Origin of the sequence: Chroococcidiopsis sp. TS-821 (assembly GCF_002939305.1) — a bacterium.
GTDB lineage: Bacteria > Cyanobacteriota > Cyanobacteriia > Cyanobacteriales > Chroococcidiopsidaceae > Chroogloeocystis.
The window spans coordinates 1-57,671 of record NZ_MVDI01000004.1; the positions used below are offsets into that span (position 1 = coordinate 1).

Genomic DNA, 57,671 nt, shown 5'->3' on the forward strand with positions numbered 1-57,671 from the left:
TGGATGAGTTGCGTTTGTTGGTACGAGAGCGATTGCAACAAATGACCCAAGCAGTGATTCGTTCAATTGTCGGTAGAGCCTCCATCCTTGAGGCATTATCTGTAGCCGGTCTTTAAGGAATTGGTATAATACCATTGAGCAGAATTTGGCAAAATGGCACAAACTCAAAGAAAACCTGTATATGTACAACCAGAACACCATGAAATTTTAAGGCGCATTGCCTATGAGGAACGCTGCAATCTGTCGGATGTATTAGACGTAGTGCTAGAACAAGCCGATTGAAAAAAAGTTGCTAGGGAAGCTAGCCAGAAACCCACTCAGCGTGCAATGGAAAGAACAAGTCAATAAAAGAGTGCAAAACTAGCACCGCTGATAGCGCATTCCTGGTAGTTGAGTCACTAATCCTGCGAGTTCTAGCTGCAGTAGCGCACTCGAAACGTTACTTGCGGAGTAACCTGTTTGCTGCACAATCGAGTCAAAGGGCATTGCTTCAGTTGCGATCGCCTGCAAAACTTTTTCCAACTCTGGTGCTAATTCAGGTGCGGCGACAGTTGGCGTTGCATCGATTTGCGGTATTGTGCCTAACATTTCTAGTAACTGCTCTTCGCTTAAAATCACTTCAGCACCTTTACGCAATAGTTCCAAACAACCAAGCGATCGCGGATTATCTAAAGATCCTGGTAACACATAAACATCACGACAAAATTCATTCGCAAAATGTGCGGTAATTAATGCACCCGAACGTATTGGCGCTTCTAGCACAAGTACCGCCCGCGTCAAACCTGCAATAATGCGATTGCGACGTGGAAAATGCGCGCGCTCTGGTGGTGTCTTCGCGGGATACTCGCTGACAACTAATCCTTGATTGAGAATTTGCTGGTAAAGATCCTGATTGCGTGCTGGATAGACAACATCGACACCAGTACCGAGTACCGCGATTGTTCTTCCACCGGCGGCTAAACAGCCGTGATGCGCTTCGGTATCAATTCCATCCGCTAAACCTGAAACGACGGTAAACCCATTTTTTGCTAAAGTCGCGCTAATTTTGCGCGTCCAACGCTTGCCATAGTCTGAAGGATTGCGCGTACCAACAATACTCACGAGTGGTTTGTATCCAAGATTTTCTTGGAGATCGACGGCACCACGATAGTAGAGTACTGGTGGTGGGCTAGGAATTTCTAACAGCAAGCGAGGATAATCGGTGTCTACAGGTGTCCAGAAATGCTGATTCTGTTTTTGGTGTTCGCATAGAACCTGTTCGGGTTGTAACTGCGATCGCGCTACTCTGACTGCGGCGATCGTCTGAACGCCAAATCCTTCAACTTGCTGCAACTCATTTTCTGGCGCTTGCCATGCTGCGGCTAAAGTTCCAAAATGTTGTTGCAATCGCTGCAATAAAACTGGACCAATGCCGGTAATTTGCGACCAAGTAAGCCAGTAAGCACGTTCCGCTAGCAATCTTTGTTCCTCAAGGATAGAGACTGGAAATAAATTGGGGTTTTTACGAAGAAAGGCAGAAATCTTGTATGTTCTAGAAAATAACTTCTCCCATTGCTTTTATGGTTTAAAGCCCTGAAATACATTTACGAACGCAAAATATAGCAATCAAAGGGAAAGTTAGGACATTCTAAAAGCTCAGAAATCTTGCCCTGGCTAACTTTTAGCCCTAACCTCTGCTATGATATGTAAGTCTTGCGCCATGTATCTCAAAACACTGAGTCAACAGCGATCGTCCCCTAAATAGATTTAGGAGATTGCTTCCTGCCTTCTACCTTCTTAATAAAATTCCCAACTACTATCTTTTCGTAGCCTCTAGCTTCTTGTCTTTAATCGCTTGTTTTCTTCATACTGCATTTAGAAATCAAGCATAAAAATCGGCGATCGCTTCACAAATCTAGCAAAGCTCAGAGAAATTACTATATTGACTAGAGCTATTTGAGAGTTGGGCGTAAGTAAAGCAATTACGTTCAAGAGCCTGTGCTGCTTTTTTAAAACTGACGGCGCGAGAAAATCAGAATTGCGATCGCTAATAATAACCCTGTATACAACACCCCATAACCTGCATTCGCGATGAGTGTCAGTGGATTTGGTAAAACATCAGCGCCGTAAACGGCTAAATTTTTCAAATCTAAACGCGATAGATCGGGTAAAAATAGATATAACCCTTGAGTTATGCGCTGAATATTGACACTTTCGCTGAGACGACCTAACGTCACTAAATCTTGAGTAAAGTTACCCATCAAATAAACGCCAAAGCTCAAGAGTGTTGCGAGAACTGAACTTGTAAATACGCCAAAGGCGATCGCCACTGCCGTAATTAGTGACAACTGCAAAAATAAAAACAGCGCCGCCAGAACGATACTACCCAACGGATACGGAATACTGCCTAAGTGCAAAAATGCAAGATAAATTGCAGTCATCGCCGCAATCAACACGCCCAAAACTGCAGACAAGCCCAAGTGCTTACCTGCAATAAATTCGCCACGACTAATCGGTTTAGCAATTAAAACTAATACAGTTCGTTTCTCAATTTCTTTATTGATTAAGCCTGTACCAATAAAGATGGCAACGATTAAGCCGAGTATACTCATCGCGCCTAAACCAAGATCCAAGAAAATCTTATCTTCTGTTGTCGCAGCGAGTTGCGGTAATAACCAAATTGCCACCGCCAACATTAAGGCATATAAACCAACGATATAAAGAATGCGATCGCGTACCACTTCGCGAAATACATTTGTTGCTATCACCAAGATGCGACCGAAACTCATACGACTAAGTGTTAAGTATGATGAATTTTTATCTAAAAAAACGTTCTCTAACTGTTATACCCTCTAGCGATTCGCTTCTCACCACTCGCGCTTCATCTCTAGCAATCAACCAAGACGTCCGTTAAAATCTAAATCTGCATCAACATCGAAAACAGCAATGACAAGAAACGGCATTGGTATTCGCACAGCGCAACTACGTCCTCACAGGGTTGTAGGGCAAATTCACGTTTACGACGGTGCCGGAAAAGGTAAATCCCAAGCGGCTTTAGGCGTCGTTTTACGCTCGATTGGATTAGGTATTAATAGCCGTAGCGCTGCTCGTGTTTTACTGCTACGCTTTCTCAAAGGACCAGGACGCGCCTATGATGAAGATGGAGCTATCGAAGCTTTGCAACAGGGTTTTCCGCATTTAATTGACCAAGTACGTACAGGAAGAGCCGAGTTTTTTGGTCCTGATGAAATTATGCGGTTTGACCGTCAAGAAGCGCGACGCGGTTGGGATGTTGCCAAAGGCGCGATCGCTTCAGGTTTGTACTCTGTGGTTGTGTTAGATGAACTCAACCCAGTTCTTGACTTAGGATTACTCCCAGTCGATGAAGTTGTGCAAACACTCAAATCAAAACCTGAGGAAGTGGAAATCATTGCTACAGGTAGAGGCGCACCGCAACAACTTCTTGATATCGCCGATTTGCACTCGGAAATGAAACCGCATCACCACGCAACAGCCGCCGCTCAAGGAATTTCCGGAATTGAAATTTATACAGGCGCTGGGAAAGGAAAATCAACAAGTGCATTAGGTAAAGCATTGCAAGCAATCGGTAAAGGAATTAGTCAAGATAAATCCCACCGCGTTTTGATTATGCAATGGCTCAAAGGTGGAAGTGGCTATACCGAAGATGCCGCGATCGCCGCTTTACAACAATCCTACCCTGCATTAGTCGATCATCAACGTTGCGGGCGCGATGCCATTGTGTGGCGCGGTCAACAGCAAGAATTAGACTATGTAGAAGCTGAGCGCGGTTGGGAAATTGCCCGTACAGCGATCGCTTCGGGTTTGTATAAAACGATCATCCTCGACGAACTAAATCCTACAGTCGATCTAGAACTGTTACCTGTCGAGCCGATTGTTCAAGCGCTAGTGCGTAAACCCCGCGATACCGAAGTTATCATCACAGGTCGCTGTCACAATCCACCAGCTTATTTCGACTTAGCGAGTATCCACTCAGAAGTTTTTTGTCACAAGCACTACGCAAACCAAGGAGTCGAACTCAAACAAGGTGTCGATTTTTAGTAATATAAAATTCATCAAGGTGCAATCATGGAAAATACTCAAGTCCTCGATTTGGTAGCAGGTGGGTTAGCAGTCGTCATTCTTGTCGGCGGCTATTTAATGATGTTTACAGATATCTTGACAAAAAAGAAGTAATATGTTATGGCACAGGTAGCTTGCCTATCAGCGCGATGAACGATCGAAGTCAACGATCGCTTGTGCGATCGCTTCAAGAGTACCTGCGGGGAATTGCCGGAGGGCTACTATTCAGCTTACCTTTGCTTTACACGATGGAAGTTTGGTGGGCGGGATTTATAGCGCATCCTTTACGCCTACTGATTTACGTCCTAGCAACATTTAGTTTGTTACTTGGATACAATCGCTACGGCGGTTTGCGGCGTTCGGCAGGTCCTTTAGAAGTCGCGATTGATTCGGTCGAAGAGATGGGACTAGGATTAATCATTGCGGCGATATTTCTCTGGCTCTTAGGACGAATCACTGCGGATATGAGCCTCGATGAAATTGCTGGCAAAATTATTATTGAAGCGATGACAGTAGCGATCGGCGTTTCTGTTGGTACAGCACAGCTAGGCGGTGGCGAAGGCGAACAACAAACTGATAGTGGCATGAAGAGTAACTCGCCGCAAGACGACCCCGACCCGACACCGTTTCTGACAGAGAATAGCGGTGATTTTGGCGGACAATTAACGATCGCGTTGTGCGGTGCCGTGTTATTTGCTGCAAATGTCGCCCCTACTGAAGAAATTATTCAAATTGCAGTAGAAAGTAATTCCTGGAGACTCGTAGGCTTTGCACTTGCCTCTATGCTCCTAGGGGCAATGATTCTGTTTTACAGTAACTTTACTGGTACGCAGCAGTTCTCTAAAAAACGCAGCTTTGTCAATGTCATCTATGGCACAATTGTGACTTATGCGATCGCCTTAGTTGCTGCCGCAGCAATTTTGTGGTTTTTCGGGCGCTTTGATGGTATGTCACTCATTACGTGCCTAGCACAAACCGTTGTTTTAGGACTTGCCGCAACGCTTGGTGCTTCGGCAGGAAGACTATTACTGCAATGAAACAACTAGAAAAAAATTGGCTAGAGTGGATTGTTTTTGCGATTAGCCTTGTACTAGTCGTCGGAACATTAGGATATTTGATCTACGACGGGGCAAATACAGGTTCTTCGCCTCCTAGCTTTGCATTTCAACTGGGGCAACCGCAGCCCCAACAAAATTACTTCGTCGTACCAGTATCGGTAACGAATCAAGGTGACGAAACGGCTGAAGGCGTACTTGTCGAAGTAATCTTAGAAAACAATGGCACTGAACAAGAAACCGCAGAATTTGAGATTGCTTTTTTACCGCGACAATCTACCCGTGAAGGCTGGGTAACATTTAAAACCGATCCGCGTACTGTAGAACAAATATCAGCACGCGTTATGGGTTTTGAAAAACCTTAGTAGGGATGCAATAGAAGTAGCGATCTGCTATGTTGTTGTAGCGTTCAACTCGGAACCTTATTTTTTACTTTCCAGTCAGGAGAAATAACAGTGTTGATACTAATTCGCTACTAGAGTGCATCAAATCATACATAGAAATGATAGCAACTCTGACGGACGCGAAATGGTGATTTCGTTCTTAAAGGAGAACGTTTGATATGAATCGTGTTTATTCTTGGCAGTCTAGCACAGCTGGCTTTATGGCGCTTGCCGTTGCCGCAAGTACGATCGCCCCGCTGATGGCATCGACTCCTGCAGCGGCGCAACTCTTTCCTCGGCAACCTTATCCTTCTAGAACCTACCCCTCAACAAATTATCCATCTTCTACACAAGTTACAATTCCCGCAGGTACTTCGATTCCAGCGCGATACGACGAAGCGGAACGTATCATTGTTAGCCCTAATGAAACGATGGCTTTAACGCTCGTGGTGGCAACGAATATTATCAATCGTAGTGGTACTGTATTGATACCAGCAGGAAGTCAAATTGTCGGTCAAATTCAACCAGTTTATGGTGGTTTGCAGTTTGTATCGCGAGAACTTGTGATGCCAAATAATCGACGACAAAGTATCAATGCTAGTTCAAGAGTATTCAACCAAACGCAGGAAATTACGCGCGGCTCGAACACAGGTTCAATTTTGAGAGGTGCAGCTATTGGTGCTGCTGCTGCCGCCGCTATTGCAGCAATTACAGGCGATCGCGCGATTGCTACCGAAGAAGTTCTCGGTGGTGCAGGCTTAGGCGCATTAGGCGGAGTTTTACTCGGTCGTAGACGTGCAGAGGTTGTTGTCATCGATCCTGTACGAGATCTTAATCTGACACTTAACTCCAATTTACCGCTATCTACTTACTAAACACCGCAGTCAACCTCTTGATTCCGCATACACTATAAAGCGAGTAGCTATGAGAGAATACTGCGGCAGAGGTACTGATGTCACAAGTAGACGAAATACTCGCGTTTTGGTTTGGGCAACCAAATACAGCAGATTATGGGAAGCAGCGTGCGTTTTGGTTTACGAAAAGTCCTGAGTTTGACCGCAAAGTGCGCGATCGCTTCTTGAGCGACTACAAACAAGCTGCGGCGCATCAATTAGACTCTTGGAAAGAAGCACCCCATAGCTGCTTAGCACTGATTTTGCTATTAGATCAAATGCCACGCAATATCTTTCGCGGCACTCCTCAAGCCTTTGCGACAGACGCCGCGGCGCTTGCTGCTGCACAGCACGCAGTTGCACGAGGTTTTGACCGCGAACTTTTAAACGTACAGCGTTGGTTTATCTATTTGCCGTTCGAACACAGCGAAAATATAGAGCATCAGCGTCGGTGTGTTGAATTGTTCGCATCGTTGCAAGACGATCCTGAAAGTGCTTCTGCAATCGATTATGCTCAGCGCCATCTAGCAGTTATCGAACGCTTTGGACGCTTTCCGCATCGCAACGAAATTCTTGGTCGCGAATCTACTCCCGAAGAGCTAGAATTTCTCAAACAACCAGGTTCTTCATTTTAATGAGCTGATGATTTTAATGAAGGCGTTCCCAGACCCCAGACCTCTTCTACTGCGGAATAACTTGAATTTGCGCTGGTTGTGAGGGTAGCTCTTGTAAAGCAGCTTGAATTCGCGGTGAAGCGAGTAACTTGCGGGTATCTGCAATTAAGCGATCGCCCCACAATTGTTCGCGTAAAAATTCTACATTACCGTAGCGTTGGTCGATGCGTAATGCAGCTTCGCCCATGGCGATCGCGCGTTGCTGTTCGCCCTTAGTATAAAGCGCAACTGCCATTGCGAGTTGTGGTTCTGCCGCTTGTTTGTCGATATTTATTGCTGCTTGCCAATACTTGAGCGCTGAATCGATATCGCCCTGTTCGTATTTTATCAAACCAATATTGTTGATTGCAGGCCAGAATTTTTTATCCGCTGCGGTTGCTTTATTATACTGCTCAATCGCTTGTGGAAATTGTCCGAGCTTATAGTAGGCGTTACCAAGATCGAATAATCCTTCAGGATCGTTGGGTTTTAACTTTAAACCAGCTTGCAGAGTATCAACCGCAGCTTGATAGTTTCCTTGCTGAAAGTGTGCCGATCCCATAGCAAACATAATTGATGCATTTTTCGGGTCGAGTCCTCTTGCTTGGTCTAAGGCGGCGATCGCTTCATTGTATCGATTTGTTTGCAGATACAAACCACCCAGCAAGAACCACGATTGATAGCTTCTTGGCGCTAATTGCGTTGCTAGTCGCGCTCTTGGCAAAGCTTGTTCGTATTGTTGAAATTGTGCGAGTTGGGCTGCTTCTTGTGCCAATCTTAATCCTTGTTGTTCCAAAGCAGCTGAATTGAGTTGAGGTGCGCGGGGTATGAGTGCCTGTCCCAAGGCGGGTTGAGCTACACCCACTAAGCTACAGACAATCAAGAATTTTATCCAAAGTTTATGATTCGGCACAGTCTAGCCTCACACAATCAATATACAGAATCTTCAGCTAGCTTAAACTATTCGCAGGTAAATATGTAGGGGGTCAGGGCACTCATCACTCACCCCTTACTCTTATTTAACTTCATCTTTTGTCATGAAAATCTCTATTTGTCTTTTACAGCTTAGATTAACATAACGTGTAAAGTGCGGTATTAAGAGGACAATTACAGTGGTTAAGGGAGTAGAAACGCACATTAGGCAAAAGATTCAGCCTGTCGCCGCCCAAGCAAAAAGGCAAGCAATCGGTGCTAAACAGCATCTTTTACTTGTGTTGTGGGCAATGCGTCGACGAAATCCCCTATTATTTTGGGGTGGTATTGTTTCTATGTCTATGGTATTTGGGGCGAGTGTAGCACTATTTACCCCAATGTGGTCAAATAGCAATACATTCCAAAATAACCAATTTACTGGACAAGGTTTTATCAAGCGGCGATCGCCTGTAGATTTTTGGGCTGACGCTTCGCAATATCAAATATCGCGTCCGGTCAATATTTTGATCTTGGGAATCGATCCTCCCCTCAATACAAAGAATAATGCGTCGGGAGTTTTTGCCGGTTCGAGCGATACAATGCTGCTGGTGCGGTTAGACCCGACAAATCACTCGCTGAAAGTGCTGTCTATCCCTAAAGATAGTCAAGTTGTTATTCCAGAAATCGGTCTAGAAAAAATATCGCTGGCTAATATGAAAGGTGGTCCAGCTTTAACCGCAAGAGTCGTTAGCCGCACTTTAAATAATGTACCGATTGACCGCTACGTTCGGATCACTACCAATGCTTTACAAGAATTAATTGATTCTTTGGGTGGGGTAGAAGTTTTTGTTCCGCAACAAATGTCTTATACGGATACGACTCAAAAACTAGAGATTAACTTAGCCGCAGGATGGCAAACTTTGGATGGCGATCAAGCACAAAAATTTGCCCGATTTCGGAATTCAAAAGTTGGCGATTTAGATCGGGTGCAGCGACAGCAGATGTTGCTCAAAGCGATTCGCGATCGCCTTACTAGCCCTACAGTTTTACCGATATTACCTCAACTCGCCCGTAAGATCCAAAGTTACGTCGATACTAACTTAAGCCTAATCGAGACGCTAGCGCTGATTAACTTTGGCATTAGAGTTGAGCCACAAAATCTTCAGATGGTGCTCGTTCCTGGTAGTCTTAGCCGGTTAAGTTTAGATCCGAGTAGCTACTGGCTGGATGGCATTGGTATTAACCGCGTGATGAGCGAGTATTTTGATGTCCAGCCGCTTGGTGGAATGCAAGTATCCCGTAGGCGATCGCTGACTTCGCTAAAAATTGCAGTTCAAAATGCAACTGGCGATCCGAGTGCGAGCGATCGCGTGACTCAATACTTGCGATCGCGTGGTTTTGCCAGAGTTTACACTGTTTCTGATTGGCTCGATTCGCAGCGTCAAACTGAAATTATTGCGCAGCAGGGTAACTTAACAGCAGCAACCGATCTCCAACAAATTTTAGGGGTAGGAGTTGTGGAACCAACAGCTACAGGCGATCTTGATTCGCACTTAACAATTCGTATCGGTCAGGACTGGTTGCAACAACTATGAACGACTGAGTGTTGTTATCATTAAGTTTTTAAGGTGATACTTCTCAATTAATTCAGGATTGAGTAGTTATACCATTTCTCTAAATAAGAACTACAATTAACTTCTCCTCTACCCCTCTGCGTCCTCTGCTCCTCTGCGGTCTATTTGTAGCAACTTTAAAGCGAAACGGTATTACTCTGACGTGACTTTAGTTAGATAATCGCTGTTTGAATTACTAAGGTTTCTTTGGATTAAATCCAAGCAACTGCTTCTTCCCAACCTAAACCTTTGCGGGCGATCGCTGGTTCACTTTCTGTAAAATCTAAGATCGTAGAAACTTGGTATCCCAGTTCCGAACCATCATCGACAATAACATCGACTAATTTATCTAGACGGTCAAATAACTCAACTTTAGAAATATTTGCTTCGTCTTGTGAAGATGAGCGTCCGTTTTCATCTTGAGGTAAGTGCGCAGAAGTAGAAATAATCGGATTTCCCAGAGCATCCAATAACGCTTGCGATACTGCATGATCTGGCACGCGGATTCCAGTCGTTTTCCGTTTGGGATGCTGTACCAATCGCGGAACTAACTTGGTTGCTGGTAGTAGAAAAGTATAAGGTCCAGGAATTAAGTGTCGCATAATGCGATAAGCTGTGTCGCTGACTCTGGCATAAGTTGCGACGTTAGACAGCGACGGACATAAAAATGTGAGTGGTTTGTCATTTGATAGTTGTTTAATTTGTCGCACGCGTTGGACTGCTGACTTTGAATTTAAATCGCAGCCGATCGCATAAACTGTATCTGTAGGGTAAAGCATTACAGCGCCATCACGCAGAGCGCTAATAATTTGCTCTATTGTACGCAGTTGCGGAGTATCAGGATGAATTGTGTAAGTTTTAGCCATGACGCTCCTGAAATATGGATATTAGCTAGCCGTTGATTTCTTCTGAGCAGGTATCACCTATTACTTATTACCTATGACAAAACTAGCGTATTTAGAGTGTCCTACTGGTATTGCGGGAGATATGTGTTTAGGAGCACTCGTTGATGTTGGCGTTCCCTTAGAGTACTTAATAGAACAACTCCAGAAATTAGGTATCGCCCAAGAGTATGAATTACGCACTGAAGCAGTGCATCGCAATGGGCAACTAGCAACTAAAGTTCATGTGGATTTGCGTGAAGAACATCATCACAACCAACACGCCCACCATCACGGACGACATCTTCCAGAGATTGAGCAGCTAATTACTCAAGCCCAACTACCATTACAGGCACAAAAGTGGAGTTTGGCAGTATTTCGCCAACTAGCAATCGCCGAAGGCGCAGTACATGGAATTGCACCAGAAAAAGTACATTTTCATGAAGTTGGTGCGGTCGATGCGATTGTTGATATCGTTGGTACTTGCCTAGGGCTAGATTGGTTGGGAATTGATAAATTGTACTGTTCGGCACTGCCTACAGGAGGTGGGACAGTTAAAGCCGCCCATGGACGATTACCGGTACCTGTACCCGCAGTGTTGAAGTTATGGCAAATGCGCAATTGTCCGGTTTATAGTAACGGCATCGATCGCGAACTAGTTACGCCAACCGGAGCAGCGATCGCCACAACGCTTGCAACTGATTTTGGTGCGCCACCGACAATGACGCTACAAAAGATTGGTTTAGGAGCAGGATCGATTGATTTGCCAATGCCAAATATTCTAAGGCTGTGGTTGGGTGAGGAAAGAGGTCAGGAAGTTAGCAGTAGACATACAAATCTTTGTACAGAGACGATTGCGGTGTTAGAAACGCAAATTGATGACCTTAATCCGCAAGCGATCGGCTATGTTTTTGAGGCTTTATTTGCTGCTGGCGCGGTAGATGTATTCACGCAGCCCATCGGCATGAAAAAATCGCGTCCTGGAATTTTGCTGAGTGTTATCTGTCCTTGCGAACGTATCAGTGATTGCGAAGCTGTTCTATTTCAAGAGACAACCACTTTAGGAATTCGTCACGCGCTGCAACAACGTACAATTTTGCCCCGCGAAATCCAACAGGTAAAGACAAAATACGGCGCAGTGCAAGTTAAGATTGCCCGAATCGGGGAAAAGGTCGTTAATGTTCAACCAGAATACGAAGACTGCGCGCGACTTGCCAAAGAACATCAAATTGCATGGCGTGAAATTCACCGACAAGCACTACACAATTGGTATAGCAATCGAGGGGAAAGTTAGAACATGCTAGAAAATTAGAAGCGCGATCGCGTACAGCTTGCATTTATTAAGCAAACCTTGGTACGTGTCGCAACTATCCGTGAAGACACCTTTACACAGAGGTTTTTGCGCTGATGTCGCTTGTAAATCTGACCTTTGCCAAATCTTGGTGGTCAGCCTTCCGATTGCCAATAACAAAAAAGTCAGGCGCTTGGTGTAAATCGAAGCCAAACTTCCTGACTAAGCAAAGCGATATAAGGGTTGAAGAGCTCAGCTGAACTGCGCCGATCCTCTCATTTATGACCTTTCCTACTCTACGGCTTCGCCAACTTTATCGCCTGCTTTGTAAAGCGATCGCTGAGTTGCTTTTCCAGCTTGATAAGCTTTATCCTGAACGTAGTCGGAAGTATCATCAGCAGCCCGTTGTGCTTTGTTAGCTACGTCTTGACCTGCGGCTTTTACATTTGCAGCTGCGCGGTTAGCGCTCCGATTTACGTCTTTGGCGGCTTCTTTTGCACTTTCCGTAGCGTTATCAGCAGCCCGTCTTGCATCACGAGTTATGTCATCGGTTGCATCAAGCGTATTCTCCTTAATATTTTCTGTACCCCGCTTGGTTGCTTTACCCAGTTCTGCAGCTGTGCCTTGCGCTTTTTCTTGAGCAGCTTCGGTGCTACGCTGTACATTCTTACCAAAGTCTTCTAAGTTCTCGCCTTTTTTATCGAGAATACGTTTGGTATTTTCGCCAAGGTCACCTGTCTGGTCAATGACATTCCGTTCGGCGTTCTCTTTCAACGCAGCTGCGCGGTCTGCTGCGGCTTTTTCTAAATTTCTGGCTCTAGGATCGACATCACTAAACTCATTCATCGACCCACCCCGAAAAGAGTTTGTCACGGCTTCATCTGGGACTTCTGGTCGAGGATTATTGCTATTTCTTAGCTGAGTTGTAGGCTCAGACTGCATCCCTGACGGAACATCCTGTCTATCTCCCGACAAACCTGGTGTTGTGCGTGCCTGTACTGCGTTACAAGCTGTGCTAACAAATAGCACAATTCCTGCTAGCAGTGCCATTAATACTTTACTCAGTCGAATGTTTTTAATTGCAGTCATGATTTTGTTCATACAGATACTCCATGCAGTTTTATTTGAGTCAGCAGCTAACTCAATGGCTTGATTGTTTTTCGTTCGTCAGTTAGTCGTCGATTACTTACTTCTGAGCGCAGGATTACTTGTTGCTTCTGGTCTTTTGCTTGCTTCGTCTGCTTTCTCGCCAACAAACTCCGAAGCCTCGCCAAACGCTTCTTGTACCTTTTCTAACCGCTTCTCTACTCGCTGTCCTAAGTCGGCGTCGCGCTGAATGAGTCCACCAGCAGTAGGTTTCTTGAAGTCTTCAGCTGTTTTTACTGGAAGTTGTGCTTCTTTTTCGATTCTACCTTCTGGGGTTTCTGCACCAGGATAAAGAATTTCAGAGTCGTTAGCCGCGATGAGTTGCGAATCTAAAGGTAAGCTAGCTTGATTTCGTCCTGTTTTAACAGGTGTGTTGTTGACTTTAGGATCTGCAGACATATTATAGTTTGTGTAGGCGTCTCCACCTCCCTTGTAGGGATTATTAGCACCGCCCGCTTGAACCGCCGGATTATCTGGGTTTGCGCCTCTAACATCACCAGGGTTGCACGCTGTACTAAAAATAAGCAAGATTCCTGCTAGGAAAACTGTAAGAATTTGGCGTATTCTTAGTTGTTTCATAGTACCTACTAACTTATTCACAAAGTCCTCCTTTCATCTTGAAGCAACCCATAGCTTAGGGTTAACATTTTTTTAATGGTCGCGTCGGGTTTTCATAACCATTTTTGAATACCCATTACGCTGTAATCAACACACTAGATATACAGCAAAATGGTTCAGCTTTATGAGATTCGATAGTTAATTTTAACCACTGATTGATGATGGTAAAAAACAACCAACGCCTGCTGCCTCTAGCAAAGGTCACATTATTAATGAAGTAAAATGCCGCTGTTATCTAACTGTAGAGAGATTTGTCTTACTCTACATTTCTCTGTGTTAAGAGTTGTTGAGCAAAAGCAACATTACTTGTATGATTTGAAGCAGCACTAGCTGTAGGCAAACAATTATTCGATTAGGATTGCAAAAACAGATAGAAATTGACTGCTATAAAAAGAATTTCAGTTGTAGTAGGAGGTAACAAATTTTTAGGTCATTCAAGCAGTGTTGGAGCTACTTAAAACCATACAGCCGATGGTTCATCGTTGGATTAACACTATTCTTTTTACTGCAAGCTTTAATCCGTCATTGGCAAGAAGTTACTGCAATCCAAATCGACTCTAGAGGATGGATAACCTTAGCAGGTGCTTTGTGCGTCACTTTTCTGGCACATCTTTGGTCAGGATGGGTATGGACTTGGATCTTAGAAGACCTCAATCAGCAAGTCAACCAATATCAATTTGTTCGAGTTTATTTAAAAACTAATATTGCTAAGTATTTACCTGGTAACGTTTGGCATTATTATGGTCGGATTACAGCTGCAAAAGATGCAGGTGTTACTACTAGCATAGCAACTTTAAGTGTATTACTAGAGCCACTTTTGATGGCAGCGGCTGCTTTAATAATCGCTTTACTGGGTATTTCTTTTGGAGTCAAAAATCACGGTTTTTTATTAATATTGTTATCGCTTTTGAGTTTAACAGTTATTCTCTTCGGAATCCATCCCTGGTTTTTAAGTAAAGCAATTCGCCTGGTAGGAAAATTAAAATTAAAGAAGAGTTCCACACCTCAAATAAATTCTAATAGCTATATAGCGATACATTATCCTCTAAATCCGCTACTCGGAGAAATGGGCTTTGTTTTGCTACGTGGTAGTGGATTTTTGCTAACTCTACTAGCACTCAATTCGTTGCAGTTGGCACAAATACCTTTGTTTTTAGGCGCTTTTAGCTTAGCATGGCTACTCGGTTTGATTGTTCCGGGAGCACCTGGAGGATTGGGAGTATTTGAAGCTACAGCGATCGCACTTTTACAACATCGCTTGTCTCCTGGTATTGTGATTGGAGCGATCGCTTTTTATCGATTAGTGAGTCTTCTAGCTGAAACTGCTGCTGCTGCGCTGGCTTGGTTGGACGAGCGTCGCCGAGATTTTAATTAAGTTTCACCGGCACATTGTCTATATAGATTGCACACATCACGTTAAAGATATCAAGAAAAGTAGTCATTTTACTTCGTTCGGATTCAGAAGAATTTTCATAATACCTAATTAATTCGGCAATACAAGTTTCGAGATGAATGCGGCAACCTTTACAGATTAATAAAATTTTAATTAAGATCATCACCAACGTTAATGGCGTTCCTTGCGAAATTAAAGTAATAAATATGGGAGATGGCTCGCGACGATCTTCGGTTGTTAGATAGTCAACAACTTTATTACAAGTTCTTAAAATTAACGCATCAGTGAGTTCTTTGTTATCAGAATCAGTATTGCATGCTGCTAGTTTTTTTGAAAGATTGATATTTGGTGTATTGCCTACTTCACTACTATGACTTGAATGAAGTAAAAATTTCTCTAATCTTTCTTTAAATTGACGGTAGTTAATATTTTTTGTTTGCTTGATGAAAACATTGGCTGTGCTGGCATAGCTAGCCGGATCGCGCTTAGCAACGATTAACTTAATTAAGCGTAAGACTTCATCAGGTAAATTTGTAGGATTTTTGTGTTTTTCAGGTTTAGGGGATTGTGCAGAAGCCATATACATCGCTAAATCAAACTTGAATTGGTATTTCAGTTTGTTCGCTTCATATCTGGCAGCTTCGCGTTGTTCGATTGATTTTCTTGTATCATTCGATTGAGCTACTAATACATGAGACTTATAACTATTATTCCAACTAGTTTTTCCTTGTTGACATTTTTCGGCAAATGCTTTAACTTCTGCGTAACTCGCACTACTTACAAAATTTTTTACCCAAACTCTGATAGTATTTTGCGCAGGCACTGTAGAATGATGGCTATCAGGAATATTCTCAAGGATAGCGATTAATTGTTGAATATATTGGATTCTTTTTGTAATTTTCCAATTATTAAGTAAAATGTAACAGCAGCGTTTGATTGTATTATGAAATTCATTTTCATTGTTGCTAGCAATTACTTCTTGTATTGCTTGAAGATGAGCTGCGTTAGTTGTTTGTGGAAGACAAATAAATAAATCGATGAACTGCTGTAAAACTACCTCTGCTGGCAGATTTTTAACATTCTCTAGCAAAAAGCTATAAATAGTCTCTTGGGATTGCGCAAGACTGCGGGGCGGTTGCTCTGACTGGTTAACCGTATGAGTAGATTTATAGCCTGCTGGGTGTGAAGAATTCAACATACAGTTTTTAGAGGTAAGAAACCTCCTGAAGTAAAGGAGGTCGTATATTTACGAGTATTAGAAATAGCACGACAAGGAAGAGAAACTTTGATGCATATTCTCTATAAAACTTCATTGAAAATATGGCACACATACATGAATAGTTCATCAGTAAATTTAACGATCTAAAGCTTGAACTAATTTCTTCATAGTTAGTTGCAGTATCTCCAAAATATCCATGCTTTCATAACATGAATATTCTCTGGTGCCATATTAATTAAGCAGCGATTTTCATGTGGTGACAACATCGAATTAGAGACAAAATTGCGGAGCGTTTATATCGTGTTAGCGTTCCGGTTATTTAAACATTGTCTCTAGTTCGGCGAAGAATATCGCGATTTTTAATGGGGGCGGAGGGACTTGAACCCTCACGACCTTTTACGGTCAACGGATTTTCATTCTCTTGCAGCTTTCGCTACTGCCTTACTAGGCTTTGAGAATTGGACTCTCTCTTTACCCTCGGCTAGACGTTAGGGTAGCTCCCGTCGAGTCTCTGCACCTTCCGAAAAATAGTGACTAGTAGTTAGTTGGTAGTGACTAGAAATGGTAAGAATTCTAGATTCACCTTTACATTACCTATTTTTCGGCTTGGCTCAGGATTGCCGTGTCTGGATGTCAGATTTAGGTTTCCCTGAGTTTGAGAGCGGTCACTTGACAAGTTTCTTTGCCAAGGCTCAATTACTTAAGTCCGTAGCGTCTACCATTCCGCCACGCCCCCTCTTAAGGTTTAGGTCGTTGTGTCAACAACTGCCCTGTTTGTCTATTGCACCATTAAATTGCAATCTATGCAACAACTTTAGCAAAAAAAATTGGCGATCGCCTGTAAGGAGAGGTCGGAGGTCAGAGCTCAGGAAATAATATTAATCTCTGATTCCTGATGCTGGATTCCTGTTTTACTCGCAGCAGCTAGGTAGAATAGCGGTAGAATAGCTAAAAACAAACGATTTACGCGGGGTCAATGGATAGCTTACTAGTGTTTCTCAACCAAAACCAACCGATCGCGATCGCGCTGCTGTATCTAGGATTGGCGGGAGCGTATCTGCTTGTTGTTCCTTTAGCGATCATGCTGTACCTAAAACTGCGTTGGTATAACGCTACATCGTTTGAGCGAGGCTTTATGTACTTCCTCGTGTTCTTTTTCTTTCCAGGGTTATTACTCCTCGCACCATTTATGAATTTTCGCCCCCAGCGTCGGCAAATTCCTAGTTAAACCATGAGTAGATTTACGGTTATTGGAATTGGGCTAGGCGTGTTTGCTGCAGGTGGTATTGTCTATGTCATCCTGCAGGTGGTGGGTTTAGATAGCCTCTCAGCAGGCGTGTGGAGCCAAGCATTGTTGGTTGGTGGCTTAGTAGGATGGTTGGTAACCTATCTTACAAGAGTTATGCGAAAAGACATGACGTATCATCAACAACGGCAAAATTATGAAGAAGCATTTTTGCAAAAAAGGTTAGAAGAACTCACGCCCGAAGAATTAGCAAAATTACAAGCAGAAATCGAACAAGAAAATCAATCCCGCGATTCCTCCTCGAAGGTGTAAAGTGTTGGATGTTGTCTTTGGTCGCCGACACTACCGTTGAAAAATGAACTCAATTTCTGATTGCTTCAAACGCTTGCGATCGCGCGGGGCTTGTGCGTTAATTCCCTTTATAACTGCTGGCGATCCAGACTTGGATACAACCGCTGAAGCTTTGCGGGTTTTAGATGCTGCGGGTGCAGATATGATTGAACTCGGAGTCCCGTACTCCGACCCGCTAGCAGATGGACCTGTGATTCAAGCCGCAGCAAGTCGGGCGCTGCAAAAAGGAACGCGCCTCGAACAGGTTTTGGAAATCGTGCGCGAGGTAAGTCCTACACTGCGATCGCCCATAATTCTATTTACGTATTACAACCCGATATTAAATCGAGGGATCGAGACATTTTTACAACAAATCGCAGACGCTGGTGTTGCTGGTTTAGTTGTCCCTGATTTGCCGCTAGAAGAAGCCGAAGGGCTGCTAAAACCTGCTCAAGAGGTGGGGATTGAGGTGATATTATTAGTGGCTCCCACGAGTTCCCCAGAACGCATCGCGGCGATCGCCCGTGCTTCGCAAGGATTTATTTATTTGGTTAGTGTCACTGGTGTCACCGGAATGCGATCGCAAATGGAAGCGCGAGTTCCTGAATTACTGCAACAAATCCGCAGCTACACCGATAAACCGATTGGAGTTGGATTTGGAATTTCTGCACCCGAACAAGCGCGACAAGTACGCAACGCAGGCGCAGATGCTGTAATAGTCGGAAGTGCGATTGTCAAACGCTTAGCCGATGGAAACCCGCAATTGGGCTTGCAAGCAATCAAAGAGTTTTGCCAAACTTTAAAAGCAGCAATTAACGATTAACATTACTCATATCCGCATAGCGATCGCCTGATCTCATCGGCGTTTTGTTCTAAGAATGGGGACGATATCATTTCCTTGGGCGAAACGTAAATTCATCCTACTGAGTTTTGCAGTAAAGCACAAGTTTGACGGACGTATCAGGTCTACTATTGACGCCGCGAAAACTACTATCTTTTTTGCACACAATTCCAAACTTGGTTACGAGGTAACTTCTGCATGGCTATCGCTTCGGCTTCATCACCCGTACTGTAGAATTCTGACATTCTTATACAACTGAGTTTCATTTCAGACACAGTAAGTCCTTGGGTTCCCAGATTTCGAGTTTTCAATTGTGTTGTATTTCCTATAAAATTACCGTCGAATAATACGATGCATATCGAGTGATGGTGGGGCAATTTCTGTTTGGCTAATCATGTTGTGAACTTGCCCGCGATGATGCGTTTGGTGGTTAAAGAAGTGCGCTACGAGTAAATCTACAGGATCGTTGCAGACACGTCCAGAATTATTGGTATATTGAATTGTGCTGCTCAAAAAATCCTCCGTTAAACTTGCAGCAAAGTTTTCAATTTGCCGATCTTCGGTTTGACGGACTTGCCATAATTCTTCAAAGTCTTTGTAGAGAATTGCATCGAGATTCGTTGATGGGATGGATTTACCCTCAAACCGCCCTAGCCAAATGCGATCGCCTATCATGATATGATTGAGCGTTCCATGAATACTTTTAAAAAATGCTGGGCGAATCTGTTTGCGTTCTCTATCGCTTAATTGAGCGCAAGCTTCGTATAGTTTATGATTTGCTAATGTGTTGTATTTTGCTAATAGTTGGAAATGCTGGGCGAGCATAGATTCTCCTGACGAACCTTATCCACCTTCGCGGACTTAAGACTAATTAAAACTCTTATTAAGAGGGCGTACAGGTACTTGGTTTGATTCAGATCTTCACCATTTTCATCTGTTACCCGATTGCTCGCCCTCCACCTGTGTGCGGGCTAACAGCCAAAGTCTGATAAATCAGACTAAATCAGTTTTTCAGTCGACTTTAAGTGGGCTTGAGCTATCAACTTGGGAATTGGTTCCTTGGCGGGCTGTATGGCTAACCGAGAAGACTGCAAGATTTCAGTTCGAAATAAAAATTAAAGCTGAGTTGAGTCACCTACGATGGAAGAACTGCTAACTCTCAAAGAAATGCTGCTTAAGGATGACATTCCTGCGACGTTAGCGATTGTTGAAGAACTAGAAGACATGGATCGTAATGACATTATTAAAACACTTCAAAGTTACGCAGTCATTTTGTTTTTACACCTTATCAAACAGCAAGTAGAGGCGTTATGAACTGGAAGAATTAGAGCAACGAGCAAATAAAGTAAAAATTATCCATTACGCGCTAGATTTAATTGCAGCGTCGGATGGTTAGATATTTTGTTGATTTGTTATCTAGTCTTTGCTAAAAACTTCAACATTGCGCTAGCTACCGCATCTGGCGCATCAATTAAGAAATCATGACCCCCACGTTCAAGAATCACAAGTTCAGCATTGGGAATACCTTGCGCAAGTTGTTCGGAAAACTTGATTGGTGTAAGAATATCTTGCTGACTTACTAAAACTAGCGTAGGGCAACTAATTCGCGGTAAACGGTCTAAGGTGTCGCTATTTATAATCGCTCGACTTTGATAATACAACCCTTGTGGAGTTGGTGGGAAAGGATACTCCAGTTGGAACTTTAATGCTTCTTCGATAGCGCCAGGAGTTGAATAAAAATCTTCACTTACTGCCCAAGGTAACACTACATAAAAATAAGCTTCGGGATCTAAAATACGTGGCAGATCGCCAAGCGTTTCAATAATGCTACACAAGCGGCGATCGCATGACGCAAAAGTTGCGAGTAGCATCAGGCTATTTACCTTTTCTGGATGTGCTAAGACTAATTCTTGGGCTATTTGACCTCCCATTGAATGACCAGCTACATGGACTTTACTCACGCCGATGTGTTCCAGTAGTACTGCCGCGTCCTCTGCCATTTGTTTGATACTATAAGGACTATCTGGCGCAGAACTTTGTCCAATACCGCGATTATCTATGCGAATAACTTGATATTGCGCGACGAGGGATGGAATTAACAAGTCCCAGTGGGCAGAGTCGCAGGCGAAACCAGGAATTAATAATAGCGGTTCGCCTGTTCCTTGAATGTCATAGAATAATTCAATGCCGTTAGCCTGAAGTTTTGGCATAAGTTAAGTAGGTGAGAAGCAACCTAATTTAAAGGCTGGTGATTATTAGCCATTAAATTTTATTCGGCTATCTGCTTTGCAATGACCAATTACCCATTACCTGACATAAAAAGATGGATTTCTAATTATGCCTACCTCACTGACTTAGCTTTTTTGCTGAATTGTGTTTGCTGATTGATTAAATAACAAATTCCTTGACTTTTCAATGTCAAGTGCTTGGTCTTTAAATGCTTCAGCTTTCTCGTAAGCACGAATTGTCGCAGGACGTGCTTTAATCGCTTCAAACCAGCGCTGCAAGTGAGGAAAATTCTCTAGCTTTTGTCCTTGACGTTCATAGGGTACAATCCAGGGATACGCGGCAATATCAGCAATTGAGTAGTTATTACCTGCCAGAAAAGTGCGATCGCTTAATCTTTTATTCATTACCGCATACAACCGCCCTGTTTCATTAACGTAACGATCTATTGCATAAGGAATCTTTTCAGGGGCATACTGACTAAAGTGATGATTTTGTCCTGCCATAGGTCCTAAACCGCCCATTTGCCAGAATAACCATTGCAGCGTTTCGACGCGTTGGCGGATATCGCTGGAAATTAGTTTTCCCGTTTTTTCGGCTAAATACAGTAAAATCGCTCCTGATTCAAACACTGAGATAGGTTCGCCGCCATCTGCTGGGGCGCGGTCAACAATTGCCGGAATGCGATTATTTGGGGCAATTTTAAGAAAATCGGGCTTAAACTGATCTCCTGTACCAATGTTTATAGGAACGATCGTGTAAGGAAGTTCAACTTCCTCTAAAAACATAGTAATTTTGTGACCGTTGGGTGTTGTCCAGTAATAAAGGTCAATCATTACGATCTCCTAGTTATATTTGTGTGGATACTGATGCCATCTGTAATCGGTCAAACTAAAGTTATCAAAAGCGAATGCAGATTTTACCGAAGTGCGAACCACTTTCCATGTATTTGAGTGCTTCTGGGACTTCGTGGAAAGGATACACGCGATCGACTACAGGGCGTAATTTGTGCAATGCGATCGCCGAATTCATCGCCGCAAACATCTCGCGCGAACCGACATAAATTCCTTGTACGCGGACGTTTTTCATCAAAATTGCTGCGGTAGCAACTTCGCCTTTACCGCCACTTAAAACCCCAATTAAACTAATTTGTCCGCCGTGACGTACTGCACGTAGCGATTCGGATAATGTACCTGCACCGCCGACTTCCACGACGTAATCAACACCCTTACCATCGGTGAGTTCGCGCACTCGATTACCCCATTCAGGGATTTGTTGATAATTAATTGTCTCTGCTGCGCCCATTTTCCGAACCCGTTCTAGTTTCTCATCGCTACTTGATGTGGCGATTACTCTTGCACCTGCAATTTTGGAAAACTGCAACGCAAATATCGAAACTCCGCCAGTTCCTTGCACCAATACAGTATCGCCTGCTTTTAAATTACCCGCGTGAAATAGCGCATTCCATGCGGTGACAGCCGCACAAGGTAACGTTGCAGCTTCTTCATCAGTGAGATGTTCGGGTACGCGCACAACACCATCTTCATGCAGCACTGCATACTCTGCTAAAATGCCGTCAATTGCACCGCCTAAAGCCGATTGGGTAATTTCTGGTGTCAGTTCGCCACCTATCCACTTTTGAAAGAAAATTCCCGCAACGCGATCGCCGACTTTCACGCGCGTGACGCCTTCGCCTACAGCCACAACTGCGCCTACACCATCAGAAAAAGGAATTCTCGGTAAAGGTAATTTGGGATCGTATAAACCTTTAACTACCAGTAAATCGCGGTAATTTAAGGAAGCCGCACGCATTTTCACAAGTACCTGTCCGTAACTCAGTTGCGGGTCGGGGCGTTCGGTTAAGGTTAGCGCATCGATGCCAAATTGTTGAATTTCGTATACCTTCATCGTACTTTACCTACCTTTAACCTTGACGTTAACGTCAATATAGATTGAAAAAAATTACTGGCTATTGATTTGCTCAATACATTTTTGAATTTTAGTAATATTGAAAAGCAACTCTGAACGAAACTGCGCGAGTGCGCTTATTTTGTCGTCGGTTTCTTGGAGGTGTGCTTGGAGAATTGTCAATACCTTTTGCTTAGCTTTGAGTTCGGTTGGATCTTCAAAGTACAAGTCGATGACGCTAGCAATTTCTTCGAGAGTTAGTCCGAGTGCTTTGAGGCAATCAATTTTTTGTAGTCGCAGTAACTCAGCTTCCGTATAGTAGCGAAAGCCACTTCCCTCCCGTTCACTTGGGTGTAATAGTCCTAGGTTTTCGTAATAGCGAATCGTTCTTGGAGTCACGCCAGCTTTTTGTGCTAGCTCTCCAATTCGCATTTTTTCAATCACTTTGTTTACTGATGCACCAGATTGACGTTAACGTTAACTTGTAGATTAGTGCATTTTTCCTCTGGTGTCAAGTTTTGTTGTCATTGACTAAAAGCTTGCAAAAACCAAGCAGCAACAGCGGTATTATCAGTGTCGCGGCTGCGTTGTAAACCTTCTTCTAAACGCGCGATCGCGAGTCCTGGTAATACACTTGATTCGCTAATTCGTTGGCTACCGCCATTTGAAAGAATTTTAAAAGCTATAACTTGCGTCTTATTCACGTCTACTACCCAGTATTCACCAACTGCTAAATCTTCGTATAGTAAACGCTTTTGCCCGATATCATCGGTTAGCAATGTATCTGCTACTTCAATGACTAAATCTGGAGGTGGATTAAATTCAAGATTAACAACAGAAGAACCAGTAGGAGCGCTCGTTACTCGTTCTCCAACGTAGTAAGATGCATCTGGTTGGGCTTCTATAATACCTGGTTGGCGATAGCTGCAGTTAATTAGTAACTTCAACGGTATTCCTTTAGCAACGCCAAATAAGTTTACAAGTAGAACAATTAGTCCATTATCTAAAGAATGATTAGGTTCTACAGGCGACATTTCTAACCTTAATTGTCCGTTGTGGTAATAGCATTTGGCTTTTGCATATTCAGGTTGTGTTGTCGCTTGTATAAATTCTTCCCACGTACAATCTACCCAAGTATCTGTAGGTAGTTGTGTTTTGAGTTCGTTCATAGTGCTAAGTATCAAGCGTGAGTTTCCAGCATTCAGTAGCGATCGCCCAATCTTCTTGAGTATTGATAATTAAAACGCGCACTGTAGAATCATCTGTTGCAATATCAGTATCGCCTGGAGAATCAGCATTTTGAGCTAAATCGAGCTTTAAACCTAAAAAAGCAAACGATTCACAAGCCTTAGCACGTAATTGAGCTTGATTTTCACCAACACCACCTGTAAAGATTAATGCATCTAAACCGCCCAAAGTTGCTAGCATTGCACCAATGTGTTTGCGTAACGAATGCACGTACATATCGAAAGCAAGTTGAGCGCGCGAGTTTCCAGAAGCGATCGCACTTTGGATTTGACGCATATCTTGGGATACTCCAGAAATTCCCTTTAAGCCAGAACCATGATTGAGGATTTCATCGAGCTTATCTGCGTCGAGTTCGCGATCGCGCAACAGGTAAATCAAAATACCAGGATCGATTGAGCCGCAGCGACTTCCCATCATTAAGCCTTCTAGGGGAGTAAAGCCCATTGTCGTGTCAATGCTGACTCCATCACGAATGGCGGATAACGAACAGCCATTTCCTAAATGACAAATAATCAGCCGTAAAGACTGTAAATCGCGCTTTAGCAGTGTTGCAGCTCGATGCGCGCAATATTGATGACTAATTCCATGAAAACCGTAGCGACGAATTCCCTGCTCAAACCACTCATAAGGTCCTGGATACACTGCTGCACTTAATGGTATTTGACTGTGAAAGGCGGTATCAAACACGGCGACTTGTGGTAAAGATGGTAGCAGCTGTTCAATTGCTTCGATGCCTTCAAGATTCGCAGGATTGTGCAAAGGTGCAAAGTCAGATAAAAGAAGAATAGTATCTTTGACTTCAGGAGTAATCAGAGTTGCTTTGCGGTAATCTTGACCGCCATGAACAACACGATGACCTGCAATGTCAATTTCACTGAGATCGTCGATCGCCTGCGTTTTTCCACTCACCAAGGTATCGAATAAGTAGGAAATGACTTCAGGGCGCGAATCGGTTTCAAGTTCGGTTTCTAAAACTCTATCTTGAGCATTGATTTTAATAGCAGCTACTCCAGGATGTTTGCTCCAGTCTACTTTCGCTTCCCATAGCGGATGTGGAGGCGAGTCGGGTAAAGGATCGCTCAGTTCGTACAAACAACTTTTTTGGCTACTCGATCCTGCGTTAAGGACAAGGATTTTCATAGAAACAGCCTTTTTGCTTACATGACTACTGTAGCGATTGCAATGCTTGAAGATATGTTGTTAATTGCACAGAGGTGTTGTTTGATGTACCGCGCAATTGTAAATACTCATATCAGTGTTAGGCAAGTTTAACGCAAAAATACTTATTTTCAAGATAGGATCGGACTAAATTCAACCGAGATCGTCGACATTTTGTCTGAAAGCTAGACTAAATAACACGGCAGGTATTTATGCAACTGTCAACCGACAGGACAACAAAATACATAATTGATACAGTGTACGAGATAGCTTTATTTCGCCAAATGCGATAGAGGGGGCGATCGCACTGATGCTACGCTCCGTTCCAAAAAGATTAACTGTAGGATTTTTTGTTGTTTTAGCGTTTGCGTTGAGTAATGCGGCAATTTCGTATCGCAGTACGCAAAGACTGATTACCAACGAACAAGCGATCGCGCACAGCCATCAAGTTATCGCCGAACTCGAAACAACACTCTCAAAGCTTAAAGATGCAGAAACTGGGCAACGCGGCTACTTACTCACAAGAGATACGCAGTATTTAGCACCATATGTGTTAGCAAGGATACAAACACGAGAACAACTTGCCAAGCTTAAGCAACTTACTGCAGATTCCCCTACGCAACAGCAACAAATTGCGCTGCTAGAACAAAAAATGACAGCTAAACTTGCCGAACTAGAACGCACAATCGACTTAGAGCAGAAAAATCAGTTCGATGCTGCAAGAGCCATGGTATTGTCTGGTCGCGGTAAGCAATTGATGGAAGATATTCGCCAAATTATCGGCGAGATGGAAAAACGCGAACGATTTAGACTCCAACAACGCGCCCAACAGTCACAAAATGGCTTTCGCGATGAAATGGTGACATCCTCAGTCGCAACGCTACTTAATGTCGGATTATTGGTGCTGCTGTATTCCTTAATGCATCGCTACATCAAACAACGCCAACAAGCAGAGAAGTCACTCAGAAAAGCGAACCAAACACTAGAAACGCTGATTCAATCATCACCACTCGCAATTGTAGCACTAACACCAAACGGAAAAGTTAGTTTGTGGAATCCTGCGGCAGAAAGAATTATTGGTTGGAGTCAGCACGAAATCATTAACCAGTATTTGCCTATTTTCGACAGTCAACAACTCGATCGTCACCTGCAAGCGCGAATCTTACGAGGTGAAGCCATTAGCGATCTTGAACTGACGATTCATAGAAAAGATGGTCAAGCGATCGCAATTTCGCTTTCTACCGCACCTTTGCGCGATACTAACAATCAGATTAATGGGATTATGGCAGTGATTGCCGACATTAGCGATCGCTATGCTGCCGAACAAACAATTCGCGAACAAGCCGCATTACTTGATATTGCCACCGATGCAATTTTTGTTCAAGACTTAGAAAAACGAATTTCTTTTTGGAATAAAGGCGCAGAACGTTTGTATGGTTGGCAAGCGCGAGAAGCTTTAGGGAAAAACGCTGATGAACTGTTACATACAGAACCAGCACTCTTAACTTCTTCGCAAGACAAGCTCAATACACAAGGCGAATGGCAAGGCGAGTTGCGCCAAGTTGATAAATATGGCAAAAAAATTATTGTTGCTAGCCGTTGGACATTAGTCCGCGACGCGCAAGGAAAGCCTAAATCAATTTTAGTAGTCAATACTGGCATCACCGAAAAGAAGAAGCTTGAAGCACAATTATTGCGCGTACAAAGGATGGAGAGTATTGGTACGCTAGCTGGTGGAATTGCGCACGATCTTAATAATGTATTGACACCAATTTTAATGTCAGTACAACTATTACAATTGAAGTTTAGCGATTCTCAAAGTCAACATTTACTCAACTCGTTAGAAAGCAACGTTAAACGCGGTGCAGCATTAGTGAAACAAGTTTTGTCTTTTGCACGGGGTTTTGAAGGCGATCGCGTTACTTTACAAGTAAAACACTTAATCTCAGAAATTATTCATCTTATTAAAGAAACCTTTCCCAAATCAATTGAAGTTGTCACCGATATTTCTCCTCATTTATGGACAATTTTTGGCGATGCAACGCAACTGCATCAAGTATTAATGAACTTAGTAGTGAATGCGCGTGATGCGATGCCGAATGGTGGTCTTCTCAGTATTCGTGCAGAGAACACTATAATTGACGATCACTATGCTCAAATGAATGTAGAAGCCTCGGTAGGGTGCTATGTGATGATTAGTGTCATTGATACAGGTAGCGGCATTCCACCAGAGATTATCGAGCGAATTTTTGAACCATTTTTTACCACTAAAGAAGTTGGAAAAGGTACTGGTTTAGGATTAGCTACAGTCCTAGGAATTGTGAAGAATCATGGTGGATTTGTGAATGTTTATAGTGAAGTTGGCAAAGGAACAAAATTTAGCGTATACTTACCGGCAACCGAAGCAACTGAACCACAACCAACTAAAGATAGCGAACTTTTTTTAGGAAACGGTGAATTGATTTTAGTTGTTGATGATGAAACAAGTATTCGCGAAGCCACTAAACTCTCTTTGGAAGCATATAATTATCGCGTTATAACTGCCAGTGACGGGACTGAAGCCTTGACAATTTATGCTAAATATCAAGCTCAAATTGCCGTAGTTTTGCTTGATATGATGATGCCTTCTCTAGATGGAAAAATTACAATCATGATGCTCCAAAAAATGAATCCTCTGGTGAAAATTATTGCCATAAGTGGGCTAAGTTCTAATGAGGAAATCGCTACAAAAACGGGTTTAGGCGTAAAAGCTTTTCTACCGAAGCCTTATACAGCCAAAGATTTATTAGCAACCCTACACTATACGATCAAAAAGTAGAATTAATGAGAAATTCTGCCTTTTGCAAATAGGAAATTGGTAACCAGTGACTTTTACTTATGACTGCTTAATGGCTAGGATAAGTATGAAGAGACAATAGGCGTGAGCCATCCACTATGAAAATTTTAATAGTAGAGGATGACGAGTTTATTACAGAAGCGCTGCGCTTAGTTTTGACACAGCAGCACTATGTAGTAGAAACAGCGAATGATGGTGAAGCAGCTTGGGAGTTAGTACAAGTTTTTGCCTACGATCTGATTTTGCTCGATGTTAAGTTACCGAAATTAGATGGTATTAGTCTCTGTCGGAGGTTGCGATCGCGTGGCTACCAAATGCCGATATTATTAATTACCGGACAAGATAGCAGTCACGATCGCGTTGTTGGTTTAGATGCAGGCGCAGACGATTATTTAGTTAAACCTTTTGACCGCGAAGAATTAGTAGCGCGGGTTCGTGCATTGTTGCGGCGTGGCGATCTCGCCTCAACTCCAGTACTAGAGTGGGGAAAACTGCGCCTCGATCCGAGTAGCTGTGAAGTAACCTACGACCAACAGCCAGTCCATTTAACACCCAAAGAGTACGCGCTTTTGGAACTCTTTCTCCGCAACAATCGCCGCGTGTATAGCTGCAATGCCATTTTAGAACACTTATGGTCGTACGATAAAACTCCAGGCGAAGAAGCAGTAAGAACGCAAATCAAAGGATTGCGACAGAAATTAAAAGCTGTAGGAGCCACTGACCTCATCGAAACAGTTTACGGCATCGGCTATCGCTTAAAACCACTCGAAACCGCATCGCTACCACCCGTAGAAATTGGCAAACAAACGCAACAACAAACATTGTTTGCGATCGCCGGAGTGTGGCGTCAATTTAAAGAACGTGTTAGTCAGCAGGTAGCCTTACTCGAACGCGCAACCGTTGCACTGTTGCAAGAACAACTCAACGACGAATTACGCACAACAGCCGAATACGAAGCACACACTTTAGCTGGTTCTTTAGGTACATTTGGCTTGAATGAAGGTTCGCGCATCGCTAAAAAAATTGAGCGCATCTTTCAAGCAGAGTCAATTCCAACCGAAGCAGCAGCGCATCTGTGTCAATTAGTAACCGCTTTACGTCAAGAAATTCAGCGTCCCGAAGCCCAAGGTATGGCGACAGAACATCAAGAGGAGACATCACCTTTACTGTTAATTGTTGATAGCGATCGCCTGCAAGCCGAAGAGTTAGCCAGGATTGCTCAACAACAAGGAATCCGCACGCGAGTTAGCACAAACCTCGTTGCGGCGCGCGAAGCCATGTATCGCGAAAATCCACAAGTCGTGTTACTCGATATTGCGATTTCCCCAACTACCGAGGAAAGCTTGCAACTGATTGCTCAACTACACAAACAAACACTATCAGTTCCCGTTGTGGTTTATACCGCACGCGATAGTTTATGCGATCGCCTCGCTGTCGCTAAGATAGGAGGGCGCTATTTTTTACACAAGTCAACTCCACCAGCAGAAGTCATTGCTAAACTCGCTCAAATTTTACAAAGTAGCGATCGCATTGCCAAGGTGATGGTCGTTGATGACGATCCGCAAATTCTTGCTACTGTCCGCAGTCTTCTCGAACCCTGGGGGATGAAAGTGATAACGCTCGCCGATCCGCGTGATTTTTGGGAAACGCTAGCAACAACTCACCCCGATTTGCTAATTTTAGATGTCAAGATGCCTCACGTCAATGGCATTGATTTATGCCAAGTTGTGCGCAACGATCCGCAGTGGAATAGCTTACCGATTGTGTTTCTCACAGCTTACAACGATACGGATGCCGTGAATCAGGTGTTTGGTGCAGGGGCGGATGACTTTGTGAGTAAGCCAATTGTTGGTCCTGAATTAGTGACTCGGATTGTCAATCGTTGGGAACGCATTCAGCTTTTGCGGAATTTTGCAGAAATTGATCCACTTACAGGTGTGTTTAATCGTCAAAAAGCAATTCAAGAATTTGAAAAGTTACTCAACCAAGCCAAAGCAGACGGTCAACTGCTTTCCTTAGCAATTATTCGTTTAGACTGTTTGCAACAGATCAACATTCGTCATGGTTATACTACAGGCGATGCACTACTACGGCGTATCGGACAACTCTTGCAACAATTCTTTCACGAGCAAGCGATCGTTGGTCGCTGGGCAGGCGCAGAATTCATGATAGGAATGTATGGTACAAGTCGCGGTGATGGGAAAGCAAGATTAAGCGCAGTGCAAGAAACGCTACATCAAGAATTTGCTACTGATGGCACTGGCAAACTTAACTTTAGTATCGGCTTCGCCCACTATCCTGAAGATGGAACCGACTTGCAATCGCTTTACTTAAAGGGGATAGCAGCACTCGCACCGATGAATATTACCGCAACTTGTGCTTAACGCGTAGCTTTAGGCGTTACTATTCTACAGGCATTTACAGCTGTTTCAAGCCGTAAATTTCTAAGATCGCGAATGCGAAAACGGCGATCGCACTTGTTGCAATCAAGCCTTACAAACTCAGTTTGACCGCATCAATTTAATGCGCTTGATGTTCGATCCGCAGGGACTACGCCCTTTGGTCACCAACTGGCAAGAAGTTGCAGGACATTTAATTCGGAGAGTACATCGCGAAGCAGCTATTGAGGGACAAAGTGAAAAATCAATCGCACTCCTTAACGTAACTACTAGCGTATCCTGATGTACCGCAATCGTGGCGCGATTTACAATGTTAATTTTGTTAAAGGCGATCGCCAGTTTAATTTCTTCTCGACGATCGCCACTTTAGGAACGCCCTATGACATTACACTTCAAGAATTACGAGTTGAATGCTTATTTCCCGCAGATAATGTCACCGCAGAAAATATGAGAAAACTACAAGCAGGATATTTACTCATACGTCAACCAATCTCAGCTACGCACCGCTTCTAAAATACGTGAAAAGTAAAAGCGAGTGCGTGTCATTGCTTGTCGTTGAACCGTAAAGCCTTGGCTATTGAGAATCTTTACTACATCAGCTTCTTTGTGTAAATAAGCACGAGTTGCTTTACTAGGTCCAGGAAAGAAACTACCAATCTTTTTGAGTAAACTTAAAGCAGGAGTTTTGGGCGCAAAGCTAAGAATCAAGCGTGACTCAGACAACGAACACAAATGCGAAATCATCTCAGCTGCTTGCGCTTGTGGATAGTGAATCAGCACATCTAAACAAATGACACTGTGATATTTGCCGCTGAGGTGTTCTAAATCTTGTACCGCAAACGTGACATTATCTGTGTTAGCTAATTCTGCCGCAGCACGATCTTTAGCTTCTTGCACCATTTTCTCGGAAATATCACTCGCATAAACTTTAGCACCAGCTTGCGCTAAGGGAATACTCAGACTTCCCACACCACAACCTGCATCGCAAATTGACATTCCTGCTAAGCGATCGTCTTGTAACCAGTTGAGAACTGTTTCTACGGTTTGCTGATGCCCGTTACGGATATCGAGTTGTACTTTATTAACTTCACCGTTGCCATAAATCCGTCGCCAGCGATCGAACCCTGTAGAGTTGAAGTAATCTTTGACTATTGTTTTATCGTCTGCTGCGTTCATAAAACTAGTATTGATGTGAGTCCCCAACGCTTTAACTTATCACGGGTTGGGGGGAAACAGAGCAGAGGGAGCTTCAGGAGCAGAGGGAGAATAATTACGAATGTTCTTAATTGGTATCACTCATTTCTATTTGCTCACTTAATCTGCGCCAAGTCAGTTCTTTTGTTGTATCATCCCAGTGCCAGCGCAGCAGTTGACTTGCATTACTACCAATAAATTCTGGTAGGTGAATGGCTTTACGAGGTGCTGTTGTAGCAAGCGCGATCGCACTTTCGACATCACAGATATCCCAGCGTACCAACTTTTGGACTCCTACAAGTAAAGGCAGTGTCGTTCCGGCTAGCGTATCGTCAGCTAATCTTGCCGTACCACGACTAACTGTAATTTGGCGCGTATCCCAAGGATAAGTTCCATCAGGTAATCCTAGAGGTGCTAAAGCGTCACTCACGAGAAAGATTTTTTGGGCGTAACCGCTTGCTTTCAACAAAATTTTCAACATTGTGGGGCAAACGTGCTGCCCATCGGCAATAACACCACACCACACCCCAGGATACACGATCGCTTCTCCCAATAGTCCTGGTTCGCGATGATGCAGCCCTGGCATTGCATTAAACGCATGAGTGACCATTGTTGCACCTCGAGCGAACGCGCGTTGTGCTTCTTTTGCGGTGGCTTGTGAGTGACTGAGACTGACGGTAATGCCAAGCGAACGTAGATAAGCGATCGCATCTCCAGTCGCGTCTAATTCGGGTGCTAAGGTTATTACTTTCACAATCGACGCATAGTCACCAATCACGCGCTGAACGTTTTCAATTGTCAGCGGTAGTAAATATTCAGCTGGATGCGCGCCGCGTTTGTGGTAATTCAAAAATGGTCCTTCTAGATGCACGCCCAAAATTTTGGCTTGCTGCGGTTCATCCTTTTGCATAAATTCCGCAATAACAGCAAGCGATCGCTGGAAATTCTTGAGAGAAGTTGTCACCAAAGTTGGTAAAAAACCATCAACTCCTTGTTGCCATAAAAACTGACAAATCTTCTCTAATTTAGGAAAATCCTGCATTTCAATTTCCGGAAAAGCCAGCCCCAGCGCACCATTAATCTGTAAATCAACACCTCCCAAAGAAATCCAATCTCCAGCAACATCCAAACTTTGCGTGGGTGTTGCGTCACTCATCGGTAAGATTTGAGTTATCCTACCCTGCTCGACACAAATTTGCTGTAACCCTGCGTAACCAGGTAGCCGTGTATTAATAATATTCAAATTGGTGCTCGGTGTTGTTGATTCGGTCATCACTTATATCACGAAGATAAGTAAACCCAATAAAGCTGACACACTTACTTTATTCTTAATTCTTAAAATCTTTGTGTCCTTTGAGTATTTGTGGTTCGTTATTAATATAAACTTCATACGCAACAATAAAATGCCAGTTGACAACAGCCCTTGCAGGCAAAAATTATGACTCAACCGCTTGTTGGTATTATTATGGGCAGCGATTCTGATTTGCCCACGATGAAAGAGGCGATCGCGGTTTGTTCTGAATTTGATGTCGCATACGAAGTCGCGATTGTATCAGCACATCGCACGCCAGAACGCATGGTAGACTACGCCAAATCTGCCCATCAACGCGGGCTAAAAGTCATTATTGCGGGTGCGGGTGGTGCGGCGCATCTTCCAGGGATGGTTGCGGCTTTAACTCCTTTACCTGTGATCGGAGTTCCTGTTCCTAGCCGTCATTTACAAGGAGTTGACTCGCTGTACTCGATTGTACAAATGCCTGCGGGTATTCCTGTGGCGACTGTGGCGATCGGCAATGCAAAAAACGCTGGATTACTCGCCGTGCAAATTTTGGCAACGCACAATTCGACGCTATTGCAACAAGTGCAAGCATACCGCGCTAGCTTAACGACGATGGTGGTGGAGAAGCAAGCCAAGTTAGACGAACTTGGCTATCAAAAATACTTATCTAATTTGTAATAAAACGTATCAGTCAAAAATGATGCATTTTCTGCATAATTTTGACATAAAGAACACAAAAAATTGCTTTTTCCTAGTTTCTTTATGCTTTTTTGCTGTTGGCGGACGTTTGCTAGGCTTTGGTTTTTATTCCAAACTAGCAAAACTAATCGGCGAGTAACTGTGATTATTTATACAGATTACTAGCTTAAAAAAATACAAAATCAAAGTCTCAAAACTATCAATAATTCTTCTGAGAACTCATCTCGTCACCCTGTCATAAGGGCAGGAATTATTGAAGTCTGCTTGAGCAAGGAGGCTAATAGATCGAAGACATCTATTAGAACCGCTTGTGCAGCTTACCTTAAAGCATAAATAGCTATCAGATTAAAGCTTTGGATGTGTTTTCGCAGTTGAAGGATCGGTTCAAGGAATGAAGCTAAAAATAAAGCAACAGAAAAGATGGAGAGATAAAAGGCGACCTTATTCAGCAAGTCGGTACGCGCGCTCCTCAGTCAGAACAAATACATTTTTTGCACAGTTGCACAAAGCAATCAAGCGGCTATCTCCTACATGGCGAGCTTGCATTCCGCTATCAATTTTTATAGTTTTAGGATGGGGTTATGCTGCTGTTGCACAAGATGCGCCTGCTGGTGGTCTTGGCACACCACAAGACTTAATAGATCTTAGAGTTGGCTTAGATACTTTGTGGGTGTGTGTTGCTGCGTTTCTAGTATTCTTTATGAACGCTGGTTTCGGGATGCTAGAAACTGGCTTTTGTCGTCAAAAAAACGCGGTTAACATTCTGGCAAAAAACTTGATTGTGTTCGCGCTATCGACGGTTGCATTCTGGGCGATCGGCTTTGCGCTGATGTTTGGCGATGGTAATGCTTTCTTTGGTACAAACGGCTGGTTTTTGACAGGTGCAGACAACAGCCCAGCCACAGGAGATGCATATCAAGGTGTCTTTAGCGCTCTAAACTGGACAGGCGTTCCCCTTGGTGCAAAATTCTTATTCCAGTTGGTATTCGCGGGTACTGCGGCAACGATCGTATCTGGAGCCGTTGCGGAGCGCATCAAGTTTATTGACTTTTTGATTTTTAGCCTTTTACTCGTAGGTATCTCCTATCCAATTACAGGTCACTGGATTTGGGGTGGCGGTTGGCTTGCTGAAGCTGGCTTTTGGGATTTTGCGGGTTCAACCGTTGTTCACTCAGTCGGTGGTTGGGCAGCACTGATGGGAGCAGCTATCCTAGGTCCTCGTTTAGGTAAATACCAAGATGGCGTTTCGGTCGCCATGCCAGGACACAACATGAGTATTGCAATGTTGGGTTGTCTAATCCTGTGGCTAGGCTGGTTTGGGTTTAACCCTGGTTCGACGATGGCAGTCAGCCCCAGTATTGCGCATATTGCCTTAACAACAAATATTGCAGCGTCAACAGGTGGAATCGCGGCGACAATTGTTGCTTGGGTGTATCTTGGTAAGCCGGACTTGTCAATGATTATTAACGGTATCTTGGCAGGTTTGGTAGCAATTACCGCGCCTTGTGCATTTGTGAGTTTACCTTGGGCAGCCGTTATTGGTTTGATTGCGGGGATTATTGTCGTCTTCTCCGTAACTTGGTTTGACAAAATCCACATTGACGATCCTGTAGGTGCTACCTCGGTTCACCTAGTTTGTGGCATTTGGGGAACGCTAGCGGTTGGTCTTTTTGCCGAAGGTCCTGGCGGTGCGCTGAATCTTTATGAAGAAGGTGCTGGTCCTATCCGCGGGTTACTGTTGGGTGGTGGCTTTGGCTCCTTGTGGCCGCAAATTATTGGTGTCCTCTCAGTAGGTGGCTTTACCGTTTTACTTACAACTATCTTCTGGTACATCCTGAAAGTGACATTGGGAATTCGCGTCACGCCCCAAGAAGAAATCGAAGGTCTGGACATTGGCGAACATGGTATGGAAGCTTACAGTGGATTCCTCAAAGAAGCCGATGCAAGCGGCATAGCCGATCCAAGTGCTTATGGTGCAACGCGACGTCCTGGGGATGTGTCTAGTACTTACTAGTTTTGGTTAACGTCCTACTTGTCATTTCTCCATAATTTCTTGACCGTCGCAAGTCTGTGGCGGTTTTTTGTTGTTTTTAGGTTATAGCCATTAAAGAGATGCTTAAGAGTCGCTCGCAGCTCAAAACCATTACCTCTTCATAGCTTTTAATCCTGACTTTTAACCTTTGGGGTATGAGTATTTTAACGACAGCATCCAATTGGCGTCTGGGCATTTTATGATCGAGTGTGAGAAGCATCAAAGTACGAGGCAACACCTGCATGGATACAAAAGCTTTTAAGCGATCGCTCCAACATTCAGAAAACTACCACCGTAAAGGATTTGGACATCAAGCTGAAGTCGCCACGCAGCTGCAATCGGAATATCAAAGCAATCTCGTGCAGGAAATTCGCGACAATAACTATACGCTGCAGCGTGGTGATGTCACAATTTATTTAGCAAAAGCCTTCGGGTTTTGCTGGGGTGTTGAACGTGCTGTGGCAATGGCGTACGAAACTCGCCAGCACTTTCCTCAAGAAAGAATTTGGATTACTAACGAAATTATTCACAATCCTTCCGTGAATCAACGCCTGCGCGAAATGCAAGTCGGATTTATTCCGGTAGAAAATGGCAAAAAAGACTTTTCGGTTGTTGAATCGGGAGACGTCGTAATTCTTCCGGCTTTTGGTGCGAGTGTTCAAGAGATGCAACTATTAAATGACAAAAGTTGCACGATTGTTGATACAACTTGTCCTTGGGTATCTAAAGTTTGGAACACCGTAGAGAAGCACAAAAAAGGCGAATATACGTCGATTATTCATGGTAAATACAACCACGAAGAGACGCTAGCAACAAGTTCGTTTGCTGGAAAATACTTGATTGTTTTGAATTTGGCACAAGCGGAATACGTTGCCAATTACATTCTCAATGGCGGCGATAAAGATGAATTTTTAGCGAAATTTAGCCGCGCTTGTTCCGCAGGCTTTGACCCCGATCGCGACTTAGAACGCGTCGGAATTGCTAATCAAACAACAATGCTCAAAAGTGAAACCGAGCAAATCGGGAAACTCTTTGAGCGTACAATGTTGAAAAAATATGGTCCGACAGCTTTAAACGACCATTTCCAAAGCTTCAATACGATTTGCGATGCAACACAAGAACGCCAAGATGCGATGTTTGAGCTAGTCGAAGAAAAACTCGACTTAATGGTTGTAATTGGCGGCTTTAATTCTTCTAACACGACGCACTTGCAAGAAATTGCCGTAGAACGCGAAATTCCGTCATATCATATCGACAGTGCCGATCGCATTGGTCCAGGTAATTGTGTAGAACACCGACAACTCAGTGGAGAACTGGTAGTTACAGAAAACTGGCTACCAGAAGGCGCGATCGCAATTGGTATCACTTCTGGCGCTTCTACGCCTGATAAAGTCGTAGCCGACGTCGTGCAAAAGATATTTGATATCAAGCTCAACTTAGCTACAATATACTGCTAACTAACTGTAGCGCGTGCGATCGCGCTCGCATGAGGAATTGTTGCGCTTTTCAAGGTTCAACTAACCCGCACGCACTAAGTCATACGCGCGATCGCTATTTTTTTGAAGACACTAGAATTAAACTGCCATTAATTCAGCATGTTCAATGCGGGTTCCCAAAACTTTGAGAAACTCAGCCAGCCACCGAGGATGCGCAGGCCAAGCTGGAGCTGTCACTAATTTACCATCGACAACAGCTTCAGTTACTGGTACCTCCACAAACTGTCCGCCTGCGGCTTGAACTTCGGGCGCACATGCTGGATAAGCACTGCAACGCTTTCCACGAATGACTCCTGCTGCTGCTAAAAGTTGCGCGCCGTGGCAAATAGCTGCAATTGGTTTGTTGGCGTTGGCAAAGTGTTGAACGATCGCAATAACCTCTTGATGAAGTCGAATATACTCTGGAGCGCGACCACCAGGAATAACCAAAGCATCGTATTCCGCAGGCTGAACCTCAGCAAAATTAGCGTTGAGCGTAAAGTTATGTCCTGGCTTTTCTGAATAGGTTTGATCGCCTTCAAAGTCATGAACAGCCGTGCGTACAGACTCTCCAGACTTTTTATTAGGGCAAACTGCGTGAACGGTATGACCTACCATCTGCAACGCCTGAAAGGGTACCATCACTTCATAATCTTCCACAAAGTCTCCAACCAGCATCAAAATCTTGGCAGCCATATTCTGTCCTCCTTTGCTTGATTTATAGTTCATCTATTTTTTGACTGTAAGCCAACAGAATTTTTTTTTCAGTAGCAACAATAAAATGTAATTTACAAGTTACACAGTGGTTATTGAAGATGGCGCAGTAGAAATGCGTTTACCGCGCTTAGATGTTCTGCTGCTGCGGGCACTAAGCGAATTCTTCCTAAAAAGACCTTGATTTAGCTAAAATTAACAAAATCTTTCCTGCTAACGATGACTGCCGCTAATTGATATGAGAGTCAGTACGATCTTTAGCTGGATAGCGGTCGTTAAATTGCGCTTGATTGTAGTAATAAAGTGTCCGAATGGGGTAAGGAATATTAATTCCAGCTTGGTCGCACGCTTTCTTTAGGGCAATAATTACCCGCGTTCTCGTTTGGCGTACCTGGATTTTTTGTGGGGCACTCCAGTAACGCACTACTAACTCGATTGCACTATCACCAAATGCTACTGCATCAACTTCCGGAGGTGGACTTGGCAAAACACCTTTAACCTGCTTGACCGTCTCCAGCAACAAATCAATTGCACTTGCTAAATCAGTACTATAGTCAACGCCTAACTCTAAGTCAGTTCGACGGTGTGGCATTGCAGTCAGTACCTGCACCGAACTTGTAAAGACGATCGCATTAGGAATCAGTACGCGTTCCCCTTGGTAAGTTCTTATTTGAGTCGAGCGAATCGTAATATCTTCTACAGTTCCTTCTGAACCATTAACTATTATTTGATCGCCCAATCGGAAAGGTTCATTCAAAAGTAATAACACGCCTGCTAAAAAGTTTTTAAAAATGTCTTGAAAAGCAAAACCAAAGGCAACTGAACCTAAGCCAAGTAAACCAATAATATCTCCTAGCCGCAAATCTGGAAATGCAAGAACACACGCAAGGAGAATACCGGCTACCCAAGTTGCAACATGAGTAATCTGAATAAGAAGCGATCGCAGCGATTGACTTTTAACTACTCGCTTTGTTGCTACATGAGTCATTCTGCGCGTAACATTCGCCGCATAACGCGTCAAAAACAAAATAATAATTGCTGCGGCAAAGGCTGGAAGTGCTTCAATAGTATTACCTAACAATTGTAACAAACTTGCTTGTACTTCTTGAATTAGAGCATTCATAAATCAAAAAATTAACAAAAGCTATTTGCCGATTTTAATATTTTTTGAATGTATATCCGTTTAAATTAGAGTCTTGATAGGAATTATAAAACCTAATTTAGTAGTTTATTCGTGATTTAAAAAATAACTTATGATTTCGTAGAAATAGCTAAAGATAGATTCTAAAAAACTTTTATTTATAATTTTAATTATGGATAGATAAAATAATAAACATATCCTTAAAAGATAATGTCAAAAGAATTTATGCGAAATTTGTACAGGTAATTCTCAAGTAGCTACAAGTAAAAGTGCATTCTTGCTAACCTAGGGAAAGACATTGCAGTATGCACGTAAGCTAAAGAATGTACGTAAAAGGTGAACCAGCTACACGAACTTGGGCGAAAGCGATCGCTCAACCTGCCAAAGAATTTCCACTGACGACGTTACCTATCCTTGCAGGTAAAATTCCTGCCAATCTGCGCGGTACGTTATATCGCAATGGTCCTGCACGACTCGAACGCGGTACAACGCGCGTAGGACACTGGTTTGATGGTGACGGTGCAATTCTCGCAGTCAATTTTACTGACACTGACGCTACAGCCTTATATCGTTATGTACAAACACAAGGTTATCAGGAAGAAGCCGCAGCAGGGCAATTCCTCTATGGTAACTATGGCATGACTGCACCAGGACCAATTTGGAACCAATGGTTCAAACCCATAAAAAATGCAGCAAATACATCCGTCTTGGCACTTCCTGATAAACTATTAGCGCTATGGGAAGGTGGCAATCCCTACGCGCTTGATTTGAAAACGCTACAAACTTGGGGAAGCGACGATTTAGGTGGATTGCAAGATAACTTACCCTATTCTGCTCACCCTAAAATTGACGCTCAAACTGGCGAGATCTTTAACTTTGGAATTACTCCTGGCTTGAATGCGACACTGAACCTTTATAAAAGCGACGCCACGGGCAGAATTTTGCAACGCGCAGCATTTCCCCTCAAAGGCGTTCCACTCGTGCATGATTTCGTTTTAGCAGGCGAGTATCTGGTGTTTTTTATCCCTCCAGTGCGGCTCAACGCCTTACCAATTCTTATCGGCTGGAGTAATTTTAGCGATTCCTTAGAATGGCAACCGCAACTTGGGACAGAGTTTTTAGTATTCGACCGCAATCTCGCACTAGTTTGTCGAGGCGAAACAGAACCTTGGTATCAATGGCATTTTGCGAATGGCTACGTAGACGATCGCGGTAATATCATCGTTGACGTTGTCCGCTATGAAGATTTTCAAACAAATCAATATCTCAAAGAAGTTGCTACTGGGGAAACGCATACTGTTGCAAAAAGTGCACTGTGGAAAATACGTCTCGATCCCCGCGCGAGTAAAGTGACAGCGAGTGAAAATATCTTAGACCGTCATTGTGAATTTCCGGTCATTCCTCCACACGTCGTTGGTAAAGAACCACAGCAAATTTATCTTTCTGTACATCGTCCGGGTGTTGATGCGCGCAAAGAATTGTTTGGGGCGATCGCGCGTTTTGACTATCAAACTCAAACGTTCGCGATCGCTGACTGTGGTGAAAACCGCTATCCTACTGAACCTATTTTTGCTTTCGATCCTGAAAATCCAGATCGAGGTTGGGTTGTGACTGTTGTCTATGATGGTAATACTGATAGTAGTGAAGTTTGGATATTTGGCGATCGCTTAACAGAACCCCCAATTTGCCGTCTAGGACTACCTAGTGTAGTTCCAATGGGATTTCACGGTACGTGGAAACCAGCATAGAATTGAATTTAGACAGCGAATAAATTTGCTGCTAAGCAAACAAAGTCCACCTGCGCAAACTAGTAATTTTAGCTTTGACAGGAACTGACATTCTTGACCTCTGTTATATCAAGAAATGCTCTCCAGTTCTGTGGTTGCATGAAGTTTAAGTACTCTAACGCGAAGTCTGGTGGCAGAAATTCTAACATTAATTTATTCTCTATCCAAAATTCGATGACATGAAACGAGCCGCGATTGTTCTTTCTGACTAACCAACCTTCTCGCGCGCCTATATCTGCTATTTTTTCATAGCTAATTGGCACCGAAATAGCAGCGTGAACGGCGGTAAATGCACTAGATGAACTATTATGTGAAAATGTTGCTTCTTCAACTCCGGGAATTAATTCAGTTCCCATAGGATACAGTTCTATTGCTGTACCATACTCATCATCAGCAAGTACAATATAGCTTCCTGGATGCGGTGGAAAAGGAAGTGAATATCCGTGACAAATCTGTGCTAAAACCTCAGCAACATGAAACGGACGATCGACAGCAATCGAAATATGATGGAGCATAAAAAAATCAATCCTTAACATTAAATGTTGTCATTATTTAACTAAGGAGGTCAATTAGTTATCAGTTTTTCTACAGATAAAAGCCGCGTTGTTCCAGATGGGTCGTCAAAATTTCATTGTTTCTTAATAAAGCCTGAGAGGTAAACTAAAGTTACAATATGCTCTAATACCGTTTCGCTTTAAAGTTGCTACAAATAGACCGCAGAGGAGCAGAGGACGCAGAGGGGCAGAGGGGTAGAGGAGAAGTTAATTGTAGTTCTTATTTAGAGAAATGGTATAACTCACTTCTCACTTTGACCTCAAAACTGCAGGTCTACATAATGTCCTCTGCCATTCCTGAGATTCAGAGTTTCAAAGAAAATTGACATTCAAAACACATTTAGGTTTAAGGTTTGTGTTGGTAGGCGATCGCTGATACCTTCTCTTGGCTAAGCTATGAAAATGTCAAAATTTTGTAGGGTGTCACTCTTAAGTGTGCTACACATAAAGCACCGCATTTCGGCTTGGACATAAATGAAAAGGACATCAGATTTAAAAGAGATTGGGAAATATGGCTTATTACTGGTTTAAAGCATTTCATCTTGTCGGTATTGTGGTTTGGTTTGCGGGATTGTTTTACTTAGTGCGCTTGTTTATTTATCACGTTGAGGCGAATGAACAACCCGAACCAGCGCAAACAATTCTCAAAAATCAGTACCAGCTGATGGAAAAACGGCTGTACAACATCATTACTACACCTGGAATGCTGGTAACGGTAGCAATGGCGATCGGGTTAATTAGCACGGAACCGGAAGTACTCAAAGAAGGTTGGCTACATATTAAACTGCTATTAGTTGTCTTATTGATCGGCTACCATCACTATTGCAGTCGCTTAATGAAGCAATTAGCAAAAAACGAGTGTCGCTGGAGTAGTCAACAGCTACGCGCTTTAAATGAAGCACCAACTGTGTTTCTTGTAGCAATCGTGTTACTAGCTGTATTCAAAAACAATTTACCCACAGATATTACAGCGTGGGGAATTTTAGCGATGATCGTGGCGATGGCAGTTGCGATTCAACTTTATGCGAGAAAGCGCAGACTTGACAAAGAAAAACTCATGACACAACCACAAGAGTAGTTGTTAGGATGGGCTATTGCCCATCTTAGTTTCAAAAGTGTGAATTTTAGCTACTTTGCAACAGTGCAACGCGGACTAGAACCCGTTGCAGCGCAAGAATTAGAACGTTTAGGCGCAAAAGAAGTACGCCCTGACTTTACTGGAGTACATTTTGTTGGCGATCGCGCGCTACTATACCGCGTCAATCTTTGGGCAAGAACAATTTTTAGAGTTCTCGTACCCGTGCGGGAATTCTACTGCCCTAATTCAGATACTCTCTATCAAGAAATCCAAAAAATTGCCTGGGACGAGTACCTCCAGCCAAATAATACATTAGCCGTTACCTGCACAGGCGGCAATCAAAAACTCAACCACACGCACTTTACCGCGTTACAGGTCAAAAATGCGATCGTAGACCAACAGCGTCGCAAATTCGGTCAAAGATCGAGCGTTGAGGTGCAAAATCCTGATATATCGATCAATGTTCATATTTATCAAGACCACTGTACTGTGAGTTTAGACAGTTCCGGTACAAGTTTGCATCGACGCGGCTATCGCCAGGCGATGGGTGCTGCGCCCCTAAAGGAAACGCTTGCGGCTGCGCTTTTAGAAATTGTCGAATGGAATAGCAATTTGCCGTTGTTAGATCCATTATGCGGTTCAGGAACCTTACCAATTGAGGCAGCGTTAAAAGCATTGAATATCGCGCCGGGTTTATTTCGACAAAAATTCAGCTTGCAAAACTTTCCTGATTTTGATTCTCAATTATGGCAGCAGCTACTAAAAGAAGCGCAAAACAGTAGATTATCAAAACTACCAGCACCGATTTGGGGAAGCGATCGCGACCCTCATGTCTTAGCTCAAGCACATAGTAATGCTCAGCGCTGTGGTATTGAACATCAAATTAAGTTTGCTCAAACAGAATTGTCGCACCTTGAAGCGCCAGCAGATCGCGGCATTCTGATTTGTAATCCTCCTTATGGGGAACGTTTGGGAGATGTAAAAGAACTCGGTGCGTTTTATAAAATGCTTGGCGATGTGTTTAAGCAACGCTTCAAAGGCTGGACAGCGTTTGTTTTAACAGGTAACAAAGAACTAGCGAAAAAAATTGGATTGAAAGCATCGCGGCGCATTCCTGTCTACAACGGTGCTTTAGCGTGTACGTTACTCAAGTACGAACTGTATTAAGCTCCAGCGAACCATAGCCTCAGTGTCACCAAGCGCTGCCAACAAAAATCTATAATTAAAATTTGGATGCTGTCTTCTATCTTGACTAGATCGCGATGACCACCTTTAACCGCCGCTACCACATTACTACTTTTGGCTGCCAGATGAACAAAGCCGACTCGGAACGCATGGCTGGTATTTTAGAAGACATGGGCTTTGAGTGGTCAGAAGATCCCAATCAAGCAGACTTAGTTCTTTACAATACTTGTACGATTCGAGATAACGCCGAGCAGAAGGTGTATTCTTACCTTGGCAAACAAGCAAAGCGCAAACACGAACAACCTGAATTAACCTTAGTCGTTGCTGGCTGCGTTGCGCAACAAGAAGGCGAGTCACTACTCAGAAGAGTTCCTGAACTCGATCTTGTTATGGGGCCCCAACACGCTAACCGCTTACGCGACTTACTAGAGCAAGTTTTTGCGGGAAATCAGGTAGTTGCTACTGAACCAATTCAAATCGTTGAAGATATTACGAAACCGCGCCGTGACAGTACAGTGACTGCTTGGGTTAATGTGATTTATGGTTGTAATGAACGCTGTACCTATTGTGTTGTTCCGAATGTACGCGGTGTAGAACAGTCGCGGACACCCGAAGCAATTCGCGCGGAAATGGTAGAACTAGGTCAGCAAGGTTTTAAAGAAGTCACGTTGCTAGGGCAAAACATTGACGCTTACGGACGCGATTTACCAGGAACGACACCAGAAGGACGCCACTTACACACGTTAACCGACTTGTTGTATTACGTGCATGATGTGCCAGGAATTGAACGTTTGCGGTTTGCAACGAGTCATCCGCGTTATTTTACAGAACGTTTGATTCGTGCGTGTGCACAGTTACCTAAGGTGTGCGAACACTTTCACATTCCTTTTCAATCAGGCGATAACGAAATTCTCAAACGAATGTCACGCGGCTACACGCAAGAGAAATATCGGCGGATTATTGAGACAATTCGGCGATATATGCCCGATGCCTCGATTAGTGCAGATGCCATTGTTGGTTTTCCTGGAGAAACGGAAGCACAGTTTGAAAATACGCTCAAACTTGTCGCGGATATTGGTTTTGACCACTTGAATACTGCTGCTTATTCGCCGCGCCCAGGTACGCCAGCTGCTGTGTGGGACAATCAAATCAGTGAAGAAGTCAAAAGCGATCGCCTTCAACGGCTCAATCACCTCGTTGCGATTAAAGCAGCCGAGCGTTCTCAGCGCTATCTTGGTCGCATTGAAGAAGTGCTAGTTGAAGACCAGAACCCCAAAGATCCAACGCAAGTTATGGGGCGCACGCGTGGCAATCGCCTAACGTTCTTTCCTGGTAATATTGCGGAACTTAAAGGTAAGCTAGTACAAGTAAAAATTACCGAAATCCGCGCTTTTAGCTTAACGGGTGAGGTTGTTCGGCAACCAGTCACAATTTAACTTAGCAGAGGTTATAGGTAACAGGTAATAGGAAAGCTAGTTAGCACTAGCACTTAGTAATAGAAGCAAGCTAATGACCAGTTACCAGTTACCAATTACCAACTTTGAAAAGTCGCAAGGTATTGCAGTATGAAAATTCGTTTTCACCAAGAACCTACACGAGGACGGCAAAATAAGTGCTTAGTTTGTGGCTGCCTTTACCATCTCAAAACAGCAAGAGCATCAGTATATAGCAACCAAGGAATTGAATACGGCGATATTTGCCCTGATTGCTTAGCACTAGGCGCGCAAGGCATTAAGGCGCGTCTACAAGCAAATATTCAACGTTTGCGCGAATTTGCCGACGAACTCGAAGCGCTTTCACAGGAATCTGTGCAATTACCTGGATTAGAAGCCGAATTTAGTGTCTATCGCAATCGCATGACCTCCTAATCGAATCTTCAATTGATGAGTGCATGATTGAAGAACTTTTAACTCAAAACTCGAAACTCCTGAATCGCCCCTCCCCTATGGTACGCTATTGCCCAATGAGGAGCACCGTAAGGGGAAGAGTGGATGAAAAAATTGCGCGTAGGATTGCTATTTGGGGGTCGTTCAGGAGAACATGAAGTGTCGATTAGTTCGGCACGCGCGATCGCGCAAGCAATTGTATCAGATCCCAATCGACAAAAATACGAACTTTTGCCGTTTTATATTCAAAAGGATGGGTGCTGGCTTTTTGGAGAGCACGCGCAGCAGGTTCTTGCATCTGGTACTCCTCTCCAAATCAATGAACCAAAGGCACACTTATCAATTGATAACCAAACATCGCTTCCTATTCCGGCATCTCCTTATTTACCTGTTTGCTCTTCTTCATCTTCATCACAAGTTACTGATGTAGATGTCTGGTTTCCAATGCTTCACGGTCCAAATGGAGAAGATGGCACAATACAAGGGCTGTTGCAATTAATGCAGGTGCCTTACGTAGGCTCTGGAGTATTAGGCTCGGCTATGGGTATGGATAAAATCGCGATGAAAATGGCCTTTGCCCAAGCTGGATTGCCGCAAGTCAAGTATATGCCAATTAATCGCGCTCAGGTGTGGTCAAATCCTTGTGTTTTTCCCAAATTGTGCGACCAAATCGAAGCAACGCTTGGTTATCCGTGTTTTGTGAAACCGGCGAATTTAGGCTCTTCGGTCGGTATTGCAAAAGTGCGATCGCGCGGTGAACTAGAAGCAGCCCTTGATAACGCGGCTAGCTACGATCGGCGGATAATTGTCGAAGCAGGTGTCGTTGCCCGGGAACTAGAATGTGCGGTGTTGGGAAACGACCATCCTAAAGCGTCAGTTGTCGGAGAAATTACTTTTGAAAGCGATTTCTATGACTATGAAACAAAATATACTGCAGGTAGAGCCAAATTATTAATTCCTGCACCTGTACCCGAATCTGTTGCTGCGGCAATTCAAGAAATGTCATTACAAGCTTTTGCTGCAGTTGATGCGGCAGGCTTAGCACGAGTCGATTTCTTCTACATTGAAGCCACAGGAGAAGTTTTGATTAACGAGATCAACACGCTACCAGGCTTTACAGCAACAAGTATGTATCCACAAATGTGGGAAAAAAGTGGCGTGCCCTTCACGGAATTAGTCGATCAACTTATTCAGTTGGCATTAGAACGACATCGTTAAAGGTTAGTGGTCAGTAGCTAGTGGTTATTAGAGTAGGTGAGAGTAAATAGTGAGTAATAATTTCTTCTTCTGCATACTTACTCTAAAAAACCCCGATCGCTGACTTTCCGATCTATTAGATAATGAAACAAACAGGGTGTACGCCGCTGGCATTTAGTTATGGACGAAAATCAAAGTACACAGCAGTCATCACGACAACGTAGCGCTCTACAGTTGGCCCGTGCCAGACGCCGAGGTTCGGCAAAATCATCAACCTTCTTCAATTCGGTACTTGCACTGCTGCGTTCGCCTTGGCTGCTTTGGCCTTTGCTGTGGTTAATTCTATTACTAGCCGCGACACTGTCTATTTTTAGTTTAACTTTTGCTGGTTTTGTCGATCGCCCAGAATCAACACCACTCGTTGTTCAAGTACCTGAAGCAACCATTATTAATAGCAATCGCCTGCTTGTATGGATAATTGGTGCGATCGTTATCTGTGCAGCGGGCTATTGGGTTGTCTTCCGACAATTAAAAGGCTCTTCACAGCCAATAAGAAAGCGTCAACGCCGTCAACGACGCAGATCGCGTAACCGACAACGGCAAGTGCAAATGTTACAAGCACAACAGCCTTCTACGACTCCTAGTGCAAAACCACCTAGTGTCGAACCAAATACATCTATTCCAACTTCCACACCTACATTGCCTGTCACTGAGGTGACAGAACATAGAAGCTCTGAACCACCTGTTGTAGAGGTCACAGAACCTAACTCCGTATCGGCGAGTCATGGTAGTAGTGAAAACCCAGTCATTACAATTTTGCCTCCGGAAGACGTGCAACCAGTAGATGTCGAAAAAGTCTCGCTTGCAGAAATGATGGATATTCGCAAGCGTCGCTCGCTGGCTGCGATTTTGGGTAAAACTTATGATGAGGAAACAGAAGACGGAATATAGTAGAGGTTAGGGGTCAGGAAGCGGGGTTAGATAGTTGACGAGAGATACTTTATTGTGCATTATTTGTTGAGCAGAAGGAGCGATCGCCAATCGGCAACCGCTTTTTGATGCCATAGCCAATGCCTCTCTAACTGCTGCGGTTGAAAGTTTACAGGATCTTCTGCTAAAACTTTTTCTCGGAGCTTTACTGCTTCATTGATGAGTTTTGCTTGTTCGTTAGGCGGTTGATTCGGCACAAAGTGCTGCAATACTAATGCAAGTCCTGCATATGTCGTAAGCAGTTCTCTGTTATCTTGCGTTAAGGGCTGTTGATTCGCTAAATACAATGCTTCAAACCACGCTTCATTCGCTTGACTCCAATTGTCTTGTGCATAGTAGGCAAAGCCTAAAGCATTGTAGTATTTTATGTCAGGCTTTTGTTTGAGCGCAGCTTCCCAATAACGACGCGCTTGTTCTATTTGTGAAGACTGCCATGCCAAACGTCCGCGTAGAAACAAGATTCTATCAGAATTAGCAGACCGAGGAACAGCTTTCAGTGCTGTGTCAGCATATTGTAAGGCGTTGCGGTTGAGTAGTTCTTCAACTAAGGCTTGTGCCAGGCTCAATTCTCCTTGATGAAGTTGAGCGATCGCGATCGCTGTGATTTCTTGGCTACTCGCATTTTGCCAGTTGCGCTTATTTAGCCGATTCCAAGCTGAAGATGCTAAAGAGCTAGCAATTTGATTTGGTTGCTGATATTCCCACCAGATACTCGCGATCGCAACGGTTGCCATCATGAAACTGCCAATTACAAGTGCGGTCAAGACATCTGATTTGCCTCGCGGTGGCGGTGTAGATAACCTCGAACTTGGTTCGTTACTTGGGGTTGTAGACGGTGATGCTGCAAGTTGACTCAAGATATTGGCAACAACAGCCGAATCTTCGGCATAGTCGGGATCGCTATCGTCAATTTCTTCAAGTAACGTTTCATTCCACTGTTGTTCTGCCAGCGACTCGCGCTGTATATCATCGAGAAGTAAAGCCCAATCGTATTGTTCTTGATTCTCAGTTGCGGCTGCACTCCGGCTAACTTTCACTGCGATTTGAGGATCGGTAATTAAAAAGCGCTCTGCTGTATGGAGAAATTCCCAGGGTAAATCGACCAAGCAACTTGCAGCAATTTCTAAGTGTAATGACAGTACGGCTTGTTTTTGCTGGGCTAAGTTTTGTGCTACGTGCCAACTTTCTGCAACTTTTCCTGTAAACAATGCAGTATAAAGTTGTTTTCCTAAAAAAACTAAGTTTGCATTTAAGTTATGGCGATCGCCTAGATGTACAGCCTCTTTAATTTGTTCTGTATAACTTAACCAATGTGCTACATCCCAAGCTCTAACTTCCTTTGCCTGTGGCACTGTGGGCGGTAATTTTTCAGTGCTTACTTGGTAAGAATTGTCACTACCAGTTACGCAGAGGTGAAATTCTAGCGTCACAGTTGCTCCTATTGCACGAAAAAAGGAAAAAAGTTCGCAACACAGGAAAATCTTTGCTGTTGAACTCTGAAACAGCTGTTTTCTATCGCCCATTTGGGGTTAGCAACTTTATTTTCCAGATTTTTCTTCACCTATTCCACAGATTTACTTAACTAAATGCAACTATCAATTAAGTAAGCGGGAGGGTTGGTAATTAAAGTAACTGGTCATTGGTAAGAATCTTGATTCCCTATTACCCATTACCCCTTACCCAACAAATGTTACGTATGATATTTAGTTAATACCCACCCACTTATTCAATTTTAACTAATTACATTAGATGCATTTTTATCCACAAAGTTTCTCCAACTATCCGAGTTGTCATATTTGTGTAAGTTGCGCTATAATATATACCCTCTTGATTAATTTTTACCAATCTTTCCAAATCGCAACTCATGAAAAAATTAATCTATTCTTTAGATTTTATTATTTTCAACTAAATTAGTTAACGTGACGGTAAATATTGTCCAACCTTGAGCGCTTGTTACATTGATCGTTCCTTGTAAGTGTTCGACAAGTTTTTGTACTAAAGCCAGCCCTAACCCTGTACCGCCTTGTTGCCAGCGATCGCTTTGCGGAATGCGGTAAAATTTTTCAAAAATTCGCGGTAATTGCTCCTGGGGAATTTCTGCTTGATTTTCAACGCTGAAAATTGTTTTTACTCTTGATAAATCTGTATTTGATGCAACTTCTTCGGGCGATCGCGCGTCAATTTGACTAATAGTTAAGACGATCTTTCCACCCGCAGGAGTATATTTGCATGCATTATTTAAAAGTTCTACTAAAATTCGCTCGACGCTAGCCCGACCAGAAACTAAAGGTGTTAAATTAGGGCTAATATTCACTTGCAGTATTTGTTGACGTTGTTCGCTGCGATGCGCAAATGGCTTAATTATTTTTGTTGCCCAATCGTTTAAATGAATAGCTTCAGCAAGTAAAATTGGATAAGTTGCTAACTCAAGGCGTTGTAAATCTAATAAATCATTGATTAGCTCAGTTTCCCGCGTGCATTCTGCTTGCAAGATTTCTAAGTACCGCCGACTTTTTTCGATATTATTAGATGAAAGTAGTAGCATTTGAATCGCCATTTTCATATTGGCGATCGGAGTACGTAATTCGTGCGAAACAGTACTTAAAAAATCATCTTTGAGTTGATTAAGTTTTTCTAATTGAGCAACAAGTCTTTCTTGTTCAATTTGCTTTTGACGAGCTTCTTTTGCTTGCTGGCGTTCTGTAATATCGCGAAATACTAATACCGCACCTGTAATATTGCCTTTGTCGTCGCGGATTGGTGCTGCACTATCATCAATTGGAATGGCTGTTCCGTTTTTGGTAATTAAAAGTGTTTCTTCGGCGATCCCAACTGTAGTTCCTTGTTTCAAAGCTTGGATAATCGGGCTGTCTACTTTTTGCCCAGATACTCCATTTGTGATATTAAAGATTTCTGTTGCGTCTCTACCGTAGGCTTCCTCTTGCGTCCAACCAGTAAGCGACTCGGCTACAGGATTCATAAAAGTTACTGTTCCGCAAGCATCGCTAGTAATCACAGCATCGCCAATGCTTTTAAGTACTGTGGCTAGCCATCGTTCGCTTTGTCGCAGCTTTTTTTCGATTTGATGCTTTGTTAGTGTAATTTCAATTGTTGTTTTTAACTCTTTCTCTTTAAAAGGTTTTAAAATATAACCAAATGGTTCTGTTGTCTTCGCGCGTTCTAATGTGCTGTCATCAGCATTAGCGGTTAGGTAAACTATCGGAATATTCAAATCATCATAAATTAGCCGTGCTGCCTCGATTCCATCAAGTTCTCCTTTTAAATGAATATCCATTAAAATGAGGTCAGGGTTCTTTTCTATTGCTTTATTGATTGCTTCCTTTCCCGAACAAACAACACCAACCACAGCGTATCCAAACTTAGTTAGCCGATTTTGTATATCTTTGGCAACAAGAAGCTCGTCTTCTACGATTAGGATACTTGCCTTACTCATTAGGAATACTTATCAATTTCAAGAGATTTGACGCTCAAAACTTAATATTGAACTCTGCACCACTGTCACTATGAATATCTAAACTACCTTCTAATTGTTGCGTTAAAGCAGAGACAATTTGTAAGCCTAAAGAATCTGTGGTGTTTGGATTCACATGTTTCGGTAATCCTATACCATCATCTTTAATGGTGAGGTGATATCGATCATCTAGGGCAGCCAAATTGATATAAATGTTGCCTTTTTTATGATTTGGGAAAGCGTGTTTTAAAGAATTAGAAATTAATTCATTAATAATTAAACCACATGGAATGGCAATATCTAAACTCAACAAAATACGTTCGATATTCAGATGTAAAATAATTCTTTCCGAAGAAACATCATACGAGCTAAACAGATTAGCGACTAAATTTTGAATATAATCTGCAAAATCAATTTTTGCTAAATCGCGTGATTGGTATAATTGTTCGTGAATTAACGCCATTGAAGCTATTCGGTTTTCACCAGTTTTTAAAATTTCTAGCGTTTGTTGGTCTGTAATGTATCCTGATTGTAAACTAAGTAAACTAGAAATAATTTGTAAATTATTTTTGACACGGTGATGAATTTCTTTGAGTAAGACTTCTTTTTCAACAAGCGAAGCTTGAATTTGATCGGCGATTTGTTTTTGCTTCGTAATATCGCGGAGAATCCCACTAACGCGGATGACTTTACCCGCCATGTCATAACTCACTTTTCCTTGATTAGCCATCCAGCGGATTGAGCCATCAGGATGAACTAAACGAAATTCTGTGCTGTAGAGATGCTTACTCTCTGAAGTAGATTGAAGCCGAAGTTCTTGCAGCACGCGATCGCGATCTTCAACGTAGATTAAATTAAAAAACTCAGTTGCCGTATTTATTTTTGTTTTTGGTGGCAAGCCGATAACACTAGGGGCATTATCAGAGTGACTAATTTCATCGGTTAAAGTATTCCAATCCCACGCTACCATATCAGCCGCACTCAAGGCAAAGCGCAAGCGTTCTTCACTTTGTCGTAGTGATTCTTCAATGCGTCGGCGCTCGCAAATCTCTGTTTTTAACTCTTCGTTTGCTTTTGCTAGTTGTGCTGTTCGATTTTTAACTCGCAGTTCTAGTTCATCGTGCGCTTTTTGTAACGCGAGTTCAGCACGATCGCGTTCTTGTTGCGCCTGAGCATTCTTAATAATGATTGACAGGTATTGCGTAATAACAATTAATGTACCAATTTCGTGGTTACTCCACTTGCGCGGCTGCGGTGCGTCAAAGCGCAACAAACCAATTAAATGATCCGAGCATTGTAATGGCACGTCAACAAACGCTTGAACGCCATAGCTACGAAACAAGGCACCGTTTTGCGACGTAAAGCGGAGATCCTGCGCGATGTCTTCTACCACAATTGGTACATTCATTTGTATCGCTTGTAGATAGTCTGGCATTGTCTGCAAATCGAATGTAGCTCCCTGAAGTGAGGGTATTCCTGTGGGCTCTAGCGAATGAATGACAGTCATAGTGCCATTTTGATCGATTATCGAGTAAGCAACGCGGAGCACCGGAAAACATTCACTGATTTGTCGCACAGTGCGTTTAATAATCTGCTCTACTGACATACCTAGCATCATTGCGGTTGAGATGCTATTAATCAGTTGCAGTCGAGTTTGACTATCTAATAAAGCCTCTTCAATTTGCTGGCGTTCAATAATTTCGCTGTACAGCTGCTCATTAGCGTTTTGTAACTCAAAGGTGCGGCTCTGTACTCTAAGTTCTAATTCTTCCTTAGCCTTTTGTAAAACGATTTCTGCTTGATGATGCTCGGTAAAATCATGAATAACTTTGGCAAAACCACGCAAGCAACCATTGTCATCGCGTAACGCAGTAATAACGCAACCTGCCCAAAACCACGTACCGTTACTCCGCAAATGCCAAGTTTGCGCTTCTGCACGCCCAAGTGCGATCGCTTGTTCTATTTCTTGTTGCGGCTTGCCACTACTAATATCTTCAGGGGTAAATAAAGAAGAAAAATGCTTACCTAAAATTTCTGCTTCTTTATACCCGAATAAGTGTTCTGCCCCTACATTCCAGCTAACAATGTGAGCATCAGCATTGAGCATAAATATTGCATACTCGCTAACACTTTCGACGAATAAACGAAAGCGTTCTTCGCTTTGTTGTAAATTTTCTTGATAGCGTAAAGCTTCTAGTCTTCTTGTTTCTGCTTGTTTTTTTGCAGTACTTAACTCTGCGACGACACACGTAATTGCAGCTCCTTCAAAGATGAATAAGCTTAGCTTTATCGCATAACCTACAGTATTAACTACGAAAGAATGAAACGGCGAAATCAAAAAATAATCGGCGCATAAAGCCGCTAAAATTGTCGCAAATATTCCACTTGACTTGCCACCGTACCAAGTACTAACGACGATTGCAAAGAAAAACAATAAGAAGGGACTTTCATCATCAATTAGTGGTGCAAGTAACAGTTTGACGAGCAGGGTAAGGCATATTGTAGCTATAGCTACAGTATAGCGACCCCTTAAAAAATTCTTTTTTCTCCCAAAATAAACAGCCATACAATTAGCTTTAGTAGCACAACTAACAACTTTTGTTAGTAGTACTTAGACGCATTTCTAAATCGACGACATGCTTTAGTCTTTCTCCTAATTTTCGTTCCATAATTCTGATGTTTCCTACATGCTTGATTAACCTATAGTTTTTAACAAATATAATTTTCTTCATAAAAATTATTTTATGTTGTTTCATTAAGCATATCTACATGGTTTAATTATTTTGAGCGTAAATCTTCTGAAGTGATTTCGCACTTTGCAACTATCTTATGCAAGATTTCAGCGTGTTTTCGCTTGCCAAGAGAAAATTTCTGTGTTAATTAGTGTACAGGGCATCCGCATGTGGATGGTATAAGTTCTTTCAGATGTGTATCAATACCGCCATTAAGGCAAGGTTTGCGCTTATCCGAAAAAACTGGGCAAACGCAAACTACTGCCTTAATTAACTTTGAGCCCCCGCTCTTTGCTATAGCAACGACCTAATTACCTATTACCCGTGATACTACTATTGTTTACCCAAAAGCGAGTCATCGTAGTGCGCGAGTAAATCCGCCGGAGCGTCATAAATTGCTTTTGCGCCTTCGAGTTGCGCGTCTTCAAACCCTCCGCAACGCAATGCGATTGTGCCAACACCAACAGCACTCGCCGCTTGAATATCGTATGGTGTATCTCCTAGCATCAATACGGCATCGGGTGGCAGTTCTAATTTACTTAAGGCAGCTTCGACAATATCAGGTTCGGGTTTAGAAGCTTCAGCATCACTCGATGTTGTTGCTTCGTCGAGTAAGTCGTCTACCTTTGCCGCTTTGAGTAAAACTTCTAGCTCTTGACTTGTCGCCGAACTAGCAATAATCAACCTTAGTCCTTGCTGTTTCATCCGCTGTACTAATTCTCGCGCTCCTGGAGCGGCTTCTAGCTTGGGTCCATACTGCTCGATGATTAGTTGTTTGCGCCGTTCAGAAATCTTTTTCCCGTCGCCTTCTTCTTTATTTAGCCCTGGCACCATTCTTGGTATCACCTTATCACCGCCCATTCCGATCAGCGGTCGGACTTGTTCAAATGAGATGTGATATCCATAGTCTGCAAATGCATCAACCCACGATTGAGCATGAGCATCATTACTCAACACTAGCGTACCATCTACATCCACAATCACTGCTTGTACCACGTAATACTCTCCTCTTAGCAGTAGGGTAGCGTCATTTTTTAAAGTTACCTATTTCCTTGACAAAACTGCATACCCTATTGTGGAGAATTGAGGTGTCAACAATCTGCGACTTCAGACGTATACAATAAATAACTTAAGTAAGCGAGTGAAAATAAACGTGACTAGAAAAGTTGGTCATTGGTCATTGGTAAGAATATTGCGCAACACATTTCCCATTACCTATTACCGCGTTTTTCAACCTCGACTAGTGTGATATTTAGTTATCACCTAATTACGTTCTATGCTACGTCTTTAATTAACACTTTCTGACCCACGAGGATAGATAATGGAGCGAGCAGTTATTAAGTTTTCATCAGAAGATTGCGGCATTTGCCATAAAATGTCATTTTATGACCAAAAGGTAAGTGAAGAGCTAGGATTAAAGTTTATTGACGTAAAAATGCAGGATACGGCAACTTATCGCAAGTATCGTAAGATTCTGCTAACGCAGTACCCTGATAAAGCAGAAATGGGATGGCCTACCTATCTTATCTGTGATTCCCCTGAAGGCGAATTTAAGATTTTAGGTGAAGTCAAAGGCGGTCATCCCAAGGGAGAATTTAGAAGTAAACTACAAGCAGTGTTAGATTCTGCAACAGTTTAGCTAAATGACTAATCGCTAACAGGTTCAAACGATCGCACTTCGAGGACAGGTCCAATCATTGCAATTGTCATGACATCTTCGCGGATCTGTCCTGTGACTTTAACTTTTTTGCCTGGTTGCAGCAAGTCTTTGGGGGCGTTATGAAGTTCATAAGTTGTGCCGTCGTCTGCGGTTAGCGCCCACGCGCCAGTACCCATGTCGCTGCGTTGAATCGTTCCTGTAACAGTCGTACTCATGTTGGTTGCTCCACTTTGACGGCTAACACTGCGAGGCTGTAACACATTAAAGCATTAACGAACAGAAATACACGGGCGATCGCACCGCTACCCATACCCCAAACCGCGGGCGAGACGACGGCATTCACACCCAAACACGCTGCAACACCCAACGCCGTACCGATCGCAAACCACTTCCAAACAGGTTTATTCAAAAAGAAGGCAACGAGGAGAAACGGAATCAAAACGCTAGCGAATAAGGGATTTAAGATATTGTTACCCGCGATCGCATTGCCCATTTCAGGAATTGAACTGCCCATTATGCGGAAGGGAACTTGCGGAAAATCAAAGATGTAGAACCCGCGTAAGAAGAATAACCCTGAACTTCCGGCAACTAAACCACCAAATAATGACCAACTCCAAGTAAACGGAAAGTAAACGCGTAAAAACCAAGCGAGGAGATAAGAACCCAAGACCATCGCCAGTTTCGGAAGTAACGCCACCGCACCACCATCAATCCAAAAGCGCGGATTGAGATAACCGTTATCGCGCAACCACCGGAAGAAATCGCGAAAACTGATTTGTCCGCGTACCGCAAGTTTCACTGCCGCTGCTGCATCGAGTTGTCCTGCACCGTAATGATTTAAAGTATCATTCTTGACGCGCATAGCAGATTTTTTCAAGACATTTCGCACTTGATCTGGTTCTTTGACGCCAGTTGCTTTGATTAACGCCGCGACACCAGCAACGTGAGGGGCTGCCATACTTGTTCCTTGAAAAGAAACAAACATCGCTTGTCCATCAGCATTAATCGTTTCTTGCAGAATTCCTCCTGCCCCCGTACCCACACCACCAGGCGCAGAAATATCAACACCTGCACCAAAGTTAGAATAAGGGGCTTTTTCTCCGGCAGCATCAAGGGCAGAAACACCAATTACGTGCGGGTAACGCGCCGGATACGACGCTGAATTTTTGTTCGCGTTACCTGCTGCTGCAACGATTACGACACCTTTACGATGCGCATAGGCGATCGCGTCTTTGAGTAAGTGACTCTCACCAGCACCACCCAAACTCATATTAATCACATCCGCCTTGTGGTCAGCTGCAAATTTAATCGCTTCGGCAATATCCGCAACCGTGCCACCTCCAGAAGCACTCAATACTTTTAATGGCATGATAGTCGCTTCATACGCTATTCCCGCAACGCCGTAATTGTTATTCGTCGATTGGGCAATTGTCCCCGCGACGTGCGTTCCATGCCCGCTATCATCTGTCGCCGTTTCGCGGTTATTCACAAAGTCATAACCACGTACAAACTTGGTTTGCTTTAAGTCGGGAACCGGAGAAACACCCGTGTCAATGACGGCAACTGTGACACCGCTACCTTTCGTTTCATCCCACGCCGACTCGACTTTGATTGAGCGTAAATTCCACTGTTTGTTGTAGTCCGGATCGTTGGGAACTTCTAACGCCTTATAAATGTAGTTCGGTTCAATATATTCAGTGGACTTGGCAACAGGAGACTTGCGCAGGGCTTTAAGAGTTGCCCGATCCCCCTTGACAATGTACACATTATCTGGTTTAGAAAAGATACTATTTAATTGAGGGGCGAGGTTAAATTGCTGGGCGATCGCACTGAGTTGATTGTCAATTTGGGATATCGGAATATCTTCCCGAAAGTCCAGCACAATTTCCTCAAATTCACCCTGACTTGCTAAGCCTTTGAAATTGAACAAGCCAAAACATAGTCCAATTAAAACCAAGCCTACTAGTAATTTTTTCATATCTTGCTTCGGCACTAGTTTTACGATCAACATAACGTATGTACCGTCGCTCTTGCCTTGATGTTGCAAGATAGTTACAGTGTGAGAGCGAATACGCTCACTAAGTATAAATACGGAACGGTTGGATTATGGAACGCGGAATTTTGTGGTTAGCACTGCTAGCTGTTTTTATTTGGTTAGCATGGCAAGGGAAAAACGAATATCAAAAAGTTGAAAACTATCGCGTGTGGGCTGAACAATTTGAACGAGCTAAATACGATATTTATGCCGTTTTGGGTCAAAAAGGAAC

Annotated in this window: 53 protein-coding genes and 1 pseudogene (1 of these 54 running past the window's edge); 29 read left to right on the forward strand and 25 right to left on the reverse strand. The window is 43.2% G+C overall.

Translation table 11 applies throughout. The features are described 5' to 3' along the window. The first annotated feature begins 153 nt into the window (after positions 1–153). Positions 154–348 (forward strand): annotated as a pseudogene (locus B1A85_RS25565) (hypothetical protein). 12 nt (positions 349–360) lie between these two features. On the opposite strand, the gene dprA reads toward B1A85_RS25565, so the two are convergent. After that, on the reverse strand, positions 361–1,458 hold the full coding sequence (dprA, locus tag B1A85_RS13030; protein WP_104547348.1) for a DNA-processing protein DprA: 1,098 nt from the start codon (positions 1,456–1,458) through the stop codon (positions 361–363). 530 nt (positions 1,459–1,988) lie between these two features. Then, the gene (locus B1A85_RS13035) at positions 1,989–2,768 is read right to left on the reverse strand and encodes an ABC transporter permease (protein WP_104547349.1); all 780 of its coding nucleotides are present in this window, start codon (positions 2,766–2,768) and stop codon (positions 1,989–1,991) included. Positions 2,769–2,925: 157 nt separating this feature from the next. Here B1A85_RS13035 and B1A85_RS13040 point away from each other — a divergent pair, with 157 nt between their 5' ends. From B1A85_RS13040 to B1A85_RS13060, 5 genes are all read left to right on the forward strand, one after another. Then, positions 2,926–4,059, forward strand: coding sequence for a cob(I)yrinic acid a,c-diamide adenosyltransferase (locus B1A85_RS13040; RefSeq protein WP_104547350.1), 1,134 nt, complete (start codon positions 2,926–2,928; stop codon positions 4,057–4,059). Positions 4,060–4,229: 170 nt separating this feature from the next. Further along, positions 4,230–5,117 (forward strand): TIGR02587 family membrane protein, encoded by an 888-nt coding sequence (locus tag B1A85_RS13045; RefSeq protein WP_104547351.1) that lies wholly within the window; start codon positions 4,230–4,232, stop codon positions 5,115–5,117. Beyond that, on the forward strand, positions 5,114–5,500 hold the full coding sequence (locus B1A85_RS13050; protein WP_104547352.1) for a hypothetical protein: 387 nt from the start codon (positions 5,114–5,116) through the stop codon (positions 5,498–5,500). The genes B1A85_RS13045 and B1A85_RS13050 overlap by 4 nt, the downstream gene beginning before the upstream one ends. 197 nt (positions 5,501–5,697) lie before the next feature. Beyond that, complete coding sequence (locus tag B1A85_RS13055) at positions 5,698–6,393, forward strand: hypothetical protein (RefSeq protein ID WP_104547353.1); 696 nt, start codon at positions 5,698–5,700, stop codon at positions 6,391–6,393. A 77-nt stretch (positions 6,394–6,470) separates the two neighbouring features. Next, entirely contained in the window at positions 6,471–7,046 is a 576-nt protein-coding gene (locus B1A85_RS13060) for a DUF924 family protein (protein ID WP_104547354.1), read from the forward strand. A 46-nt stretch (positions 7,047–7,092) separates the two neighbouring features. Here the strand turns inward: B1A85_RS13060 and B1A85_RS13065 are convergent, their stop codons facing one another. Next, positions 7,093–7,977 (reverse strand): tetratricopeptide repeat protein, encoded by an 885-nt coding sequence (locus B1A85_RS13065; protein WP_104547355.1) that lies wholly within the window; start codon positions 7,975–7,977, stop codon positions 7,093–7,095. A gap of 199 nt (positions 7,978–8,176) precedes the next feature. Here B1A85_RS13065 and B1A85_RS13070 point away from each other — a divergent pair, with 199 nt between their 5' ends. After that, entirely contained in the window at positions 8,177–9,571 is a 1,395-nt protein-coding gene (locus B1A85_RS13070) for an LCP family protein (RefSeq protein WP_104547356.1), read from the forward strand. Positions 9,572–9,801: 230 nt separating this feature from the next. On the opposite strand, the gene B1A85_RS13075 is transcribed toward B1A85_RS13070, so the two are convergent. Then, the gene (locus B1A85_RS13075) at positions 9,802–10,455 is read right to left on the reverse strand and encodes an L-threonylcarbamoyladenylate synthase (protein WP_104547357.1); all 654 of its coding nucleotides are present in this window, start codon (positions 10,453–10,455) and stop codon (positions 9,802–9,804) included. 73 nt (positions 10,456–10,528) lie between these two features. On the opposite strand from B1A85_RS13075, the gene larC reads away from it, so the two are divergent. Further along, on the forward strand, positions 10,529–11,764 hold the full coding sequence (larC, locus tag B1A85_RS13080) for a nickel pincer cofactor biosynthesis protein LarC (protein ID WP_104547358.1): 1,236 nt from the start codon (positions 10,529–10,531) through the stop codon (positions 11,762–11,764). A gap of 288 nt (positions 11,765–12,052) precedes the next feature. Here the strand turns inward: larC and B1A85_RS13085 are convergent, their stop codons facing one another. Further along, positions 12,053–12,862: a hypothetical protein gene (locus B1A85_RS13085; RefSeq protein ID WP_104547359.1), complete on the reverse strand. Its 810-nt coding sequence runs from the start codon at positions 12,860–12,862 to the stop codon at positions 12,053–12,055. An 81-nt stretch (positions 12,863–12,943) separates the two neighbouring features. Continuing rightward, on the reverse strand, positions 12,944–13,507 hold the full coding sequence (locus B1A85_RS13090; protein ID WP_104547360.1) for a DUF6658 family protein: 564 nt from the start codon (positions 13,505–13,507) through the stop codon (positions 12,944–12,946). Between the two features lie 439 nt (positions 13,508–13,946). Between B1A85_RS13090 and B1A85_RS13095 the strand changes: the two genes are divergently transcribed. Further along, the gene (locus tag B1A85_RS13095; protein ID WP_104547361.1) at positions 13,947–14,900 is read left to right on the forward strand and encodes a lysylphosphatidylglycerol synthase domain-containing protein; all 954 of its coding nucleotides are present in this window, start codon (positions 13,947–13,949) and stop codon (positions 14,898–14,900) included. Here B1A85_RS13095 and B1A85_RS13100 read toward each other — a convergent pair. Further along, positions 14,893–16,116, reverse strand: coding sequence for a hypothetical protein (locus B1A85_RS13100; RefSeq protein WP_104547362.1), 1,224 nt, complete (start codon positions 16,114–16,116; stop codon positions 14,893–14,895). The genes B1A85_RS13095 and B1A85_RS13100 overlap by 8 nt on opposite strands. A gap of 1,036 nt (positions 16,117–17,152) precedes the next feature. On the opposite strand from B1A85_RS13100, the gene ndhL reads away from it, so the two are divergent. Genes ndhL through trpA form a run of 3 tightly spaced genes read left to right on the forward strand, consistent with a single transcriptional unit; the run spans position 17,153 to position 18,536 of the window. Further along, complete coding sequence (gene ndhL, locus B1A85_RS13105; protein WP_104547565.1) at positions 17,153–17,365, forward strand: NAD(P)H-quinone oxidoreductase subunit L; 213 nt, start codon at positions 17,153–17,155, stop codon at positions 17,363–17,365. A gap of 3 nt (positions 17,366–17,368) precedes the next feature. Then, a complete protein-coding gene (locus tag B1A85_RS13110; protein ID WP_104547363.1) occupies positions 17,369–17,695 on the forward strand; it encodes a DUF3007 family protein in 327 nt (108 codons plus the stop codon). 43 nt (positions 17,696–17,738) lie between these two features. Then, a complete protein-coding gene (gene trpA / locus B1A85_RS13115) occupies positions 17,739–18,536 on the forward strand; it encodes a tryptophan synthase subunit alpha (protein ID WP_104547364.1) in 798 nt (265 codons plus the stop codon). Between the two features lie 351 nt (positions 18,537–18,887). Here the strand turns inward: trpA and B1A85_RS13125 are convergent, their stop codons facing one another. Further along, positions 18,888–19,379, reverse strand: a complete 492-nt coding sequence (locus B1A85_RS13125) for a DinB family protein (RefSeq protein ID WP_104547365.1) — start codon at positions 19,377–19,379, stop codon at positions 18,888–18,890. A 315-nt stretch (positions 19,380–19,694) separates the two neighbouring features. Here B1A85_RS13125 and B1A85_RS23930 point away from each other — a divergent pair, with 315 nt between their 5' ends. Continuing rightward, positions 19,695–19,868: a hypothetical protein gene (locus B1A85_RS23930; RefSeq protein ID WP_168192400.1), complete on the forward strand. Its 174-nt coding sequence runs from the start codon at positions 19,695–19,697 to the stop codon at positions 19,866–19,868. Positions 19,869–19,966: 98 nt separating this feature from the next. On the opposite strand, the gene B1A85_RS13130 is transcribed toward B1A85_RS23930, so the two are convergent. From B1A85_RS13130 to B1A85_RS13155, 6 genes are all read right to left on the reverse strand, one after another. Next, the gene (locus tag B1A85_RS13130) at positions 19,967–20,764 is read right to left on the reverse strand and encodes an alpha/beta fold hydrolase (RefSeq protein ID WP_104547366.1); all 798 of its coding nucleotides are present in this window, start codon (positions 20,762–20,764) and stop codon (positions 19,967–19,969) included. A gap of 144 nt (positions 20,765–20,908) precedes the next feature. Then, positions 20,909–21,616 (reverse strand): glutathione binding-like protein, encoded by a 708-nt coding sequence (locus B1A85_RS13135; protein WP_104547367.1) that lies wholly within the window; start codon positions 21,614–21,616, stop codon positions 20,909–20,911. Positions 21,617–21,680: 64 nt separating this feature from the next. Then, entirely contained in the window at positions 21,681–22,688 is a 1,008-nt protein-coding gene (locus B1A85_RS13140; protein WP_104547368.1) for an NAD(P)-dependent alcohol dehydrogenase, read from the reverse strand. A 54-nt stretch (positions 22,689–22,742) separates the two neighbouring features. Further along, positions 22,743–23,120 carry a MerR family transcriptional regulator gene (locus tag B1A85_RS13145; RefSeq protein WP_104547566.1) on the reverse strand — a complete coding sequence of 126 codons (378 nt, stop codon included), beginning with the start codon at positions 23,118–23,120 and terminating at the stop codon, positions 22,743–22,745. A gap of 92 nt (positions 23,121–23,212) precedes the next feature. Beyond that, complete coding sequence (locus tag B1A85_RS13150; protein ID WP_104547369.1) at positions 23,213–23,857, reverse strand: Uma2 family endonuclease; 645 nt, start codon at positions 23,855–23,857, stop codon at positions 23,213–23,215. 4 nt (positions 23,858–23,861) lie between these two features. Next, positions 23,862–25,076: an acetate/propionate family kinase gene (locus B1A85_RS13155; protein WP_104547370.1), complete on the reverse strand. Its 1,215-nt coding sequence runs from the start codon at positions 25,074–25,076 to the stop codon at positions 23,862–23,864. Between the two features lie 328 nt (positions 25,077–25,404). Here B1A85_RS13155 and B1A85_RS13160 point away from each other — a divergent pair, with 328 nt between their 5' ends. The 4 genes from B1A85_RS13160 to B1A85_RS13170 all read left to right on the forward strand — a co-directional run bounded on the left by B1A85_RS13160 (position 25,405) and on the right by B1A85_RS13170 (position 30,842). Continuing rightward, positions 25,405–27,912, forward strand: coding sequence for a CHASE3 domain-containing protein (locus tag B1A85_RS13160; RefSeq protein WP_104547371.1), 2,508 nt, complete (start codon positions 25,405–25,407; stop codon positions 27,910–27,912). 116 nt (positions 27,913–28,028) lie between these two features. Continuing rightward, positions 28,029–30,314: a response regulator gene (locus B1A85_RS13165; RefSeq protein ID WP_104547372.1), complete on the forward strand. Its 2,286-nt coding sequence runs from the start codon at positions 28,029–28,031 to the stop codon at positions 30,312–30,314. Positions 30,315–30,462: 148 nt separating this feature from the next. After that, complete coding sequence (locus B1A85_RS23935; RefSeq protein ID WP_168192401.1) at positions 30,463–30,612, forward strand: hypothetical protein; 150 nt, start codon at positions 30,463–30,465, stop codon at positions 30,610–30,612. After that, positions 30,612–30,842: a hypothetical protein gene (locus B1A85_RS13170; protein WP_104547373.1), complete on the forward strand. Its 231-nt coding sequence runs from the start codon at positions 30,612–30,614 to the stop codon at positions 30,840–30,842. Before B1A85_RS23935 ends, B1A85_RS13170 begins: the two co-directional genes overlap by 1 nt. Here the strand turns inward: B1A85_RS13170 and bchM are convergent. Together bchM and nagA are read right to left on the reverse strand one after the other, a co-directional pair. Continuing rightward, entirely contained in the window at positions 30,822–31,505 is a 684-nt protein-coding gene (gene bchM, locus B1A85_RS13175) for a magnesium protoporphyrin IX methyltransferase (RefSeq protein ID WP_104547374.1), read from the reverse strand. The two genes, B1A85_RS13170 and bchM, sit on opposite strands and share 21 nt — an antisense overlap. 106 nt (positions 31,506–31,611) lie before the next feature. Then, on the reverse strand, positions 31,612–32,796 hold the full coding sequence (gene nagA, locus B1A85_RS13180; protein ID WP_104547375.1) for an N-acetylglucosamine-6-phosphate deacetylase: 1,185 nt from the start codon (positions 32,794–32,796) through the stop codon (positions 31,612–31,614). Between the two features lie 165 nt (positions 32,797–32,961). Between nagA and purE the strand changes: the two genes are divergently transcribed. From purE to B1A85_RS13200, 3 genes are all read left to right on the forward strand, one after another. Next, positions 32,962–33,480 (forward strand): 5-(carboxyamino)imidazole ribonucleotide mutase, encoded by a 519-nt coding sequence (purE, locus tag B1A85_RS13185; protein ID WP_104547376.1) that lies wholly within the window; start codon positions 32,962–32,964, stop codon positions 33,478–33,480. Positions 33,481–33,892: 412 nt separating this feature from the next. Continuing rightward, positions 33,893–35,515, forward strand: a complete 1,623-nt coding sequence (locus B1A85_RS13190; protein ID WP_210404435.1) for an ammonium transporter — start codon at positions 33,893–33,895, stop codon at positions 35,513–35,515. Between the two features lie 260 nt (positions 35,516–35,775). Next, positions 35,776–36,990: a 4-hydroxy-3-methylbut-2-enyl diphosphate reductase gene (locus B1A85_RS13200; RefSeq protein WP_104547378.1), complete on the forward strand. Its 1,215-nt coding sequence runs from the start codon at positions 35,776–35,778 to the stop codon at positions 36,988–36,990. 117 nt (positions 36,991–37,107) lie between these two features. Here the strand turns inward: B1A85_RS13200 and B1A85_RS13205 are convergent, their stop codons facing one another. Both B1A85_RS13205 and B1A85_RS13210 read right to left on the reverse strand, forming a co-directional pair. Continuing rightward, positions 37,108–37,704 (reverse strand): DJ-1/PfpI family protein, encoded by a 597-nt coding sequence (locus B1A85_RS13205; protein ID WP_104547379.1) that lies wholly within the window; start codon positions 37,702–37,704, stop codon positions 37,108–37,110. Positions 37,705–37,951: 247 nt separating this feature from the next. Beyond that, entirely contained in the window at positions 37,952–38,845 is an 894-nt protein-coding gene (locus B1A85_RS13210; RefSeq protein WP_104547380.1) for a mechanosensitive ion channel family protein, read from the reverse strand. 341 nt (positions 38,846–39,186) lie between these two features. Between B1A85_RS13210 and B1A85_RS13215 the strand changes: the two genes are divergently transcribed. After that, positions 39,187–40,611 (forward strand): carotenoid oxygenase family protein, encoded by a 1,425-nt coding sequence (locus tag B1A85_RS13215; protein ID WP_104547381.1) that lies wholly within the window; start codon positions 39,187–39,189, stop codon positions 40,609–40,611. A 68-nt stretch (positions 40,612–40,679) separates the two neighbouring features. On the opposite strand, the gene B1A85_RS13220 is transcribed toward B1A85_RS13215, so the two are convergent. Continuing rightward, positions 40,680–41,165, reverse strand: a complete 486-nt coding sequence (locus B1A85_RS13220; RefSeq protein WP_104547568.1) for a hypothetical protein — start codon at positions 41,163–41,165, stop codon at positions 40,680–40,682. Positions 41,166–41,715: 550 nt separating this feature from the next. Here B1A85_RS13220 and hemJ point away from each other — a divergent pair. The 6 genes from hemJ (at position 41,716) to B1A85_RS13250 (ending at position 47,501) form a co-directional block, all read left to right on the forward strand. Further along, complete coding sequence (hemJ, locus tag B1A85_RS13225; protein WP_104547382.1) at positions 41,716–42,282, forward strand: protoporphyrinogen oxidase HemJ; 567 nt, start codon at positions 41,716–41,718, stop codon at positions 42,280–42,282. A 39-nt stretch (positions 42,283–42,321) separates the two neighbouring features. After that, positions 42,322–43,449: a class I SAM-dependent RNA methyltransferase gene (locus tag B1A85_RS13230; protein WP_104547383.1), complete on the forward strand. Its 1,128-nt coding sequence runs from the start codon at positions 42,322–42,324 to the stop codon at positions 43,447–43,449. 95 nt (positions 43,450–43,544) lie between these two features. Then, positions 43,545–44,903, forward strand: coding sequence for a tRNA (N6-isopentenyl adenosine(37)-C2)-methylthiotransferase MiaB (gene miaB, locus B1A85_RS13235; RefSeq protein WP_104547384.1), 1,359 nt, complete (start codon positions 43,545–43,547; stop codon positions 44,901–44,903). A gap of 129 nt (positions 44,904–45,032) precedes the next feature. Further along, a complete protein-coding gene (locus tag B1A85_RS24545) occupies positions 45,033–45,335 on the forward strand; it encodes a hypothetical protein (RefSeq protein ID WP_210404436.1) in 303 nt (100 codons plus the stop codon). A 123-nt stretch (positions 45,336–45,458) separates the two neighbouring features. After that, positions 45,459–46,571, forward strand: coding sequence for a D-alanine--D-alanine ligase family protein (locus B1A85_RS13245; protein ID WP_104547385.1), 1,113 nt, complete (start codon positions 45,459–45,461; stop codon positions 46,569–46,571). 159 nt (positions 46,572–46,730) lie between these two features. Further along, positions 46,731–47,501: a hypothetical protein gene (locus tag B1A85_RS13250; RefSeq protein WP_104547386.1), complete on the forward strand. Its 771-nt coding sequence runs from the start codon at positions 46,731–46,733 to the stop codon at positions 47,499–47,501. A 59-nt stretch (positions 47,502–47,560) separates the two neighbouring features. Here the strand turns inward: B1A85_RS13250 and B1A85_RS13255 are convergent, their stop codons facing one another. From B1A85_RS13255 to B1A85_RS13270, 4 genes are all read right to left on the reverse strand, one after another. Next, positions 47,561–48,970 carry a hypothetical protein gene (locus B1A85_RS13255; RefSeq protein WP_146087175.1) on the reverse strand — a complete coding sequence of 470 codons (1,410 nt, stop codon included), beginning with the start codon at positions 48,968–48,970 and terminating at the stop codon, positions 47,561–47,563. A gap of 455 nt (positions 48,971–49,425) precedes the next feature. Beyond that, positions 49,426–50,994, reverse strand: coding sequence for a response regulator (locus tag B1A85_RS13260; protein WP_104547388.1), 1,569 nt, complete (start codon positions 50,992–50,994; stop codon positions 49,426–49,428). A 34-nt stretch (positions 50,995–51,028) separates the two neighbouring features. Beyond that, positions 51,029–53,578, reverse strand: a complete 2,550-nt coding sequence (locus tag B1A85_RS13265; RefSeq protein WP_104547389.1) for a PAS domain S-box protein — start codon at positions 53,576–53,578, stop codon at positions 51,029–51,031. Positions 53,579–54,077: 499 nt separating this feature from the next. Further along, positions 54,078–54,740: an HAD family hydrolase gene (locus B1A85_RS13270; RefSeq protein WP_104547390.1), complete on the reverse strand. Its 663-nt coding sequence runs from the start codon at positions 54,738–54,740 to the stop codon at positions 54,078–54,080. A 325-nt stretch (positions 54,741–55,065) separates the two neighbouring features. Between B1A85_RS13270 and B1A85_RS13275 the strand changes: the two genes are divergently transcribed. Then, complete coding sequence (locus B1A85_RS13275) at positions 55,066–55,383, forward strand: thioredoxin family protein (RefSeq protein ID WP_104547391.1); 318 nt, start codon at positions 55,066–55,068, stop codon at positions 55,381–55,383. Between the two features lie 8 nt (positions 55,384–55,391). On the opposite strand, the gene B1A85_RS13280 is transcribed toward B1A85_RS13275, so the two are convergent. Both B1A85_RS13280 and B1A85_RS13285 read right to left on the reverse strand, forming a co-directional pair. Beyond that, entirely contained in the window at positions 55,392–55,619 is a 228-nt protein-coding gene (locus B1A85_RS13280; RefSeq protein WP_104547392.1) for a DUF5818 domain-containing protein, read from the reverse strand. Next, complete coding sequence (locus B1A85_RS13285; protein WP_104547569.1) at positions 55,616–57,382, reverse strand: S8 family peptidase; 1,767 nt, start codon at positions 57,380–57,382, stop codon at positions 55,616–55,618. Before B1A85_RS13285 ends, B1A85_RS13280 begins: the two co-directional genes overlap by 4 nt. Before the next feature lie 128 nt (positions 57,383–57,510). Here B1A85_RS13285 and B1A85_RS13290 point away from each other — a divergent pair, with 128 nt between their 5' ends. Continuing rightward, positions 57,511–57,671: the 5' portion of a hypothetical protein gene (locus tag B1A85_RS13290; protein ID WP_104547393.1), read on the forward strand. 268 nt of this gene lie beyond the right edge of the window; 161 of the gene's 429 nt are visible here — the first part of the coding sequence; it begins with the start codon at positions 57,511–57,513; its stop codon lies off the right edge, out of view.

Coding starts and splice junctions, on each gene's coding strand:
- B1A85_RS13035 (WP_104547349.1), bottom strand. CDS start 2,768: ATGAGTTTCGGTCGCATCTTGGTGATAGCAACAAATGTATTTCGCGAA.
- B1A85_RS13040 (WP_104547350.1), top strand. CDS start 2,926: ATGACAAGAAACGGCATTGGTATTCGCACAGCGCAACTACGTCCTCAC.
- B1A85_RS13045 (WP_104547351.1), top strand. CDS start 4,230: ATGAACGATCGAAGTCAACGATCGCTTGTGCGATCGCTTCAAGAGTAC.
- B1A85_RS13050 (WP_104547352.1), top strand. CDS start 5,114: ATGAAACAACTAGAAAAAAATTGGCTAGAGTGGATTGTTTTTGCGATT.
- B1A85_RS13055 (WP_104547353.1), top strand. CDS start 5,698: ATGAATCGTGTTTATTCTTGGCAGTCTAGCACAGCTGGCTTTATGGCG.
- B1A85_RS13060 (WP_104547354.1), top strand. CDS start 6,471: ATGTCACAAGTAGACGAAATACTCGCGTTTTGGTTTGGGCAACCAAAT.
- B1A85_RS13075 (WP_104547357.1), bottom strand. CDS start 10,455: ATGGCTAAAACTTACACAATTCATCCTGATACTCCGCAACTGCGTACA.
- larC (WP_104547358.1), top strand. CDS start 10,529: ATGACAAAACTAGCGTATTTAGAGTGTCCTACTGGTATTGCGGGAGAT.
- B1A85_RS13085 (WP_104547359.1), bottom strand. CDS start 12,862: ATGAACAAAATCATGACTGCAATTAAAAACATTCGACTGAGTAAAGTA.
- B1A85_RS13100 (WP_104547362.1), bottom strand. CDS start 16,116: ATGTTGAATTCTTCACACCCAGCAGGCTATAAATCTACTCATACGGTT.
- B1A85_RS13110 (WP_104547363.1), top strand. CDS start 17,369: ATGAGTAGATTTACGGTTATTGGAATTGGGCTAGGCGTGTTTGCTGCA.
- trpA (WP_104547364.1), top strand. CDS start 17,739: ATGAACTCAATTTCTGATTGCTTCAAACGCTTGCGATCGCGCGGGGCT.
- B1A85_RS13125 (WP_104547365.1), bottom strand. CDS start 19,379: ATGCTCGCCCAGCATTTCCAACTATTAGCAAAATACAACACATTAGCA.
- B1A85_RS23930 (WP_168192400.1), top strand. CDS start 19,695: ATGGAAGAACTGCTAACTCTCAAAGAAATGCTGCTTAAGGATGACATT.
- B1A85_RS13130 (WP_104547366.1), bottom strand. CDS start 20,764: ATGCCAAAACTTCAGGCTAACGGCATTGAATTATTCTATGACATTCAA.
- B1A85_RS13135 (WP_104547367.1), bottom strand. CDS start 21,616: ATGATTGACCTTTATTACTGGACAACACCCAACGGTCACAAAATTACT.
- B1A85_RS13140 (WP_104547368.1), bottom strand. CDS start 22,688: ATGAAGGTATACGAAATTCAACAATTTGGCATCGATGCGCTAACCTTA.
- B1A85_RS13145 (WP_104547566.1), bottom strand. CDS start 23,120: ATGCGAATTGGAGAGCTAGCACAAAAAGCTGGCGTGACTCCAAGAACG.
- B1A85_RS13150 (WP_104547369.1), bottom strand. CDS start 23,857: ATGAACGAACTCAAAACACAACTACCTACAGATACTTGGGTAGATTGT.
- B1A85_RS13155 (WP_104547370.1), bottom strand. CDS start 25,076: ATGAAAATCCTTGTCCTTAACGCAGGATCGAGTAGCCAAAAAAGTTGT.
- B1A85_RS13160 (WP_104547371.1), top strand. CDS start 25,405: ATGCTACGCTCCGTTCCAAAAAGATTAACTGTAGGATTTTTTGTTGTT.
- B1A85_RS13165 (WP_104547372.1), top strand. CDS start 28,029: ATGAAAATTTTAATAGTAGAGGATGACGAGTTTATTACAGAAGCGCTG.
- B1A85_RS23935 (WP_168192401.1), top strand. CDS start 30,463: ATGTTCGATCCGCAGGGACTACGCCCTTTGGTCACCAACTGGCAAGAA.
- B1A85_RS13170 (WP_104547373.1), top strand. CDS start 30,612: ATGTACCGCAATCGTGGCGCGATTTACAATGTTAATTTTGTTAAAGGC.
- bchM (WP_104547374.1), bottom strand. CDS start 31,505: ATGAACGCAGCAGACGATAAAACAATAGTCAAAGATTACTTCAACTCT.
- nagA (WP_104547375.1), bottom strand. CDS start 32,796: ATGACCGAATCAACAACACCGAGCACCAATTTGAATATTATTAATACA.
- purE (WP_104547376.1), top strand. CDS start 32,962: ATGACTCAACCGCTTGTTGGTATTATTATGGGCAGCGATTCTGATTTG.
- B1A85_RS13190 (WP_210404435.1), top strand. CDS start 33,893: ATGAAGCTAAAAATAAAGCAACAGAAAAGATGGAGAGATAAAAGGCGA.
- B1A85_RS13200 (WP_104547378.1), top strand. CDS start 35,776: ATGGATACAAAAGCTTTTAAGCGATCGCTCCAACATTCAGAAAACTAC.
- B1A85_RS13205 (WP_104547379.1), bottom strand. CDS start 37,704: ATGGCTGCCAAGATTTTGATGCTGGTTGGAGACTTTGTGGAAGATTAT.
- B1A85_RS13210 (WP_104547380.1), bottom strand. CDS start 38,845: ATGAATGCTCTAATTCAAGAAGTACAAGCAAGTTTGTTACAATTGTTA.
- B1A85_RS13215 (WP_104547381.1), top strand. CDS start 39,187: ATGTACGTAAAAGGTGAACCAGCTACACGAACTTGGGCGAAAGCGATC.
- B1A85_RS13220 (WP_104547568.1), bottom strand. CDS start 41,165: ATGCTCCATCATATTTCGATTGCTGTCGATCGTCCGTTTCATGTTGCT.
- hemJ (WP_104547382.1), top strand. CDS start 41,716: ATGGCTTATTACTGGTTTAAAGCATTTCATCTTGTCGGTATTGTGGTT.
- miaB (WP_104547384.1), top strand. CDS start 43,545: ATGACCACCTTTAACCGCCGCTACCACATTACTACTTTTGGCTGCCAG.
- B1A85_RS24545 (WP_210404436.1), top strand. CDS start 45,033: ATGAAAATTCGTTTTCACCAAGAACCTACACGAGGACGGCAAAATAAG.
- B1A85_RS13245 (WP_104547385.1), top strand. CDS start 45,459: ATGAAAAAATTGCGCGTAGGATTGCTATTTGGGGGTCGTTCAGGAGAA.
- B1A85_RS13250 (WP_104547386.1), top strand. CDS start 46,731: ATGGACGAAAATCAAAGTACACAGCAGTCATCACGACAACGTAGCGCT.
- B1A85_RS13260 (WP_104547388.1), bottom strand. CDS start 50,994: ATGAGTAAGGCAAGTATCCTAATCGTAGAAGACGAGCTTCTTGTTGCC.
- B1A85_RS13265 (WP_104547389.1), bottom strand. CDS start 53,578: ATGGCTGTTTATTTTGGGAGAAAAAAGAATTTTTTAAGGGGTCGCTAT.
- B1A85_RS13275 (WP_104547391.1), top strand. CDS start 55,066: ATGGAGCGAGCAGTTATTAAGTTTTCATCAGAAGATTGCGGCATTTGC.
- B1A85_RS13280 (WP_104547392.1), bottom strand. CDS start 55,619: ATGAGTACGACTGTTACAGGAACGATTCAACGCAGCGACATGGGTACT.
- B1A85_RS13285 (WP_104547569.1), bottom strand. CDS start 57,382: ATGAAAAAATTACTAGTAGGCTTGGTTTTAATTGGACTATGTTTTGGC.